Annotated in this window: 57 protein-coding genes (2 of these 57 only partly in view); 31 read left to right on the forward strand and 26 right to left on the reverse strand. The window is 70.0% G+C overall.

Going from position 1 to position 55,288, the window contains the following annotated elements; all coding sequences use genetic code 11:
• Nucleotides 1-714: the end of a 30S ribosomal protein S1 gene (gene rpsA, locus K8U61_RS01840; RefSeq protein ID WP_224121257.1), read on the forward strand. The gene continues 759 nt to the left of window position 1, outside the view; only the last 714 of its 1,473 coding nucleotides appear in the window; its start codon lies beyond the left edge, outside the window; it ends in the stop codon at nucleotides 712-714.
• 157 nt (nucleotides 715-871) lie between these two features.
• Nucleotides 872-1,480, forward strand: coding sequence for a VanZ family protein (locus K8U61_RS01845; RefSeq protein ID WP_224121258.1), 609 nt, complete (start codon nucleotides 872-874; stop codon nucleotides 1,478-1,480).
• Here K8U61_RS01845 and K8U61_RS01850 read toward each other — a convergent pair.
• Entirely contained in the window at nucleotides 1,420-1,566 is a 147-nt protein-coding gene (locus tag K8U61_RS01850) for a hypothetical protein (protein ID WP_224121259.1), read from the reverse strand. The genes K8U61_RS01845 and K8U61_RS01850 overlap by 61 nt on opposite strands.
• Nucleotides 1,567-1,661: 95 nt before the next feature.
• Here K8U61_RS01850 and K8U61_RS01855 point away from each other — a divergent pair, with 95 nt between their 5' ends.
• Entirely contained in the window at nucleotides 1,662-2,606 is a 945-nt protein-coding gene (locus K8U61_RS01855) for a GlxA family transcriptional regulator (protein ID WP_224121260.1), read from the forward strand.
• Nucleotides 2,603-3,607, forward strand: coding sequence for a GDSL-type esterase/lipase family protein (locus K8U61_RS01860; RefSeq protein WP_224121261.1), 1,005 nt, complete (start codon nucleotides 2,603-2,605; stop codon nucleotides 3,605-3,607). The genes K8U61_RS01855 and K8U61_RS01860 overlap by 4 nt, the downstream gene beginning before the upstream one ends.
• 16 nt (nucleotides 3,608-3,623) lie before the next feature.
• Here the strand turns inward: K8U61_RS01860 and galE are convergent, their stop codons facing one another.
• The 6 genes from galE to K8U61_RS01890 are packed head-to-tail and all read right to left on the reverse strand — an operon-like array spanning nucleotide 3,624 to nucleotide 9,511.
• Nucleotides 3,624-4,652 (reverse strand): UDP-glucose 4-epimerase GalE, encoded by a 1,029-nt coding sequence (gene galE / locus K8U61_RS01865; protein ID WP_224121262.1) that lies wholly within the window; start codon nucleotides 4,650-4,652, stop codon nucleotides 3,624-3,626.
• A 6-nt stretch (nucleotides 4,653-4,658) separates the two neighbouring features.
• Nucleotides 4,659-5,492, reverse strand: coding sequence for an SDR family NAD(P)-dependent oxidoreductase (locus K8U61_RS01870; protein ID WP_224121914.1), 834 nt, complete (start codon nucleotides 5,490-5,492; stop codon nucleotides 4,659-4,661).
• Nucleotides 5,492-6,658 carry a radical SAM protein gene (locus K8U61_RS01875; RefSeq protein WP_224121263.1) on the reverse strand — a complete coding sequence of 389 codons (1,167 nt, stop codon included), beginning with the start codon at nucleotides 6,656-6,658 and terminating at the stop codon, nucleotides 5,492-5,494. The genes K8U61_RS01870 and K8U61_RS01875 overlap by 1 nt, the downstream gene beginning before the upstream one ends.
• The gene (locus K8U61_RS01880) at nucleotides 6,655-7,848 is read right to left on the reverse strand and encodes a glycosyltransferase (RefSeq protein WP_224121264.1); all 1,194 of its coding nucleotides are present in this window, start codon (nucleotides 7,846-7,848) and stop codon (nucleotides 6,655-6,657) included. Before K8U61_RS01880 ends, K8U61_RS01875 begins: the two co-directional genes overlap by 4 nt.
• Nucleotides 7,845-8,939: a UDP-N-acetyl glucosamine 2-epimerase gene (locus K8U61_RS01885; RefSeq protein WP_224121265.1), complete on the reverse strand. Its 1,095-nt coding sequence runs from the start codon at nucleotides 8,937-8,939 to the stop codon at nucleotides 7,845-7,847. The genes K8U61_RS01880 and K8U61_RS01885 overlap by 4 nt, the downstream gene beginning before the upstream one ends.
• An 8-nt stretch (nucleotides 8,940-8,947) precedes the next feature.
• Nucleotides 8,948-9,511, reverse strand: coding sequence for an SGNH/GDSL hydrolase family protein (locus K8U61_RS01890; RefSeq protein WP_224121266.1), 564 nt, complete (start codon nucleotides 9,509-9,511; stop codon nucleotides 8,948-8,950).
• A gap of 179 nt (nucleotides 9,512-9,690) precedes the next feature.
• On the opposite strand from K8U61_RS01890, the gene K8U61_RS25315 reads away from it, so the two are divergent.
• Nucleotides 9,691-10,971 (forward strand): O-antigen ligase family protein, encoded by a 1,281-nt coding sequence (locus tag K8U61_RS25315; protein WP_224121267.1) that lies wholly within the window; start codon nucleotides 9,691-9,693, stop codon nucleotides 10,969-10,971.
• 158 nt (nucleotides 10,972-11,129) lie between these two features.
• Here K8U61_RS25315 and K8U61_RS01900 read toward each other — a convergent pair whose 3' ends face one another.
• Nucleotides 11,130-12,047, reverse strand: coding sequence for a glycosyltransferase family 2 protein (locus tag K8U61_RS01900; protein WP_224121268.1), 918 nt, complete (start codon nucleotides 12,045-12,047; stop codon nucleotides 11,130-11,132).
• A 120-nt stretch (nucleotides 12,048-12,167) separates the two neighbouring features.
• Here K8U61_RS01900 and K8U61_RS01905 point away from each other — a divergent pair, with 120 nt between their 5' ends.
• Together K8U61_RS01905 and K8U61_RS01910 are read left to right on the forward strand one after the other, a co-directional pair.
• Nucleotides 12,168-13,400 carry a glycosyltransferase gene (locus K8U61_RS01905; protein WP_224121269.1) on the forward strand — a complete coding sequence of 411 codons (1,233 nt, stop codon included), beginning with the start codon at nucleotides 12,168-12,170 and terminating at the stop codon, nucleotides 13,398-13,400.
• Nucleotides 13,401-13,465: 65 nt separating this feature from the next.
• Nucleotides 13,466-13,960, forward strand: coding sequence for a hypothetical protein (locus K8U61_RS01910; protein ID WP_224121270.1), 495 nt, complete (start codon nucleotides 13,466-13,468; stop codon nucleotides 13,958-13,960).
• Between the two features lie 18 nt (nucleotides 13,961-13,978).
• Here K8U61_RS01910 and K8U61_RS01915 read toward each other — a convergent pair whose 3' ends face one another.
• The 3 genes from K8U61_RS01915 to K8U61_RS01925 are packed head-to-tail and all read right to left on the reverse strand — an operon-like array spanning nucleotide 13,979 to nucleotide 15,905.
• On the reverse strand, nucleotides 13,979-14,374 hold the full coding sequence (locus K8U61_RS01915) for a (R)-mandelonitrile lyase (RefSeq protein ID WP_224121271.1): 396 nt from the start codon (nucleotides 14,372-14,374) through the stop codon (nucleotides 13,979-13,981).
• Nucleotides 14,371-15,426 (reverse strand): NAD(P)-dependent alcohol dehydrogenase, encoded by a 1,056-nt coding sequence (locus K8U61_RS01920; protein ID WP_372454164.1) that lies wholly within the window; start codon nucleotides 15,424-15,426, stop codon nucleotides 14,371-14,373. The genes K8U61_RS01915 and K8U61_RS01920 overlap by 4 nt, the downstream gene beginning before the upstream one ends.
• Nucleotides 15,423-15,905 (reverse strand): MerR family transcriptional regulator, encoded by a 483-nt coding sequence (locus K8U61_RS01925; RefSeq protein WP_224121272.1) that lies wholly within the window; start codon nucleotides 15,903-15,905, stop codon nucleotides 15,423-15,425. Before K8U61_RS01925 ends, K8U61_RS01920 begins: the two co-directional genes overlap by 4 nt.
• Before the next feature lie 545 nt (nucleotides 15,906-16,450).
• Between K8U61_RS01925 and K8U61_RS01930 the strand changes: the two genes are divergently transcribed.
• From K8U61_RS01930 to K8U61_RS01940, 3 genes are all read left to right on the forward strand, one after another.
• The gene (locus K8U61_RS01930; RefSeq protein ID WP_224121273.1) at nucleotides 16,451-18,070 is read left to right on the forward strand and encodes a glycoside hydrolase family protein; all 1,620 of its coding nucleotides are present in this window, start codon (nucleotides 16,451-16,453) and stop codon (nucleotides 18,068-18,070) included.
• A gap of 72 nt (nucleotides 18,071-18,142) precedes the next feature.
• Nucleotides 18,143-19,639, forward strand: coding sequence for an amidase (locus tag K8U61_RS01935; RefSeq protein ID WP_224121274.1), 1,497 nt, complete (start codon nucleotides 18,143-18,145; stop codon nucleotides 19,637-19,639).
• 97 nt (nucleotides 19,640-19,736) lie between these two features.
• Nucleotides 19,737-20,729, forward strand: a complete 993-nt coding sequence (locus K8U61_RS01940; RefSeq protein ID WP_224121275.1) for a fibronectin type III domain-containing protein — start codon at nucleotides 19,737-19,739, stop codon at nucleotides 20,727-20,729.
• Between the two features lie 127 nt (nucleotides 20,730-20,856).
• On the opposite strand, the gene K8U61_RS01945 is transcribed toward K8U61_RS01940, so the two are convergent.
• Nucleotides 20,857-21,702, reverse strand: coding sequence for an NYN domain-containing protein (locus K8U61_RS01945; protein WP_224121276.1), 846 nt, complete (start codon nucleotides 21,700-21,702; stop codon nucleotides 20,857-20,859).
• Between the two features lie 110 nt (nucleotides 21,703-21,812).
• Nucleotides 21,813-22,298: a MarR family winged helix-turn-helix transcriptional regulator gene (locus K8U61_RS01950; protein ID WP_224121277.1), complete on the reverse strand. Its 486-nt coding sequence runs from the start codon at nucleotides 22,296-22,298 to the stop codon at nucleotides 21,813-21,815.
• Nucleotides 22,299-22,424: 126 nt separating this feature from the next.
• Here K8U61_RS01950 and K8U61_RS01955 point away from each other — a divergent pair, with 126 nt between their 5' ends.
• The 6 genes from K8U61_RS01955 to K8U61_RS01980 all read left to right on the forward strand — a co-directional run bounded on the left by K8U61_RS01955 (nucleotide 22,425) and on the right by K8U61_RS01980 (nucleotide 29,709).
• On the forward strand, nucleotides 22,425-23,714 hold the full coding sequence (locus tag K8U61_RS01955; protein WP_224121278.1) for an HNH endonuclease: 1,290 nt from the start codon (nucleotides 22,425-22,427) through the stop codon (nucleotides 23,712-23,714).
• A gap of 330 nt (nucleotides 23,715-24,044) precedes the next feature.
• Nucleotides 24,045-25,610: a peptide chain release factor 3 gene (locus K8U61_RS01960; RefSeq protein WP_224121279.1), complete on the forward strand. Its 1,566-nt coding sequence runs from the start codon at nucleotides 24,045-24,047 to the stop codon at nucleotides 25,608-25,610.
• A gap of 62 nt (nucleotides 25,611-25,672) precedes the next feature.
• Nucleotides 25,673-26,230 carry a cyclodeaminase/cyclohydrolase family protein gene (locus K8U61_RS01965; RefSeq protein ID WP_224121280.1) on the forward strand — a complete coding sequence of 186 codons (558 nt, stop codon included), beginning with the start codon at nucleotides 25,673-25,675 and terminating at the stop codon, nucleotides 26,228-26,230.
• Nucleotides 26,231-27,910, forward strand: a complete 1,680-nt coding sequence (locus tag K8U61_RS01970) for a formate--tetrahydrofolate ligase (RefSeq protein ID WP_224121281.1) — start codon at nucleotides 26,231-26,233, stop codon at nucleotides 27,908-27,910.
• A gap of 2 nt (nucleotides 27,911-27,912) precedes the next feature.
• Nucleotides 27,913-28,719, forward strand: a complete 807-nt coding sequence (locus K8U61_RS01975) for a class I SAM-dependent methyltransferase (protein ID WP_224121282.1) — start codon at nucleotides 27,913-27,915, stop codon at nucleotides 28,717-28,719.
• A gap of 654 nt (nucleotides 28,720-29,373) precedes the next feature.
• Entirely contained in the window at nucleotides 29,374-29,709 is a 336-nt protein-coding gene (locus K8U61_RS01980; RefSeq protein WP_224121283.1) for a hypothetical protein, read from the forward strand.
• 106 nt (nucleotides 29,710-29,815) lie between these two features.
• Here the strand turns inward: K8U61_RS01980 and K8U61_RS01985 are convergent, their stop codons facing one another.
• Complete coding sequence (locus K8U61_RS01985) at nucleotides 29,816-30,019, reverse strand: hypothetical protein (RefSeq protein WP_224121284.1); 204 nt, start codon at nucleotides 30,017-30,019, stop codon at nucleotides 29,816-29,818.
• A 385-nt stretch (nucleotides 30,020-30,404) separates the two neighbouring features.
• On the opposite strand from K8U61_RS01985, the gene K8U61_RS01990 reads away from it, so the two are divergent.
• Nucleotides 30,405-31,490 (forward strand): hypothetical protein, encoded by a 1,086-nt coding sequence (locus tag K8U61_RS01990; protein WP_224121285.1) that lies wholly within the window; start codon nucleotides 30,405-30,407, stop codon nucleotides 31,488-31,490.
• Nucleotides 31,491-31,635: 145 nt separating this feature from the next.
• Here K8U61_RS01990 and K8U61_RS01995 read toward each other — a convergent pair whose 3' ends face one another.
• The 3 genes from K8U61_RS01995 to K8U61_RS02005 all read right to left on the reverse strand — a co-directional run bounded on the left by K8U61_RS01995 (nucleotide 31,636) and on the right by K8U61_RS02005 (nucleotide 34,101).
• Nucleotides 31,636-31,935: a hypothetical protein gene (locus K8U61_RS01995; protein ID WP_224121286.1), complete on the reverse strand. Its 300-nt coding sequence runs from the start codon at nucleotides 31,933-31,935 to the stop codon at nucleotides 31,636-31,638.
• Between the two features lie 81 nt (nucleotides 31,936-32,016).
• Nucleotides 32,017-32,523 (reverse strand): mismatch-specific DNA-glycosylase, encoded by a 507-nt coding sequence (locus K8U61_RS02000; RefSeq protein ID WP_224121287.1) that lies wholly within the window; start codon nucleotides 32,521-32,523, stop codon nucleotides 32,017-32,019.
• Between the two features lie 336 nt (nucleotides 32,524-32,859).
• Nucleotides 32,860-34,101, reverse strand: a complete 1,242-nt coding sequence (locus K8U61_RS02005; protein ID WP_224121288.1) for an AlbA family DNA-binding domain-containing protein — start codon at nucleotides 34,099-34,101, stop codon at nucleotides 32,860-32,862.
• Nucleotides 34,102-34,773: 672 nt separating this feature from the next.
• Between K8U61_RS02005 and K8U61_RS02010 the strand changes: the two genes are divergently transcribed.
• Both K8U61_RS02010 and K8U61_RS02015 read left to right on the forward strand, forming a co-directional pair.
• Nucleotides 34,774-37,086, forward strand: coding sequence for a hypothetical protein (locus K8U61_RS02010; protein WP_224121289.1), 2,313 nt, complete (start codon nucleotides 34,774-34,776; stop codon nucleotides 37,084-37,086).
• Nucleotides 37,087-37,366: 280 nt separating this feature from the next.
• Nucleotides 37,367-37,909: a hypothetical protein gene (locus tag K8U61_RS02015; RefSeq protein WP_224121290.1), complete on the forward strand. Its 543-nt coding sequence runs from the start codon at nucleotides 37,367-37,369 to the stop codon at nucleotides 37,907-37,909.
• Nucleotides 37,910-37,965: 56 nt separating this feature from the next.
• On the opposite strand, the gene K8U61_RS02020 is transcribed toward K8U61_RS02015, so the two are convergent.
• On the reverse strand, nucleotides 37,966-38,208 hold the full coding sequence (locus tag K8U61_RS02020; RefSeq protein WP_224121291.1) for a hypothetical protein: 243 nt from the start codon (nucleotides 38,206-38,208) through the stop codon (nucleotides 37,966-37,968).
• Between the two features lie 220 nt (nucleotides 38,209-38,428).
• The gene (locus tag K8U61_RS02025; protein ID WP_224121292.1) at nucleotides 38,429-38,767 is read right to left on the reverse strand and encodes a hypothetical protein; all 339 of its coding nucleotides are present in this window, start codon (nucleotides 38,765-38,767) and stop codon (nucleotides 38,429-38,431) included.
• 447 nt (nucleotides 38,768-39,214) lie between these two features.
• Here K8U61_RS02025 and K8U61_RS02030 point away from each other — a divergent pair, with 447 nt between their 5' ends.
• Together K8U61_RS02030 and K8U61_RS02035 are read left to right on the forward strand one after the other, a co-directional pair.
• On the forward strand, nucleotides 39,215-39,406 hold the full coding sequence (locus tag K8U61_RS02030) for a hypothetical protein (RefSeq protein ID WP_224121293.1): 192 nt from the start codon (nucleotides 39,215-39,217) through the stop codon (nucleotides 39,404-39,406).
• 2 nt (nucleotides 39,407-39,408) lie between these two features.
• Entirely contained in the window at nucleotides 39,409-40,056 is a 648-nt protein-coding gene (locus K8U61_RS02035) for a DUF6338 family protein (protein WP_224121294.1), read from the forward strand.
• Between the two features lie 40 nt (nucleotides 40,057-40,096).
• Here K8U61_RS02035 and K8U61_RS02040 read toward each other — a convergent pair whose 3' ends face one another.
• Entirely contained in the window at nucleotides 40,097-40,411 is a 315-nt protein-coding gene (locus K8U61_RS02040) for a hypothetical protein (RefSeq protein ID WP_224121295.1), read from the reverse strand.
• Between the two features lie 134 nt (nucleotides 40,412-40,545).
• Between K8U61_RS02040 and K8U61_RS02045 the strand changes: the two genes are divergently transcribed.
• Nucleotides 40,546-40,998, forward strand: a complete 453-nt coding sequence (locus K8U61_RS02045; RefSeq protein ID WP_224121296.1) for a hypothetical protein — start codon at nucleotides 40,546-40,548, stop codon at nucleotides 40,996-40,998.
• Between the two features lie 164 nt (nucleotides 40,999-41,162).
• On the opposite strand, the gene K8U61_RS02050 is transcribed toward K8U61_RS02045, so the two are convergent.
• Together K8U61_RS02050 and K8U61_RS02055 are read right to left on the reverse strand one after the other, a co-directional pair.
• On the reverse strand, nucleotides 41,163-41,630 hold the full coding sequence (locus K8U61_RS02050) for a toll/interleukin-1 receptor domain-containing protein (protein ID WP_224121297.1): 468 nt from the start codon (nucleotides 41,628-41,630) through the stop codon (nucleotides 41,163-41,165).
• Nucleotides 41,631-42,028: 398 nt separating this feature from the next.
• The gene (locus K8U61_RS02055) at nucleotides 42,029-42,724 is read right to left on the reverse strand and encodes a TetR/AcrR family transcriptional regulator (protein ID WP_224121298.1); all 696 of its coding nucleotides are present in this window, start codon (nucleotides 42,722-42,724) and stop codon (nucleotides 42,029-42,031) included.
• A gap of 108 nt (nucleotides 42,725-42,832) precedes the next feature.
• Between K8U61_RS02055 and K8U61_RS02060 the strand changes: the two genes are divergently transcribed.
• Nucleotides 42,833-43,831, forward strand: a complete 999-nt coding sequence (locus K8U61_RS02060) for an NAD-dependent epimerase/dehydratase family protein (RefSeq protein ID WP_224121299.1) — start codon at nucleotides 42,833-42,835, stop codon at nucleotides 43,829-43,831.
• Here K8U61_RS02060 and K8U61_RS02065 read toward each other — a convergent pair.
• The gene (locus tag K8U61_RS02065) at nucleotides 43,786-45,585 is read right to left on the reverse strand and encodes an ABC transporter ATP-binding protein (RefSeq protein ID WP_224121300.1); all 1,800 of its coding nucleotides are present in this window, start codon (nucleotides 45,583-45,585) and stop codon (nucleotides 43,786-43,788) included. The genes K8U61_RS02060 and K8U61_RS02065 overlap by 46 nt on opposite strands.
• A gap of 87 nt (nucleotides 45,586-45,672) precedes the next feature.
• On the opposite strand from K8U61_RS02065, the gene K8U61_RS02070 reads away from it, so the two are divergent.
• Together K8U61_RS02070 and K8U61_RS02075 are read left to right on the forward strand one after the other, a co-directional pair.
• Nucleotides 45,673-46,134, forward strand: coding sequence for a MarR family winged helix-turn-helix transcriptional regulator (locus K8U61_RS02070; RefSeq protein WP_224121301.1), 462 nt, complete (start codon nucleotides 45,673-45,675; stop codon nucleotides 46,132-46,134).
• Nucleotides 46,135-46,198: 64 nt separating this feature from the next.
• Nucleotides 46,199-47,134: an RNA polymerase subunit sigma-70 gene (locus K8U61_RS02075; RefSeq protein WP_224121302.1), complete on the forward strand. Its 936-nt coding sequence runs from the start codon at nucleotides 46,199-46,201 to the stop codon at nucleotides 47,132-47,134.
• On the opposite strand, the gene K8U61_RS02080 is transcribed toward K8U61_RS02075, so the two are convergent.
• Nucleotides 47,124-47,717 carry a dihydrofolate reductase family protein gene (locus tag K8U61_RS02080; protein ID WP_224121303.1) on the reverse strand — a complete coding sequence of 198 codons (594 nt, stop codon included), beginning with the start codon at nucleotides 47,715-47,717 and terminating at the stop codon, nucleotides 47,124-47,126. The two genes, K8U61_RS02075 and K8U61_RS02080, sit on opposite strands and share 11 nt — an antisense overlap.
• Before the next feature lie 68 nt (nucleotides 47,718-47,785).
• Here K8U61_RS02080 and K8U61_RS02085 point away from each other — a divergent pair, with 68 nt between their 5' ends.
• Nucleotides 47,786-48,244, forward strand: a complete 459-nt coding sequence (locus K8U61_RS02085; RefSeq protein ID WP_224121304.1) for an SRPBCC family protein — start codon at nucleotides 47,786-47,788, stop codon at nucleotides 48,242-48,244.
• Between the two features lie 12 nt (nucleotides 48,245-48,256).
• Nucleotides 48,257-48,841, forward strand: coding sequence for a dephospho-CoA kinase (gene coaE, locus K8U61_RS02090; RefSeq protein WP_224121305.1), 585 nt, complete (start codon nucleotides 48,257-48,259; stop codon nucleotides 48,839-48,841).
• A gap of 203 nt (nucleotides 48,842-49,044) precedes the next feature.
• On the opposite strand, the gene K8U61_RS02095 is transcribed toward coaE, so the two are convergent.
• Nucleotides 49,045-50,013, reverse strand: a complete 969-nt coding sequence (locus K8U61_RS02095; protein ID WP_224121306.1) for a sigma-70 family RNA polymerase sigma factor — start codon at nucleotides 50,011-50,013, stop codon at nucleotides 49,045-49,047.
• Nucleotides 50,014-50,188: 175 nt separating this feature from the next.
• Entirely contained in the window at nucleotides 50,189-52,312 is a 2,124-nt protein-coding gene (locus tag K8U61_RS02100) for a S9 family peptidase (protein WP_224121307.1), read from the reverse strand.
• A 23-nt stretch (nucleotides 52,313-52,335) separates the two neighbouring features.
• On the opposite strand from K8U61_RS02100, the gene K8U61_RS02105 reads away from it, so the two are divergent.
• From K8U61_RS02105 to K8U61_RS02120, 4 genes are all read left to right on the forward strand, one after another.
• Nucleotides 52,336-53,028, forward strand: coding sequence for a 5-oxoprolinase subunit PxpA (locus tag K8U61_RS02105; protein WP_224121308.1), 693 nt, complete (start codon nucleotides 52,336-52,338; stop codon nucleotides 53,026-53,028).
• Nucleotides 53,029-53,076: 48 nt separating this feature from the next.
• Nucleotides 53,077-53,613 (forward strand): hypothetical protein, encoded by a 537-nt coding sequence (locus K8U61_RS02110; protein ID WP_224121309.1) that lies wholly within the window; start codon nucleotides 53,077-53,079, stop codon nucleotides 53,611-53,613.
• A gap of 392 nt (nucleotides 53,614-54,005) precedes the next feature.
• Nucleotides 54,006-54,629: a 5-oxoprolinase subunit B family protein gene (locus tag K8U61_RS02115; protein ID WP_224121310.1), complete on the forward strand. Its 624-nt coding sequence runs from the start codon at nucleotides 54,006-54,008 to the stop codon at nucleotides 54,627-54,629.
• Nucleotides 54,626-55,288 carry the 5' portion of a 5-oxoprolinase subunit C family protein gene (locus tag K8U61_RS02120; protein ID WP_224121311.1) on the forward strand. It continues 183 nt past the right edge of the window, so the window shows 663 of its 846 coding nt (coding positions 1-663); it begins with the start codon at nucleotides 54,626-54,628; its stop codon lies beyond the right edge, outside the window. Before K8U61_RS02115 ends, K8U61_RS02120 begins: the two co-directional genes overlap by 4 nt.

Genomic DNA, 55,288 nt, shown 5'->3' on the forward strand with positions numbered 1-55,288 from the left:
TCCGAGGTCGTCGCCGTCGGCGACGAGGTCACCGTCGAGGTGCTCGACGTGGACATGGACCGCGAGCGTGTCTCCCTGTCGCTGAAGGCGACCCAGGAGGACCCGTGGCAGCACTTCGCCCGCACCCACCAGATCGGTCAGATCGTCCCGGGCAAGGTCACCAAGCTGGTGCCGTTCGGTGCGTTCGTCCGCGTCGAGGAGGGCATCGAGGGCCTGGTGCACATCTCGGAGCTCGCCGAGCGTCACGTCGAGATCCCCGAGCAGGTCGTCCAGGTCAACGACGACACCATGGTCAAGATCATCGACATCGACCTCGAGCGTCGCCGGATCTCGCTGTCGCTCAAGCAGGCCAACGAGACCGCGGCCGCCGCGGACGTCGAGGACTTCGACCCCACGCTCTACGGCATGGCGGCGACGTACGACGAGCAGGGCAACTACGTCTACCCCGAGGGCTTCGACCCGGAGACCGGCGAGTGGCTCGAGGGCTACGACGAGCAGCGCGCGACCTGGGAGGACCAGTACGCCAAGGCGCACGCCCGCTGGGAGGCCCACGTCAAGCAGCAGGCCGAGGCCAAGCAGGCCGAGGTCGAGGCCGGCGAGGCCACCTCGTACTCCTCCGGCGGTGCCGGCGAGGACGAGGGCGACCAGGGCGGCTCGCTCGCTTCCGACGAGGCGCTGCAGGCGCTCCGCGAGAAGCTCACCGGCGGTCAGTGACCGCACGGTGATCGGCTGATCACCTGAACAACGCAGAAGGCCCGCCCCGGTTCGCCGGGGCGGGCCTTCTGCGTGTGCGGCCTTGCGGTACCTGCGGCCGAGCCCCCGGCACCTGCGACGGAGGTGGTGGGGCAGCGGCGGCGCCTACGGTCGGACCGTGTCGTCCGGCGAGATCCCCACCCTGCCCGTGCTCGTCCCCGCGACGGCGGTGGCCATCGCGGCCGGGTGGTGGTGGCTGCATCGGCAGGGACGCCTGACGCCGCTGCGGGCCGCGGTCGGCGTCGCGGCGAGCGGGTACGTCGCGGGTGTGCTGGGCCACGTGCTGCTGCCCTTTCCGATCGACACCGACGATCCGTTGCCGTGGCGGGTGTGGCTGCACCTCACGCCGTTCGTCGACGCGGTCGCGGACCCGATCGGGATCGTCCTGAACGTCGCGCTGTTCGTGCCGTTCGGGCTGCTGCTGCCGCTGGTCGCCGGGGTCCGGTCCGCGCGGGCGGTCGCCGTCTGCGGCCTCGTGGTCAGCCTCGGCATCGAGCTCGTCCAGCTCGCCGGCGACCTGACGATCAGTCCGGGGCGGGTGGCCGATGTCGATGACCTGATCGGCAACACCCTGGGCGCGGTGCTGGGCTACGCGGTCTTCTCACTGCTGGTGATGGTGCCGTGGGTGGCCGGCCTCGCGCTGAGAGCGACGTGGCCGGCCACCGCTCAGCGAGCGAGCGGGGAGAGGAAGCGGGTGTCCTCGAAGTGGGAGGCGGGGCGGCGCTGAGGGCCGAGACCGTCGTGACGGATCAGGTGGACGGTCGCGGCGGCGAGAGCGGCGGCGACCACGAGGAGCAGGATCAGGAAGGTCATGGCAGTAATCATGCGCTTCTGAAGATCCCGCCACGAGTGGCAGAAAAGTCAGGGTTCGTTGATTTACTGCCACTTCTGCGGCAGGATCAGATGCCGTGAAGAAGGTGGCCGTGATCGTGCAGGACGGGGCCGAGCCGTTCGGGCTGGGTTCCCTCGTCGAGGTGTGGGGCGAGCCCTACCACCCCGAGGACGACAACCCCGTCTTCGACTTCCGCGTGTGCACGCCGAGGCCGGGCGTCGTGCAGGGCCGCTCCGACTACAACCTGGTCGTCGAGCGAGGCCTGGAGGCGACCGAGGACGCCGACCTGGTCTGCCTGAGCCCGAAGTGGGACTTCCTCGAGCACGACCCGGAGGTGCTCGAGGCGTTGCGCGCGGCGGACGCCCGCGGGGCGACGATCTATGCGCACTGCTCGGGCGTCTTCGAGATCGGCGCCGCCGGGCTGCTCGACGGCCGCGAGTGCACGACGCACTGGCGCTACACCGACCGTCTCGCCGACCTCTACCCGGAGGCGCGGGTCTGCCCCGACGTCCTCTACTGCCACGACGGGAACATCCTCACCGGCGCCGGCGCGGCCGCCGGTATCGACGCCTCGCTCCACCTCGTGCGCGACCACTTCGGCGCCAAGGTCGCCGCGACGACCGCCCGCCGGATCGTCGTACCGCCGCACCGCGACGGGGGACAGGCGCAGTTCATCGCCCGCTCGGTGCCCGACTGCGACGCCGAGACCCTCGGGCCGCTGCTCGAGTGGATCGTGGCCAACCTCGCCGACGACCTGTCGGTCGAGACGCTGGCCCGGCGCAACCACATGTCGGCGCGCACCTTCGCCCGCCGCTTCCGCGCCGAGACCGGCACCACGCCGCACTCCTGGGTCACCCGGCAGCGCGTCCAGGCGGCCGAGGAGCTGCTGGAGCGCACCGACCACTCCGTCGACTGGATCGCCGACGAGGTCGGCTTCGGCAACGCCGCGACCCTGCGCCACCACTTCGCCAAGGTCCGGGGGCTGAGCCCGCAGCAGTACCGCCGCCGGTTCGCGGGGTGATCGCCCGCCTCGCCGGGCTGCTCCTCGTCGTCGCACTGCTGACCGCGTGCGGGGACGACGACCGGCCCGTGCGGGTGCTGATCGTCGGTGACTCGGTCACCCAGGGCTCGGCGGGCGACTGGACGTGGCGCTACCGCCTCTGGCAGCACCTCGAGGACGACGAGGTGGACGTCGACTTCGTCGGGCCCACGGACAAGCTGGCCGGGCCGCCGCCGGGGGAGACCAACGAGGACTACACCGACCCCGACTTCGACCGCGACCACGCGGCCCGCTGGGGCAAGCGCTTCGCCGACCCCGACTGGCCGATCGGCGACCTCGTCGAGGCCTACCACCCCGACGTGGTCGTCGAGCTGCTCGGCGTCAACGACCTCATCACCGGGATCGCCCCCGACCAGGTCCTCGACGAGGCCGGGGACTTCGTGTCCGACGCCCAGGCGGCCGACCCCGGCGTCGACGTCGTGCTCGGCCAGCTCTCGCAGTCGTGGATCGCCGGCGTCCCGGCGTACGACGACGGGCTGGCCGCCCTCGCCGAGCGGGGCAGCACCGACGACTCCCGGGTCGTCGTCGCGCAGGCGCCCGCGGACTACGTCGAGGACGTCGACACCTGGGACCCGGCCCACCCCTCGGCCCAGGGGGAGGTGAAGATCGCCGCCTCGGTCGCCGATGCCCTGGCGGGGCTCGGCATCGGCGACGACTACCCGCGGCCGCTGCCGGCCGTGGAGCCGGTGCCGCTGGAGTCGGGCGAGCTGACCGGCGCACCCGCGCCGGGGGCAGCCGTCCTGACCTGGACGCTGCCGCCCGGCGCGACCACCACGATCGTGTGGGTCCGCGACGTCACGACCGGCGAGGACTGGCAGCGCCGGCCGTACGGCGTGGCCGGCACGACCTTCACCGACCAGGGGCTGCCGCCCGGCCACACCTTCGACTACCGCATCCAGTCCGGCAAGGGCAGCCAGGTGTCCGCGGACTACTCGAACGTGGTGCAGGTGACGCCGAGCTAGCCGGCGGTGGCAGGGGCTACGGCGGTCCGACCTCTGCCGTCCGCCGATCCGACAGGTCGCGGAGCACCTGGGGTCGCCGGGCGAGCCAGGCGAGCGTGTCGACGATCCCCTGCTCGAGGCTGTGTCGCGGGACCCAGCCGAGCAGGTGCTGCGCCCGGTCGCTGCGGCTGAACGCGCCCGCCACATCGCCGGGACGACGAGGAGCGATCGCGACCTCGACGGGTTGCCCGACAACCGTCTCGACGGCCGCGACCAGCTCCCTGACGGTCGTGCCCCGCCCGGTGCCCAGGTTGATGGCTGCGCAGCGTTCGCCCGCGAGGGCGGCGTCGAAGCGGGTGATGGCGTCGAGGTGCGCTCTCGCCAGGTCCCACACGTGCACGTAGTCCCGGATCCCCGTGCCGTCCCGGGTCGGGTAGTCGGTGCCGGTGATCGAGAAGGGCCTGCCCTGCCGGGAGAGCTGGATGAGACGCCCCAGGGCGTGCGTCGGCTCCGGCACCTGCACTCCGGTGCGGAGCCGCGGATCGGCGCCGATGGGGTTGAAGTAGCGCAGGGAGATCACTTGGAGCGGCGTCGCAGCCGCGACGTCGCGCAGCATCCCCTCGACCACCGCCTTGGTCCGCGCGTAGGGACTCTGGGGGGAGATCGCCGAGTCCTCGTCGACGCTGAAGTCGCCGCCGGGCTCGTAGATGGCGGCCGAGCTGCTGAAGAGGAGCCGGCGGCACCCGACTTCGACGAGGGTGTCGAGGAGGCGCAGGGTCTCCACGACGTTCGCCTCGTAGTAGCGCATCGGCTCGCACACCGAGTCGGGAACAACGACGAGCGCCGCGCAGTGGACGACGGCGTGGATGTCAGGGTGGTGGGCGAAGATCCGTCGTACCAGGTCGGCGTCGGAGACGGAGCCCTCATATGCGGTGCGACCTCGGACGAACTCGCGTCGGCCGGTGACGAAGCTGTCCAGCACGATCGGCTGGTGGCCGCGGTCCTCAGCAGCGGACGCGATGGTGCTCCCGATGAAGCCGGCGCCGCCGGTGATCAGGACCTTCATCGGTCGTCAGCTCCGGAGCCGTACGACGGCCCGCTCGGGCAGCACCCGTCCGAGCAGGACGAGGGTCCGCGCGCGTCCGCCGACCACGTAGCGCGGGCGGGGCCGGGACGAGGTGACCGCGTCGGCGACCACCGCGGCCACCTCCTCGGGGCCGAGACCGCCCACGCCGACGTCCGCGAGCTTCGTGCCCCGCGAGGCCGCGCGTCGGCCGTAGTGGTCGCGCCCATCGGCGGGAAGTGCCGCGGCCCAGTGTGCGTGCGCGTCCCGCTCGTGCTCCCACAACCCGGTGGCGACCGCCCCGGGTTCGATGACCGACACCGAGACGCCCGCATCGGCGAGCTCGAGACGCAGGCTCGAGCTCAGTGCCTCCAGGGCCGCCTTCGAGGCGGCGTAGGGCCCGACGAACCGGCCGGGCATCCGAGCGCTCGTGGAGCCGATGTTGACGACCGTCCCCCGGGACTCGCGCAGGAGCGGGAGGAACGCCTGGACCACCCGGAGGGGCCCGACCACGTTGACGTCGACGAGCCGCTGGAGGTCGGCGGCAGGGACGTACTCCCACGGGCCGGACAGCATCTGACCGGCGTTGTTGACCACGCCGTGGAGGGGTCTCCCACCCAGTTCCTCGCGCACCAGCTCGGCGGCGAGGTGGACCTGGTCGGCGTCGGTGACGTCGAGCGGCAGCGGGGTCACTGCGCCGTCGATCGTCGAGAGAGCCGCTGCGTCCGCCTCGTCGCGGACGCCGGCGAAGGTGTGGAGGCCACGCCCGGCCAGCTGCACCACAGAGGCGCGACCGATGCCGCGCGCGGCGCCGGTGACCACGACCCCGCCCGGGGCAGTCATCACGGGGTGACCACCGGCAGCAGGCGTCGGTGTGGTGGCGGCTCGCCGTCCGGGAGCGGGGTACCGGTCGTCCTGCTCCGTGGGATCACGTACGACCAGGCTGGGTCGACGACCCTCGCGCCGGAGACCGGCACGATGTCCTCGGTCCCGTAGGTGGCGACGTAGCCCTTCCACAGGTGGTCGCAGACGGCGTCGTAGCGGCACTCGCGGCAGGCGGCCGGGCGCTCCTTGCGGAGCATCTCGACGCCGCGGGTGAAGCCGAGGGTCTTGAGCCCGGCTACTCCGTAACCGGCAGCGAACCTCCGGTTCCGCAGGAAGGCGGCTCCGCCGAGCGCCGCAACGTCGAACAGGAACCGCTTGACCGGGCGGTCCGCGTGCCGGAGCTTGTTGCTCCAGTAGTAGTTCCAGTCGTCCGAGTCGAAGCTCTGCTGGTAGAGGTTCATCACGTACTGCTCGTAGCCCACCATGAAGCAGAACGGGATGTACTTCACGCTGACGGGCGGCAGGTGGTGGAGGTGGGCGTCGATCGCCTGCTTGATCGCGGTCGCCGCGTCCGGGTAGGAGATCGCCATGCCCTGATCGACGGCGAGGGCTTGGGCGACCGGGCTGAACACCGCCAGGTGCATGCCGTCGGCCCCGTGCTCGATCAGGTGACCGCAGATCGCCGTGAGGTCCTGGTGGTTCTGGGCGGTCACGGTCGTGCTGGTCCGGCAGCGGACCCCACACTCCTTGACGTTCGCCATCGCCTGCATGATCCGGTCGAAGCTCCCCCTGATCTTGGTGTGCGAGTCGTGCAGCTGGGCGGTGTGGCCGTGGACGGACAGGAGGAAGTCGTTGGCACCCGCCTCGACGAGCGACGCGGTGTAGGGCAGCCGCGACATCTGGATCCCGTTGGAGATCACCGAGACATTGACGAACCCCATGGAGCGGGCGAGTGCGATGAGGTCGGGCAGGTCCTTGCGGATCGTCGGCTCGCCACCCGTGAACTCGACCTCGGTGGCGCCGTGCCGTCGCAGCAACCGCAACCGCTCCACGAGCTCGTCGGTGGTGGGCTCCTCGTTGACCGGGGTGTCCAGCTTCTCCTGGTAGTAGCAGAAGCCGCACCGGGCGTTGCACCGGTAGCCCATCCGGATGTCGCCGCGCTGGGTGATCGGGTGTCCCGTCATGTCCGGGTTCCCTTCAGGTCGGTGGCCCGCAGGCCGGGCCGGTGACGCCGGGCGACCCTGCGGGTGGTGGTGGTCGGGGTCGTGAGCACGGCGGCTGTCGCGCGAGCGATGTGGTCCCAGTCGAAGCGCGGGTCGTCCACCCGCATCGCCTGCACCGACGTCGCGTCCTTCACCGGGAGCCGCAGCAGCCGCGCCAGTCGGTCGGTCAGGTCGTCGAGGTCGCCCACCGCGAAGTACTGGAACGGGGCGAGGTCGAGCTCGACGTGCGCCGGGATGTCCGAGACGAGGACGGGGCACCCGGCGCGGATCGCCTCCAGGACGACGAGGGGGAGTCCCTCGTAGCTCGACGCCATCACCAGGCAGGCCGCACCTCGGTAGACCCGGGCGAGCTGATCGTGTTCGACGTGGCCGGTCACCACGATGCGCGGATCGGCCGCCGCCGCCCGCTCGACGGCCACCGCGTCGGGATCCTCGTCCGAGGCCTCACCACAGAGCACCAGGCGGACGTCGGCGTCGGGGAGGCGCCGGAACGCCTCGACGACGTCCAGCACCCGCTTGTGCTTGGTGATCCGTCCGACCATCAGGACGTACGGCGACGCCGCCGGGACCTCAGCAGGCTCGTCGGGCGCCGGCGGCGCAGCCGACCATGCCGGCATGCCGTTGCCGATCACCACTGCCCCGGCATCGAAGCGCAGGCGCAGGGAGTCCGCGATGTTCCTGGAGACCGCGATGATCGCGGAGGCGCCACGGACGCTCATGCGCTCGCTGACACGGAGCGCCAGGCGGGCCAGCGGACCCCACTTGGTCGCGTCGTAGTCCTGACCGTGGTGGGTGACGACCACTCGCGTGCCGACGATGCGCAGGAGGCCCGCGAAGGCGCCGGGACCGATCCCGTGGATGTGCACCACGTCGGGACGCCGCACCAGGCAGTACGCCGTGCAGATCGCCGCGTGGACGGCCGTCTCGATGCCCTTGCCGGTCGGCGCCCACAGCGGCACGACCGCGACGTCATCGCCCCGACGGGCGGTGGTCGACCCAGGACCGGCGTACCGCGAGCGGACGAGGACCTGCACGTCGAGGCCCAGTGCGGCCAAGCGCGGGTAGAGCTCACGCGCGTGGGTCTCGATGCCTCCCTCGACGTCGTCCAGCCCGCGGAACCCGAAGGCGGCCATCCGGATCGGCGTGGTCATGGGACCGCGACGCTCTGCTCGCTGCGGACGGCCTGGGCGGGGCGCGTTCCGTCGGCCGCCGACATCACGTCGACGATCCGCGCACCCGTTCCGGGAGTGCCGTAGATCGGCGGCCACGACCCGCGACCGGTCTGCGCCGCGGCCTGAGCCGCGCCCACGATGAGGTCGGGGGAGAAGCCGGTGAGCACGTTGGCGCCGTTCGACACCGTCAGGTGACGCTCGGTGTTCTCGCGGATCGTCACACACGGAGTGGCGAGCAGGTAGGCCTCCTCCTGGACGCAGCCACTGTCCGTCAGGACGACGTCGGCGTACCGCTGCAGGGAGAGCGACTCGAACACCCCGACCGGCGGGCGGACCTCCACGTCGCCGAGGACGTCTCTCGCGATGCCGTGCTGCGACATGGCGTCCGCGGTGCGCGGGTGCATGGCGAACACGACGCGCCGCGGACCCTCCGCCAAGGAGGCCAGCGCGCCGAAGACCTGCGTCATCCGGTCCGGGACGTCGGTGAACTCCTTGCGGTGCAGCGTGACGAACACGTAGGGGCTCGTGTCGTCCGGCGGACCGATGCGGTGAGCGAAGTCGTGGAGCAGGTCGACGGTCGTGTTCCCGGCGAGGTGCACGGTCCCGCGGATGTTCTCGTTGCGGGCGAGGACGTCCACCTCGTAGGAGGTGTAGGCGAAGAGGTGGTGGGCGATCTCGTCGACCATCATCCGGTTGCGCTCCTCGAGCATGAGCGGATCGCCGGACCGGAGCCCGGCCTCCACGTGGGCGACGGGGAGGTCGATGTACAACGCTGCGATCGCGCCGACCAGGGCTGCGGCGGTGTCGCCGTTCACGATGACGGCGGTGATGCCGTCGCGGCGGAAGCAGTCCTGGAGCCAGTCGATCACGCGCCCCAGCCGGTAGCTGCCGGGGAAGACCCGGCTGGGCTCGTAGCCCATGTCGCGATAGACCTCGTCGCACATGTCCTGCCGCGAGTGCTGACCGGTGTGGAAGACCTCGTACGGCGTGCCCGTGCCCTCGAGGGCCTGGACGATCGAGTAGTTCTTCGCGATCTCCGGTCGCGTGCCTTGGACCACGGCGAGACGCACAGCTGTCCCTAGTGCTCGCGGATCGCGTCGGCGAACGCGCGGGCGACCGCCAGGTTGCCCGACTCGTTGAAGTGCACGGGGTCCGTGTAGCAGTCGGCGGACAGGTCACCGAGCTCGACCAGGACCGTTGAGGGGCGATCGCGCACGATCTTGCGCAGGCTCTCGTTGTAGATCGCGCGCCGCTCGACGGTCTCTGCAGGGAAGAACGCGTGACCGTCGGGCCAGACCGGGGGGATCTCTCCGCAGAAGGTCACCCGGAAGCCGTGGATGCGCAACGCGTCGAGCACCTGCTGGAGGTATTCCTCGAAGATGTCGAGTGGCGTCTCCTCGCCGACGTCGTTCGCGCCGATGAGCACGCACGCGATGTGGACGTCGTGCATCCCCATCAGCTCGGGACCGAGCCGGAACCACAGGTCGCGAGCGGTGTGCCCGTTCGTGCTGAGGTTGAGCGCCTGCCAGACGTAGTGGGTGTCTCGATTCAGCAGCTGGGTGAGATACAGCGGGTAGCAGCCGTAGGTGCGAGCGCCGTAGGTCTGGCTGTCTCCCCAGCACGCGATCTTCTGATAGTCCACGAGACACTCCGCACGGAAGCCGGCGATGGAGGCAAAGCGGTCTTCATGGTGGTTCGCGTCGGTCGTGAGTGGCGCGGTCGTCGGTGATTTCGTCGATATCGGGTAGTCGTCCCCGGAGGCCGCGGATCACGGTGGGACGGGGCTAGCCTGACACCGCAGATCTCGGCCAGGAGTGCGGTGTGGCGATCGTTTCGGGCACGGAACGCCGCGAGCTGCCGGTCCGCGTCACGGACGCGCACGTGGCGGCGCTTCCAGCGTGGCCGGTGTACGTCCTGCTCGGTCCGTTCATGCTCTGGTGGGCGGTGGGCCTCGCGGACCTGGTCTGGGTCGCGATGGCGATCGTGATGGTCGCCTACCTCGCCCTGGTCGACCACCTCGAGGTGCCGCGGGGCTTCGGCGTGTGGATGCTCTTCCTGCTCTGGATGCTGGCCTCGGGCGTCATGCTCGACGCCCGCAACGATGCGATCGAGTTCGTCTACCGGGCCGCGGAGTACGCCGCCGCGACGGTCATCTTCCTCTACGTCTACAACGCCAGGGTCCTGACCGACCGACGGGTCTGCGGGGCGCTGACGGCGTACTGGATCTGGACGCTGGTCGGCGGCGTCCTGGGGCTGCTGCTCCCGACCGGAAGGCTCAAGACCCCGCTGTTCTACCTGCTGCAGCTCATGCCGGGGAACATCGTCGGGATCGACTTCATCAACCAGATGGTGGTGCGTCGGTTCGCCCAGTACAACCCGGACTCCTACCTCGGCATCGCCGCCCGGCCGAGCGCGCCGTTCCTCTACGCCAACAACTGGGGGAGCGTCTACTCGCTGTTGCTGCCCTTCGTCGTGGCGTACCTCCTCCAGGTCCGCGGGACGCTGCGGTTCTGGGCGTTGGCGGTCCTGCTGCCCGCTTCGGCTGTCGTCGCGTTCCTCACCCTCAACCGCGGCATGCTGCTGGGACTGTCGATCGCCGGGGTGTACGTCGCACTCCGGTTGGCCTGGCGCGGACGCCTGGCCGCACTCGTGGTCCTCGTCCTGTGTGCCGTCGCCGCTGCCGTCGTCTTCAACGCGGTCGCCGCAGCGCGGCTCGAGCACCGGGTCGCCGGTGACGACAACAGCACCTCGACCCGGGCCTACCTCTACCACCAGTCGTTGAGCCTGGTCTCGGACTCTCCGGTCTTCGGCTACGGCGTCCCTGTCCAGACCGAGAACCCGGACCAGCCTCCCGTCGGCACCCAGGGGCAGTTCTGGATGCTCCTGGTCTCCAACGGCCCGGTCGCCACCGCGGCGTTCATCGGCTGGTTCCTGATCGCGTTCTGGCAGGCCCGGAAACGGAGCGACGTGGTGTCGGTCGCAGCTGCGACGGTGCTGCTGGTCAGCGTCGTGGAGCTGGCCTACTACGGCGTGGTGCCCTACGGCCTGCCCATCATGATGGTGGCGGCGGCACTCGGGACGAGGCCGCGCGCTGCGAACTAGCGCCGCGGGTGGAAAGTATCTGGATGGTTGCTGCCGTCAGGTGCGTGCCTGGCAGGGCGGCGTCGCGCCGGGCTACCGGGCGTCACTCCAGCGATGTCAACGCAGCCAGGTGCCTGCCATGGCGGCTCGAACCGTTCAACGACTTTTCGCCCGTGGGGCTAGATGCCCTTGCCCCGGCTCTGGGCGATCGCCACGACACGGTCGGCCGACACGAGCCGCAGGGCGACCGCGATGGCCAGCCAGGACCTGCGTTGCGACGGGTCCCTGCGCAGTGACTCGCTCGCCCATCGGATCGCTGCGCGTCGATCACCGGCCGCCGCGCGGGAGAAGGCGATCTTGCCGGCGATCGCCCCGTGCCCACGGGCGTCGCGACGTAGGTCGGGGTGCTTGGCCACGAGGTACTCGAGCCCGGCGGCGTAGGCCTCCCACCGTCCGAGGAAGTAGGACTCTCCGGTCCAGGTCGCCCGGACCAGGGGACGGTTCACCACCGGGATCGGTGCGACCGCCGAGGCGCGGAGGAGGAGGTCCCAGTCCTCGCAGTAGCTGCCCGGGATGTCCTCGTCGACCATGCCGATCGCCCCGGTCAGGGCCTCCTTGCGGAAGAGGAGGCTGCTCGAGTGGAGCCCTGCCAGCCGGTCGCGGAGCAGGTCGGCGTGGGTCACCGGGTCGACGGGGACCAGGCGCTCGTGGCTGCGGCGACCGTCGTCGGCCAGGATCGCGCTGCCGACCAGCGCCGCGTCGGGCGACCGGTCCAGCAGATCCATCTGTGCCGTGAGCTTGCCCGGGAGCCAGTAGTCGTCGTCGTCGAGGAACGCGACGTGGTCGTGCGAGGCGACCTCGATCCCGCTGTTGCGGGCCCCGGCGAGTCCCGGCCGCCGATGGTTCGTGATCACCCGGAGGGAGCGCGTCGGCGGTACGTCGAGCGGCAGGGCCGGTGGGTCGCCGTCGTCGGCCACCACGACGACCTCGACCTGGCCGGCGTACTGCTGCGCGACGACACTGCGCACCGCCCGCAGCGCGAGCCGCGGACGTCGAAAGGTGGGGATCACGGCGGTCACCGCCGGTCGGGCGGTCATCGGGTCCTCTCTGCGGGAGGGATGACGAGCCGAGACGTCGTCCCGTCAGAGGCTAGGAGCGTTCGCGGCGAAGGACTAGCATCCGAACGACCGAGCGTCGACCGGTAGCTGGTTCAGCCCATGGGCACACGGATCCTGCACATCAACAAGTACCTGGACCGCCGCGGCGGCGCCGAGGGCTACATGTACGCCGTCGCAGAGCTCCAGACCGCTCATGGCGCCACGGTCGCCTTCTGGGGGATGGCGTCGCCCGGCCGGCCGCCAGGGGACGGACGATCCGGGCTCGCGCCCTTCATCGAGCTCGAACCGCCGCCGCCCGGCGTCATCCCGCGAGCTCGCGCGGCCGCGCGCACCCTGTGGTCGGAGACTTGCCGGCGGAGCCTCGCGAGGTTCCTCGACGACTTCCAGCCGGATGTCGCCCATGTCCACAACATCTACCACCACCTGTCGCCCTCGATCCTGGCCGCGCTGCGAAGCCACGGCACGCCGGTCGTGATGACGTTGCACGACTACAAGCTCGCCTGCCCGTCGTACCACTTCCTCGCCGGGGACGAGATCTGCACCAAGTGCCTGGACGGACACTTCCGGCACGCTGTCGAGACGCGCTGCAAGGGCTCGCTCAGCAGCAGTGCACTGGTGGCCCTCGAGGCACGACTCCACCGAACGCTCCACCTCTACGACCCCGTCGACGTGTTCATCAGCCCGAGCCGATTCCTGGGGGAGATGATCCGCTCTGCCGGGGTCTACCCCGATCGGCTCGAGCAGCTCGGCTTCCCCGTCGACTCCTCAGCCATCCCCGTCAAGAAGCAGGCCGGGGGACCGGTCGTCTTCGTCGGTCGGCTCTCGCGTGAGAAGGGGGTGGACGTCTTGCTGGACGCGATGGCTCGGCTGCCCGACGCCCGACTCGTCGTGGTGGGTGAGGGACCCCAGCGTCAGGAGCTGGAGCGGCATGCGGCCGAGGTGGCCGGGGGCCGGGTCACCTTCACGGGTCAGGTGGCGCGCACTGAGGCGCTGGCGCTGCTGCGCTCGGCGACCGTCTCCGCCGTACCGTCCCGGTGGCTGGAGAACCTGCCGATGTCGGTGCTCGAGGCGCACTCGAGCGGGGTCCCCGTCGTCGTCAGTGACCTCGGCGGTCTGCCCGAGCTCGTCTCGCCGGAGGTGGACGGGCTCGTGGTCCGCAGCGGTGACGCGGACGCTCTGGCACTCGCGCTGCGCGCGCTGCTCGACGACCCGGACCGCGCGCTGGAGCTGGGCCGCGCGGGCCGACGGCGTGTGGAGTCGTCGGCACGTCCGAGCGACCACGTCGACCGCCTGTCGGCGATCTACCGACGGGCGGCCGCCAGGCCCCGCTGACCGCCGCGACGGCGTACCGTGGTCGGGTGCCACCGGTGCCCCTGCCGCAACGGGCGATCCGTGCAGTGGGCCAGAGCCCCCTCTCGGAGCGACTGGCCGACGCCCAGGCGCTGGTGTACGGCCCGTTGCTCTCCTGGGCCCGGCAGAGCCCGCTGCACACCGATGTCCTCGGCCACTCGGCCCATCCGGCACTCACGGACGTGACGCTCGGCTGCTGGCTCGGCGCGTCCATCCTCGACGCGGCCGGAGGATCCGGGTCGCGGCGCGGCGCCACCACCCTGGTCGGGGTGGGGCTCCTCGCCTCCGTGCCGACCGCCCTCGCCGGAGCTGGCGACTGGGCGGGCATGGTGGGCACGGAGCGGCGGATCGGTGCCGTGCATGCGCTCGGCACCGATGCCGCGACCCTCCTGCTCCTCGGCTCGCTGGTGGCACGTGCTCGTGGCCGGCACGGCTCCGGCGCGAGGCTGGCCGCCGCGGGCAACGCCGTGATGGCCGGCGCGGGGTTGCTCGGCGGTCACCTGGCGCTCAGTCGCGGCACCGCCGATCGGACCTCCGGCTGACGGATTCGCGGCATCCCGCTAGCCGCCGTACTCCTCGTCGGTGACGTGCTCGAGCCAGGTGACGACCTGGCCGTCGGCGTCGGCCTCCTGGATCGCGACATGCGCCATGAAACGGTCGGCCGTGGCGCCGTGCCAGTGCTCCTCGCCCGGCTCGATGTAGACGACGTCACCCGGACGGATCTCGGTGACCTCGCCACCGCGGCGCGCGACGTACCCGATGCCGTCGGTGACGTAGAGCGTCTGGCCCTTCGGGTGGTGGTGCCAGGCGGTGCGGGCGCCGGGGGTGAAGCGCACGTGGGCGCAGGCCACCGCCGACTGGTCGTCCTGGCTGCGGATGCCGTCGATGTAGACGTCGCCGGTGAACCAGTCCGCCGGCCCGCGGCCGGTCTGGCCGGCGCTGCGCGTCACCTTCATGCCGACGCCCCGAGGGTGCTGGTGTCGATGACGAAGCGGTAGCGGACGTCGGAGGCGAGCACCCGCTCGTAGGCCTCGTTGACCTGGTCGGCGGAGATCACCTCGATCTCGGCGCCGAGGCCGTGCTCGGCGCAGAAGTCGAGCATCTCCTGGGTGAGGGCGATGCCGCCGATCGCCGAGCCCGCGAACGAGCGACGGCCGCTGATCAGCGTCATCGCGTTGACCGGGAGCGGCTCCGGCGGGGCGCCGACGTTGACGAGGGTGCCGTCGACGGCGAGCAGCTTGAGGTAGGCGTTGATGTCGATGCTGGCGCTGACCGTGTTGATGATCAGGTCGAAGCGGCTGCGCAGTGCCTTCATCGCCTCCGGGTCGGACGTCGCGACGTAGTCGTCGGCGCCGAGTCGCAGCCCGTCCTCCTGCTTCTTCAGCGACTGCGACAGCACGGTCACCTCGGCGCCGAGGGCGTGGGCGATCTTCACGGCCATGTGGCCGAGGCCGCCGAGGCCGACGACCGCGACCTTCTTGCCAGGCCCGGCGTTCCAGTGGCGGAGCGGGGCGTACGTCGTGATGCCGGCGCACAGCAGCGGCGCGGCGGCCGCGGGGTCGAGCCCGTCGGGCACCGAGACGACGAAGTCGGCGTCGACCACGACGTGGGTGGAGTAGCCGCCCTGCGTGGTGGTGCCGTCGCGGTCGGTGGCGGCGTAGGTGCCGATGGCGCCGTTGAGGCAGTACTGCTCCTCGCCCTTGAGGCAGTTGACGCACTCGCGGCAGGAGTTGACCAGGCAGCCGACGCCGACCCGGTCGCCGACGGCGTGCCTGGTGACACCGTCGCCGACCTCGGTCACGACGCCGACGATCTCGTGGCCCGGGACGACCGGGAAGGGCTGCGGGCCCCAGTCGCCGTTGACGGTGTGGATGTCGGAGTGGCAGATGCCGGCGTACTGGATCTGGATCAGCACGTCGTTGGCGCCGACGTCGCGGCGCTCGATGGTGGTGGGGGCGAGGGGCTGGCCGGCCGCGGGAGCGGCGTAGGCGTGGACCTGCATCGTCACTTGTTCCTCTTCTGGGTCTGCTTGGGGGTCTTGGTGGTCGCGAGCTCGTCGGCGAGCGAGCGGGCCTCGGAGCCGATCAGCTCGGCGCGGGCGTCGTCGCCCGCCTGGACCGCGTGCCAGTAGTCGATCTTCAGCCGCACGTAGCGCTGCCTCAGCGCGATGGCCTCGGCCTCCTGCTCGAGGCGCCGCTGCTGCTCCTGGAGCAGCTCGATCTGGTCACCGGCCGCCTCCGGGCCGAGCGGCCCGTTGGCGACGTACTGACGCATGTCGCCGACCGACATCCCGGTCGCGGCGAGGCAGGCGATCCAGACGAGCTGGTCGAGGTCCTCCTCGTCGTACACCCGGTGCCGGCTGCTCGCCCCGCGGCTGATCGGCGTGATGACCCCGATCTGCTCGTAGTAGCGGAGCGTGCTGGCCGGCAGCCCGGAGAGGGCGGCGGCCTCGGCGATCGTGTAGGTGTTCCGGATCGATGAGCTCACGTCCACGACGCTAGGAACTTCGAGTACTCGAAGTCAAAGGACGCCTGCGTCACGGCGCCGGCAGAACGACGTACAGAAGTCGGTCGGACGCGGCTACGCCCCGCTCGGCTCGTCGCGCGATGTCGACTTCTGTACGTCGTTCTGCGCGTCCACCCGCTCATTCCAGCGGTTCTGCAGGTGATCCATCTGGTCGCCGCCCGCCACGGTCTGCGAGCTGCGCGCAGGACCGATCCACCCACATTGGCACCGCGATCGGACCAGCTGCTCGGAGACATCGCCACTGGCCTTCCGCTCCCGAGGCAGGTACTCCAAGTGACCTCGGTGCTTCAGGGCGAACTGAGGCGATGGCATCCCGAACATGCCGCCATGCTCGCTCCCGTAGCCAGCGGGGGTGCGGCGGGATGACGGGCCGCAAGCCCAAGTTCGGGGAAGTCGGTGGGACGTCTGCGGGTGGGTCTATGCGTGGGCGCTCGCCGGATGGCCCCGGTGACCCATGCCCTCGGGCGTCTGGCGGTAGGACGATCGAGGGTGGAGAGGGGATCCCGATGGACAAGAGCCCGACACACGAGACTCCCTGGAGCGTCGACGACGCGATCACCTTCCTCAACGGTGAGAAGGACAGGGACACCACGACCTGGAAGCAGTTCTGCCTGCGGCTGGCCGCCCGCGCGTACGGCTACGCCTTCAGCAACGTCGTGGACGCCAACGGCGACGGTGACAACGACGTCTCGGACTTCTGGAACACCGCCAAGAAGGAGTTCAAGCACCCCGGCGATCGCAAGCCGCCGGTCGGGGGTCTCGCGATCTTCGGGAACCCTGGCAGGTTCGGGCACATCGCCACCGTGGTCCGGTCCGGTCCGGACGCGGTGATCGTCCTCGCCAACAACGACCTCGACGGCGGCCGGGTGCGGCCGCTCTCGCTGGCCCAGATCGAGGACTCCCTGAACCTGGAGTACCTCGGCTGGTTCGAGCCGAACTTCCCGCTCGGCACGCCCGGCAACCCGCAGGGCCTGCCGGCGAACGGTGCCAGCCAGCGGGTGTTCCACCGCGCCCTCTTCGTCGGCAACACCGACTCCGAGAGCGTCCGGGCCCTCCAGCGCCGGCTCAACGAGGTGCTCGACGCCGGCCTGGAGGTCTCGGGCGCCTACGACGCCGCGACGAAGCGGGCCGTTGCCCGCTTCCAGTCACGGGTGGCGCACTTCTCGGGCGCCGGCGCCGACGGGGCGATGTTCGATCCCGCGTCCGGGTCGGGCGGCGAGCTGACCGCCAAGCTGCTCTTCCCGACGAGGCGGTACGAGGTCCGTGCCGGTGCCGTGCCGAGCTCCGACCACCGGATCGACGACGGCGCCGACGGCCATGCCCAGCCCGACAACGGCGGACTGGTCTCCCGGGTGATGTCGCCCGACCCCGACCAGCCCGCGACGAAGCGGCCGCGCGTCGACCTCGCGCAGCTGGTGCCTGGCCGCAAGAACCAGTCGGTCCGTCAGCTGCAGCACCGGCTCAACCACGTCATCGACGCCGGTCTCGATCTCACCGGCGCGTACGACGACGCCACGGTCGCCGCCGTCCGGGCGTGGCAGCTCTCGATCGGCGACGTCGACGACGCCGACGGGGTGCTCGGACCGAAGCAGTTCGCCGTCCTCTTCCCGCAGCGGCAGTTCACCCGGGCCGGAGCCCCGCCCTCGACCCTGACCCTCAGTCCTCGCGGTGAGGACTTCATCATCGAGTTCGAGGGCTTCAGCTCGACGCTCTACAACGACCAGGCCGGACACTGCACGATCGGAGTCGGGCACCTCGTGCACCTGGGCAACTGTCGCCCGACCGAGGGCGGCCTCGAGAACGGGATCACCCGCGCTCGGGCGACCACGATGCTGCGCAACGACGCGAAGTCGATGATCGACTCGGTGGCCAGCAACGTGAAGGTGCCGCTGACCCAGGCCCAGTTCGACGCGCTCGTCTCCTTCACCTTCAACGTCGGCGTCGGCAACTTCGAGACCTCGACGCTGCTCAAGAAGCTCAACGACGGCCATCCCGAGGCGGTGCCCACCCAGCTCAAGCGGTGGAACAAGGTCACCATCGACGGCCAGAAGGTGGCCTCCGACGGCCTGACCCGTCGCCGGGGTCGCGAGGCGAAGCTCTTCGCGACGGGCGTCTACACGGCCTGACGCCCGCGAGCCGAGCAGCGACCGGTCTGCTCGGCCCTCCCGGTGAGCGTCGTCCGCTCCTACACTCGCGGCGTGAACCTCGACGAGTACCTCGCCGCCGACGCCACCGACCTCGCCGCCCTCGTCGCGGACAAGCAGGTCACCGCGGCCGAGCTGCTGGCCCTGGCGCGACAGCGCGCCGACCAGGTCAACCCGAAGATCAACGCGGTCGTCCGGACGCTGGACGACGAGGCCGACTCACGCGCCGCCGAGCCGCTCACGGGGCCCTTCGCGGGCGTTCCGTTCCTGGTCAAGGACCTCCTCCAGGAGTACGCCGGCTTCCCGACCACCAGCGGCTCCCACGCGCTGGCGAACGACGTCGCCGAGGAGCACGCGGTCGTCACCCAGCGCTTCCTCGACGCCGGCCTGGTCGTCTTCGGCAAGACCAACACCCCCGAGTTCGGGGCGAAGGGCATCACCGAGGACGACCTCCTGGGTCGGGCCCGCAACCCCTGGAACGTCGCGCACACCCCCGGCGGCTCGTCCGGCGGCTCCGGTGCCGCCGTCGCCGCCGGCATCGTCCCGGCAGCGGGTGCGAACGACGGCGGCGGGTCGGTCCGCATCCCCGCCGCCTGCAACGGCCTGGTCGGCCTGAAGCTCAGCCGCGGCTACACGCCGTACGGCCCGCAGACCAGCGAGCCCATGTTCGGCATGGCGACCCAGGGTGTCGTCTCCCGCACCGTCCGCGACAGCGCCGCGCTGGTCGACGCGATCGTCGGCGCGCCGACCCGCTACGCGGCGTACGTCGCCGGCACGCCCGCCCCCTTCCTGCCTGGGCTCGGCGAGGCGCCCGCGCGCCTGCGGATCGGCTTCACCACGTCCTCGGCCATCAACCCCAGCCCGGACCCGGAGGCGATCGCCGCGGTCGAGAGCGCCGCCGCCCTGCTCACCGAGCTCGGCCACGAGGTCGAGGCCGTCGAGGCGCCGCACGACGACGAGGCGCTCGCGCGCGACTTCCTGACCATCTGGTTCGCCCAGCTCTACGGCCAGATCAGCGCGATCAAGACGCGCCTCGGCGCACCCGACAGCGCCTTCGCCGCCGACAGCCTCGCGGTGGCCGAGATCGGCCGCGCCGCCGGCGTCGGCGCGCTCTTCGGCGCGCTGGACAACGCCAACCTGCACATCCGTGCTCTCGAGGACTTCCACCAGCGCTACGACCTGCTGCTCACCCCGACCCTGGCCAAGCCCCCGCTCGAGGTGGGCTCCATCGACACCCCGCCGATGCTGCAGCGCGCCTCGCGGGTCATCGCCAAGGTCCGCGCCGGCAAGCTCCTCAACGCCACCGGCATCCTCGACCAGCTCATCACCGACAACCTCGGCTGGGTGCCCTACACCCAGCTCGCCAACATCACCGGCCGCCCCGCGATCTCCGTGCCTCTGCACTGGACCGCCACCGGCCTGCCCCTGGGCGTCCAGCTCGTCGGCCCCCTCGCCTCCGACGGCCTCCTGCTCCGCCTGGCCGCCCAGCTCGAGCAGGCGCGGCCTTGGTTCCACCGGTACGCCGAGCTCGATCCGGCGTTGACGGCGTAGCCCGAGCACTCTGAGCGGCTCACCCGGACGTCCCCCATCGACATGAAATTCGCTGGTGGCCAGGTCCGCTACCCCGAGCCGGCGTCACGGTGGGTGCATGAGGTCGCAGATCCTGCTCCGGGCAGGTGCTGTCGTGGCGAGCGTCGCGGTCGTGGTGGGTGTCAGCGGCGACGGCTCGGCCAGCGTGAGGTCAGCCGATCCGCCGTCGGTTCCGTTCAACGTCCAGGCTCGCGCCAAGGGCGACCTGGGTGCAGACGTGTTGTGGGCCCACCCGACGACCAACCATGGCTCGGAGGTCACGTCGTTCACGATCACTGCCTCGCCCGGGGGTGTGTCGACGACGGTCCCTGCCGACGCGGAGCGAGCACATGTGGACGGGCTGACGGCGGGTGTGGCGACGTCCTTCACAGTGGTCGCCACGAGCGCGGCAGGTGACTCGAAGGCGTCGGCGGCATCGAACGACGTGGTCCCGGCACACCTGCCGATGGTGCCGGCGCAGGTGACCGCCGAGGCGCGCCACGACGCCACGGTCGCGGTGTCCTGGCGACCGGGCGTCCCCGACTGGGATCCGGCGGCCGAACAGGCGCTGGTCACCGGCTACGAGATCACGGCAACCCCGGTGAACGGGGTCGGTGTCGGGGACGGGCCACGGGTGGGTGCCGCAGCGCCCCCGGGCGCCACGAGCGCCCTTGTCGAGGGAGTGCGGCGAGGTGTGGAGTACGCGTTGACGATCAGGGCTGTCAACCGGGTCGGTGAGTCGGGAGACTCGGCTCCCGTGCAGGTGACCGTACCGAGCACGATCCCCGGTCGAGTCCCGGGGGCGGTCGGGGCCATGGTGGTGGGGTCCAGACCGCACCACCGGTCGATCGTCTCCGTGTGGTGGTACGTCCCCGAGGACGGCGGCGCGAGCATCATGAGGTACGTCGTCACCATCAAGACGAACCGGACGAGCGTCGTGAAGAGGGTGTCGGGTGCGAAGCACCAGGCGAGGCTCGTGCTCGGTCCCGGGAAGTACCTCTTCCGGGTCGCCGCCGTCAACGTCAACGGGAAGGGCCGGGCGAGCACGAGGAAGGTCCTCCGGGTGCCCTAGCAGTCGCGGGTGGGGGCGACGGACCGACAGCCTCTGGGCCGCAGTCCGCCCTTCGCCGACGGCCGGAGGCGTCTCGCCGTACGTCCGTGTCAGAGCTGCATCGAAGTGCGCGCGGGAGCCCGACGGCTCATTCGGCCTTCTTGGCCGTGCCCGCGGCCTTCGACGCGGTCTTCTTCGTGGGTGACTTCTTGGCCGCCGGCTTGGCGGTCTTGCGTGCCGCGGGTGCGTCGGCGGGGCGCCGGCCCTTCAAGCGAACCCACAGACTTCCCTGGCCCGAGGGGCCGGTCACGATCTTGGTCTCGACGAATGGCTGGCCCTTGACCAGGTCGCTGAGCTTGCTGAATCCGTAGGTGCGGGCATCGAACGACGGGTCGGTGCGATTCATGTGGTTGCCAAGAGCACTGAGCGACGTCCAGTGGTCGTCGTCGGTGGCGACCTTGTTGAGGGCTTTCGTCAGGACACTCTGGATCGGCCGAGGGGAGTTCTCCTCCGGCTGCTCGCTCGGGCTCTCCTCGGGCGGCTCGACCGCACTGGAGCTGTCGAGCACCTCCAGGAAGACGAAACGCTCGCATGCTTCGACGAACGCCTTGGGCGTCTTGCGCTGCCCTACGCCGATGACGCGTTTGCCCGACTCGCGCAGGCGCATGGCCAGCGGGGTGAAGTCGCTGTCGCTCGAGACGATGGCGAAGCCTTCGACGTTCCTCGAGTACAGGAGGTCCATCGCGTCGATGATCAACGCAGAATCAGTGGCGTTCTTGCCGGTGGTGTAGGCGAACTGCTGTTGCGGCGAGATCGCGTTGCCGAGGAGCACGTTGCGCCAGCCCTTGAGGCCATCGCTGCTCCAGTCGCCGTACGCCCGCTTGACGGTGATCGTGCCGTACCCGGCCAGCTCCTCGAACATCTCCTTCACCAACCTGGCTGAGGTGTTGTCAGCGTCGATCAGTACGGCAAGGCGGGGGCTGTCATCCGACATGTGTGGCTCCTCGGTCGCGGGCGACCATCCTCGCGCACGTCGTGGTCCGAACCGGCGACCCTGCTCACGCTCCGAGGAACTTCGTCCCCACGCGCGAGGTGTGAGCCGGATCAGTGCTGCTCCCACCCGTGGGGGGAGTGGGAGACCAGGGCCTCGACGGCCTCGTAGGCCCTGGTGGCGTCGCGCAGGTATCGCTCTATGACCTGCCGTTCGGCTGGTGTGACCGACTGGTCCAGGGCGCCGAGGACCGCGAACACCGGGCCGAGGGTGGACGACGTCTGGTCGCGGCCGCGCTCGGTGAGCTCCAAGAAGACACGACGGCGGTCGCCGACGCCGAGTCGCCGGCGCGCGAGGCCGCTGCGGATGAGCCGGTTGGCGATGTTCGAGATCGCTGATCGGGTGACCCCCGTCCGTCGGGCGAGGTCGCTGTAGCCCACCGGGCCCGGCAGCAGCTGCTCCATCACGTGCAGGTCGGTCGGGGACAGGTGGCCACGCCGCGCCAGTGCGTGGCGCAGACGCTCGCCGGCCATGGAGAGGTCGCGCATCGCGGCGATCGCGTCGCTCGAGTGCTCGGCTCGGGGGTGCGCTTCGACCATGGGCCATCTCCTGCTGATCAGACGTCCGCTGGGTATTCGCAGCGGGGAGCGCGACGGATGGGCCGGCGACGGCCGATCGAGCCCATCCTCTTGCGGCTATATCGGACACCGCGTACAATCGAACACATGTTCGATCCTGATTCGTCGTGCGACTCTCCGATGCTGCGCCGGGTGGCGTCGGCGATCGCCGAGTCGCCGCTCGTCGGCGACCGGGTCGGTCAGGTGGAGGAGATCCGGGCGTTGGAGGAGCTGGTGTGCGCCGCCCAGGCCCGCCAGCTGCGGCTGTCTGCCGAGCTGGACGCCGACAGTGTCGAGGGTCGCGGGGTGGCCGAGGAGGTCGCCCTCGCGCGGCGCGAGTCGCCCCATCGCGGCCGGCAGCACGTGTCGCTCGCCCGGATCGCGTCCGAGCTGCCGCACACCATGGAGGCCTTCCGACGTGGACTGGTGACCGAGTGGCGGGCGACGGTGATCGCGCGGGAGACCGGCTGTCTCTCGCGCGAGGACCGGCTGGCGGTCGATCGAGCCATCGCGGAGGACGCCCACGCCTTCAGTGAGCTGTCCGACCGGGCCGTGGTCGGGGAGGTGCGCAAGCTGGCCGCCCGGCTCGACCCCCAGGGAGTCGCCGAGCGTCGCCGGCGGGCCGAGGGCGACCGTTGCGTGACCATCCGGCCGGCCCCCGACACGATGGTCTACCTGACCGCCTTGCTTCCCGTGGCTGAAGGGGTCGCGGCGTACGCCGCCCTTCGAGCTGATGCCGACCGGGCCCGCCGCGAGGGTGGCTCGCGCAGTCGTGGGCAGGTCATGGCTGACATGTTGGTGGCCCGTCTGACCGGGTGTCCGACCGCGGACGACGGACGGCCGGCGGTCCGGACCGCGATCGGCCTGGTGATGACCGATCGCGCCTTGCTCTCCGGCGCTCGTGACCCGGCCAGCATCGTGGACTACGGCCCGATCCCCGCGAACCTCGCCCGCGAGCTCGTGCTCCGCAGCATCGACTCCGGCACCACGGCTTGGCTCCGCCGCCTCTACGTGCACCCCCGGACGGGCGAGCTCGTCGCGATGGACTCGCGGCAGCGTCGGTTCCCACGTGCCCTGGCTGCGTTCCTTCGCCACCGCGACCAGTGGTGCCGTACGCCGTGGTGCAATGCGCCGATCCGTCACTCCGACCACGTGGTCGCCGTCGCCGACGGGGGAGCCACCACCGGAGAGGCGGGCCAGGGTCTGTGCGAAGCCTGCAACTACGCCAAGCAGGCCCCCGGGTGGAGCCACGAGCCCCGACCGGGACCTGACGCTCACGAGGTCGACGTCACCACCCCGACCGGACATCGCTACCGATCGGTCGCGCCACCACTTCTGGCGCCACGGCATCCCGCCTACCAACAGGTCGACGATGGTCGCTGGGTCCTGGTCGCCTGAGCACGGTCGACGGCCCTCCTGCTGTCGCCCGACAGCGCGGGTGGCTCGTGCCCTGTTCGCGAGCGGCCTGCGGTGGCACCATCGGAGGATGGCGCGGTGGCGCTGGTGGCCAGCGATCCCGGAACCGAGGACCTGCAGGTGTGGCGAACCCCTGGAGGTCCGGGTCGTGGGTGCTGCGCAGCGCTGGGGAGGCGAGCCGGTCAGCAGCGCGTGGTGTTGGCACTGCGACCGGTGCGGCGACGTCCGGTACCCACCCCGTGAGAGCGATCCCGCCTCGTGAGAGCCGGTCACGAGTCGAGGGAGAGACCGGTCGACCGTTAGGTTCCTCCGGTGCCCGATTCTCGCCCCCGCCGTACGTTCGCCGTCATCAGCCACCCCGACGCGGGCAAGTCGACCCTGACGGAGGCGCTGGCGCTGCACGCCCGGGCCATCAACGAGGCCGGAGCGGTCCACGGCAAGGGCGACCGCCGCAGCACGGTCTCCGACTGGATGGCGATGGAGAAGGCCCGCGGGATCTCGATCACCTCGGCCGCGCTCCAGTTCGTCTATCGCGACCACGTGGTCAACCTGGTCGACACCCCCGGCCACAGCGACTTCTCCGAGGACACCTACCGCGTGCTCTCCGCCGTCGACTCGGCGGTGATGCTGGTCGACGCAGGCAAAGGCCTCGAACCCCAGACGCTCAAGCTCTTCCGGGTCTGCGCGCTGCGGGGCATCCCGGTGATCACCGTGATCAACAAGTGGGACCGTCCGGGGCTCGCGGCGCTGGAGCTCATGGACCTGATCCAGGAGAAGATCGGGCTCCGTCCGACGCCGCTGACCTGGCCGGTCGGCGAGGCGGGCGACTTCCGCGGGGTGCTGGACCGTCGTACGGGCGAGTTCGTGAAGTACACGCGCACCGCCGGCGGCGCCACGCGTGCCCCGGAGCGGCGGATGGGGCCGGACGAGGTCGAGGAGGTCGACGCCCAGACCTGGGCCGTGGCAGTCGAGGAGCACGAGCTGCTCACGCTCGACGAGGCCGACCACGACCAGGAGCGCTTCCTGGCCGGAGCGACCACGCCCGTCATGTTCGCCTCGGCGCTGCAGAACTTCGGCGTCGCCCAGCTCCTCGACCTGCTGCTCGACCTCGCCCCGGCTCCCGGCGCGACCACGGGCGTCGACGGCACGGTCCGCCAGGTCACCGACGACTTCAGCGCCTTCGTCTTCAAGGTGCAGTCCGGGATGAACGCCGCCCACCGCGACCGCCTCGCGTACGCGCGGGTGGTGTCCGGGTCCTTCGAGCGCGGCATGGTCGTCACCCACGCCGCCACCGGCCGGCCCTTCGCCACCAAGTTCGCCCAGGCGGTCTTCGGGCGTGAGACGACGTCCGTCGAGACCGCCGAGGCGGGCGACATCATCGGCCTGGTGAACGCGAACGCGCTGCGCGTGGGCGACACCGTGTACGTCGGTCCGTCGATCGAGTACCCACCCGTCCCGACCTTCGCCCCGGAGCACTTCATGACCGCGAGCGCCGGTGACATCGGCCGCTACAAGCAGTTCCGCCGCGGCATCGAGCAGCTCGACCAGGAGGGAGTCGTCCAGGTGCTGCGGTCGGACCTGCGCGGCGACCAGAACCCCGTCCTCGCGGCCGTCGGTCCGATGCAGTTCGAGGTGGTCGAGGACCGGATGACCAACGAGTTCAACGCCCCCATCCGCTTCTCGCGGCTCGACTACCAGGTGGCCCGACGTACCGACGCCGACGGCGCTGCCGCGCTGGCCGGGATCCGTGGCGTCGAGGTCCTGCAGCGCAGCGACGGCACCCACCTGGCCCTCTTCGTCGACCAGTGGCGCGCCAAGACGACCGCGCGCGACCACCCCGACGTGATGCTCGAGGCACTGCCGGCCGGCGGGAGCTGACCGGCCGGGGCCCTGGCCAGGATGGGGGTTGCGCGGGGCGGCGAGGTCACTAGCGTGGGCTCGTGGTGCACGACGCTGGCGTGGACACCGGGACGGTCGCCGACTTCCTGGAACGTCTCGCCGCCCGGACGCCGACGCCCGCGGGAGGTGCGGTCGCCGCCCAGTGCGCCGCGCAGGCCGCGGCGCTGGTGGCCATGGTGGCGCGCTACTGCGAGGCGCCGGAGCTGGTCGAGCGGGCCGAGCTGCTCGTCGCCCGCTCACGGCAGCTGGCGATCGACGACGAGCGGTCCTTCGGCGCCGTGGCCGACGCGTGGGCGCTCCCGCGCGGCCCGTCGTACGACGACGAGCGGACCGCCGCCATCGGTACGGCGCTCCTGGCGGCGTCGGAGCCGCAGGCCCAGGTCGTCGAGACCGCGGTCGAGGTGCTGGTGCTGATCGACCTGCTGCGGCCCGCCGCCCGGGCCGGGTTGCGGTCGGACCTGGTCGCCGCCGGCGAGGTGGCGAGGACCGGCTCGGCGATCGCGCGGATGAACGTGGAGTCCAACGTGCGAGCGCTGCCGGACTCGGAGGCCCGCTCACGACTGCTGCGCCGGATGGGCGTCGCGAAGGGGAGGGCCTGAGTGCTGTCGGACATCGAGATCGCGAACGCAGCGGAGCTGCACCCCATCACCCAGGTCGCCCAGGAGGAGCTGGGCATCGACGCCGTCCACCTAGTGCCCTACGGCCACCACAAGGCGAAGGTCGACCTGGGCTACCTCCAGTCCCTCGAGGACCGCCCGCTCGGCAAGCTGATCCTGATGACGGCGATGTCGCCGACGCCGGCGGGGGAGGGCAAGACGACGACCACGGTCGGACTGACCGACGCCCTGCGCGGGCTCGGGCTGAAGGCGATGGCCTGCCTGCGCGAGCCGTCGATGGGCCCGGTGTTCGGGATGAAGGGCGGCGCGGCCGGCGGCGGCTGGGCCCAGGTGGTGCCGATGACCGACATCAACCTGCACTTCACCGGCGACTTCGCGGCGATCGCGGCGGCGAACAACCTGCTGGCCGCGCTCATCGACAACCACATCCAGCACGGCAACGCCCTGGGCATCGACGTACGGTCCGTGGACTGGAAGCGCGTGCTCGACCTCAACGACCGGGCGCTCCGGGACGTCGTGGTCGGTCTCGGCGGACTGGCCAACGGCTCCCCGCGCCAGGACGGCTTCGACATCGTGGTCGCCTCGGAGCTGATGGCGATCTTCTGCCTCACCGAGTCGTGGGCCGACCTCAAGCGCCGGATCGGCGACATCGTGGTCGGCCACACCCGGGAGAAGCGGCCGGTCACCGCCCGCGAGCTCGAGGCGGACGGCGCCATGGCGGTGCTGCTCCGCGACGCGCTCGCCCCCAACCTCGTGCAGACGCTGGAGCACGCCCCGGCGTTCGTGCACGGTGGACCGTTCGCGAACATCGCCCACGGCTGCAGCTCGGTCATCGCCACCCGGGCGGCCCTGCGGCTGGCCGACTACGTCGTCACCGAGGCCGGCTTCGGCGCCGACCTCGGTGCGGAGAAGTTCGTCGACATCAAGTGCCGCAAGTCCGGGCTCCGTCCGGACGCCGCGGTGGTCGTCGCCACGGTCCGAGCACTCAAGTTCCACGGCGGGGTCGACGTACCGGACCTCGGCCGGGAGGACCTGGGCGCCGTCGAGCGGGGCATGGAGAACCTCGAGCGACACCTGCGCAACGTCCGCGAGGTCTACGGGATCCCGTGCGTGGTCGCGCTCAACCGCTTCCCGACCGACACGGACGCGGAGGTCGCCCGGGTCGTCGAGCTGGTCGGCGCGCTCGACGTCCGTACGCACCCCGCCACGCACTTCGCCGACGGCGGCCTCGGCGCCACCGACCTCGCGAAGGGCGTGCTCGACCTCCTCGAGAGCTCCGGCCCGTCGACGTTCTCCTTCACCTACCCCGACGACCTCCCGCTCCAGGAGAAGGCGGAGACGCTCGCGCACCGCCTGTACGGCGCCTCCAGCGTGACCTGGGACGGCAAGGCCAAGCGGCGGCTCGACCGGCTCGAGGCCGACGGGTACGGCGGGCTGCCCGTCTGCGTCGCGAAGACGCAGTACTCGTTCTCGACCGACGCCACGCTGCGTGGAGCCCCGACCGGCCACGACCTCCACGTGCGCGAGGTGCGTCTCTCCGCCGGCGCCGGCTTCGTGGTGCTGGTGTGCGGTGACGTGATGACCATGCCAGGCCTGCCGACCACCCCGGCCGCTTCCCGGATCGACCTCCTCGACGACGGCACTATCGTCGGCCTGTCCTGATCATGGCGGACTACGCGATCCGCGGCGGCCGCGACGGCTACGACCGTCTCCTCGTCCTCGCGGCGGTCCACCGCGCGGGCACGCTCGACGTCTTCGACCGCGCCGGCGTCGGCGCGGGCATGCGCTGCCTGGACGTGGGGTGCGGGGGAGGGGAGGTGACCTTCGACCTCGCTCGGATCGTCGGTCCGACGGGCTCCGTGGTCGGGCTCGACATGGACGAGGTCATGCTCGCGCTCGCCCGGTCGGTCGCCACGGAGCGTGGTCTGTCGAAGGTGGACTTCCACCAGGCCGACGTCTCCACCTGGACCGACCCGGCGGCGTACGACGTCGTCTACGCACGCGCGCTGCTGCAGCACCTGCCCGATCCACTCGACATGCTCCGGCGGATGTGGGCCGCGGTGCGGCCCGGCGGTGTCCTGATCGCCGAGGACACCGACTCCGAGCGAGCGTTCTGCGAGCCGCCGAACCCGGGCTTCGACTTCGTCATCCGCCACTACACCGCCCTCCTCGCCCACCGCGGCACGGACGCGAACGTCGGGCGTCGGCTGTTCGGCTACGTCCGCAGCCTCGGCGCTCCCGACGTGCACCTCTCGGCGACCCTGCTCCCCTTCAGCGCCGGCGAGGAGAAGGGACTCCTCGCCTCGACCCTCGACTTCACCTCAGCCGCGATGGTCAGCGCGGGGCTAGCCTCGCAGACCGAGATCACAGTGGCCCACGAGAGCCTGTCGCGACACGTCGCTGCCCCGCTCACCATCGTCGCCGGCCCGGCGATGATCCAGGTCTGGGCTCGCAATCCAGTCGAGCCCTAGTCACAGGACCGGGCGCGATCCGGTCAGCGGACATGCGCGCCGGTAGACAGAAGCCGCTTTGCCGCGTGACGCACAGGGCGTCGGTCGATGACCAGCCTGGGCGCTGAGCCGATGTCGATGTCCCGGTCGTGGTTCGGTCGTCGGGGTTGGCGGCGGCGATGTCAGAGGTGAAGAGAGTCGCCAGGCTCAAGGGAGCCCGGGCGAGCGCCGATACCCTCGAAGAACGCCAACCGGGCATCGAATCCTCCAAACAATGGGTTCACCGACTGCCCGGACGCTAGCGACGGCCTACGCAAGGAGCAGGTCGCATGGACCATATTTCGCAGCGCACCAGGGTGTGTGGATCACAGCGCTGTCGTTGCGAAGGCAGACAGATTCAACGTGTCCAAGCTGACGGTGGGGGCTTGCGGCAGGTGCGAGCCTGATGCGGCGCCCGATTCGACTGGCGATCGCGGACTTCGAGCGTGCGATCGCAGCTGCTGCCCCCGACATTCTTGCGTGCCTCGGGCCGGGCCTCGGTACGTCCGACATCAGGCTCGGTCTCGAGCCGGTGCGGACGAAGTGGTGGCTTTGTACGAGTGGCGGAACGGTTACGGGTCGGGCCCTTGGCCTCCTCTCTTTCTGGGGTGGGCACCGGTTTCGTTGGCTCGCGGGGTGGAGTGGACGTTGCGGCGAAGTGAGCTATTGAAGGACTTCAAGCAGGGCCGTGAAAAGTTCCCTGGCCCGGACCGCTCCCGCTGGCTGCAGGTCTTCGTGCAAGAGAGCGACTACGAGCTGTGCGCCGACCTGGGCGCGGTCGGCCCGGGTGGCACGGTGCAGGTGTACCGGGCGCCGGTGAAAGACGTCGGGGAGAAGGTCGTAGCGGAGTCTCTGAGCGAGCTGCTGGATGCCTGGACGGCTCTACTGGCGGCTGGGGCGTCCTGGGACGGCGCGATGTGGCGTGTTCCCCAGGGGACGGATCCTGAACTGGTTCGCGCAGCTGGGTATTGAGTTGCGGGCTGGCCGTATGCCATCGGCGCACTCGGTGGCTTAGTCGATTGCTGGCCGCGGCGGTATGACGGTGAGCGCCGGGCCGTCCGGCGGCGCGTGAGATGGGTCAGTGCCGCTTCTGGATCAGGACGACGTAGCCCAGAGCGACACCTAGGCCTGCGATGATCGGACCGAAAGAATGAGTGGTCCCTTGGGTCGCGAATGTCCAGATCGCACCGAGGACGATCAGGGCCAACGCGACGAGTGACCACAGGATCTTGATCGCCACGTTCGGACTGCCGTAGCGGTTCCCGAGGTCCGGCTTGCTCACCGCGGAAGGCTAGCCCAGGAGGTTCGAACGGCCGCCGGCAGGGCGAACCCCGTGACGCGGCCCTGTCCGGTTCGCTCGAGTTGGTCATGACTGATGGGGTGCGCGGTGGGCAGGATGGAACGAGGCTCCGGCGCGCCGTGGAGCCGAACGCCCGGTTTCTCGAGTGGAGGCGGAAGTGAGTCGTCGGCGTCGGTCGGCCAGCCATGGGCGGCTGCGAGTGCGCGGCAGTCGCCCGAAGGCGCTTCGACGCGGTGTCAGCGCCGCGGTGACGAGGCGAGGAGCCACGACGGCCGCTACGACGGTTGCGGTTCGAGCGGCACGTGTGGCCGTGGCCGGTTCTGTGGATTCTGACCTTAAGGAGCGGGTCCTCTAGAGGGAGTTTCGTGTGGCGATTGAGCAGACCTGCCCGCAGTGCGGGAGCCGGACTTCGAATGCTGTCGGCCAGAACATCTACCTGTGTGACCATGAGATTGTTTGGTACGACACGGTGATGGTGCCCGACGTGCAGCGACTGATTGATGGGACACCGGGCGACAGACCCGAGCAGGTGCGAAAGTCGCGCACCTGCGGATTCCGGTTCGGGGTATCGGGCATCGATCCGGGCGCGGTATGCCGCGGCCGACTTGACGACCAGCCGTGCGGGGTCTTCGCGGCAGGTATCTGTCAGGGTGAAGATTGCGGTACGCCCGTATGCGCCGAGCACGGGATCATGATGGGCGGTGGCCTTCTCTGCGAGCGGTGCACGAAGCTCGCGATCGAAGCCCGCGCGGCAGCCCGGGCCGAAGACGATCGGCGACTCAGTGAGGCGCAGGGGGCACTCGAGCCGCAGCTTCGTGAGCAGATGCATGCCCGGTTCAGCGAAACCACGACTCCGGACGGTCTTCTTTCGTTGCTTCGAGACTATGCCCGGGAGGTTCGCCGCGAGCACGGGCTCAACCCATTCCGCGACCGCCACAACGAGTACAGGGACGAGGTTGTTGACGCCTGGGCGCGCTTCGTTGTAGCCGGCGTACCGGGACACGAGCATGAGTTGTTGACCTTGCGGGCGTACAAAGTCCCGAAGGACGGGCACGGCCGACCGGGCGCGATCAGCCGGCGTGAGCGATGCTGGCTTCAACTACGAGAGACGAGTCGGACCGTGAAAGGCGACACGCTTCGGGGGCACGAACCGATCGCGTACACGGCATCACACGCCTACATCGGACGCGACGCGCTCGGCCACCAGGAATGGAGCCACTGGGGAGGTCCACCCACCCTGAACGGCAACTACATCGTGAGCGCGGGCGTCTCTCCGCAATGGGTCAAAGCGAACGGTCTCGCACACCTCTACCAATGCTGGCCGGTCGACCACATGCGACCTATCAACGCCGAAGATGTGCTCTCCCTCGTCACGATGGGCCACCAGGCACTCGCGAACCGGCGGGGACCGGACCCCTACGGGTTCATGCAGATCATGCCCACGAGGCACTGATCGGCTTGAGCTTCGGACCAGCCAAGCTCTTGGGTCAGGGCGGAGCGGGTTCGCGCAGTACACGGAAGTCATGGCCTTACCATTGGCGTGAGCGGACGACCTCTGAGTAGCGCCTTAGGCGGAATGACGCACCTCCGATCCGAGTTCAACCCGGCCATGAGCGGGCGTTTCGGCCGGCCTCCTCGACCATGGTCCAGCCCTTGTAGTCGAAGGCGCGACGAAGTCGGAGCAGGATTTCCTCCTGAGAACGCTCCGGCCGGTCTGGGATCGTGGCCGTGTAGACAACAACCTCAGTCGACGGCCGCCTCATCGCCTCAGCGGAGATGCGTAGGTCGCCGTACTCGTCCGTGTACTGGAGGTTGGTCCGGCCTAAGAGACGGACTCCGAACCCCTCGGACGAACGCGCCCATCCCCGCCAGTTCCACTTGAACGTCTCCGACGCCATGAGGCGGAGGGTAGTCAACTGCGATGCCTGCTCGTCGGCATGCGCGGATGATTCGACCGCGCCGCCAGGCGGCGGAATGGGCTAGAGAGTCACCTGACGAAACTGCGTCCACCACCGATGCTTTTCGTAATACGGCATCGTGGCGTGGGCGCCGCTGCTGTTCGGCACCACGAATACGCGACTAGGCCCGATAGTCCAGGGCTGCTCGCCCAATGTCACTTCCTTCGGGAGCGCGATGCCGAGCTGCTTGGCTGCGGCTCTGCCAGCGGTCAGTCCGTTGAAAGCGACCCATTGCGGAGCAGCAGAGATGAGATGCCCTGCCACCTCGTTTGCGCCGCCGTAGTCCAGGCCGCGGTCGTGACTCTGGGCGACGTCCTTCACGAGGTCAGTCATGCCGATCCCGTAGGCGGGTAGCGATGCATCGGCCTCGGGGGTGAGGCGCGTCGGAGTGAAGCCGGATTCGTGCAGAAGCTGCCAGAACTTGTTGCCCCTGCCCGAGTAGTAGTGGCCGCGCTCGGCAGACGCGGTCGCGACCGCTGTCCCGCAGAACACCACGTTCAACCCAGGGCGAAGGAGATCAGGCAGCATGCGGGCATTGTTGCCGAGCCGGGGCGAGCGCGGTGCGCTCGCGGCGGTATGACGCAGGTTCGCGACCGCTCTAATCGCCGAACGCGCCGACGTCTGTCTCGCTTACCTGCCCGAGGTGTGCATCCTTCGGTCGCTGGCAATGCCCGGGTGTCTCGAGCAGGGGGACGTGCTCGATCGCCTCCCAGGTTGTGGGAGTCGGAGGTGTTTGATTCGAAGAGCCGGGTTCTGCGGGTAGATGACCGCTAAGAGTCCGGCGTCGGCGGTGAGTTCGAGTACCTCGAAGGCGACCGCGGAGAGGCTCAGCGTCGGCTGTAACTGACCGACGCGATAGGACTTTTAGTCCGCTCTCAACAGTCCGTCGTAGCGAACTGACGTGGCGAGACCGCGGACAAGTCTGCCGACAAGCCGGCCGGCAACTGCCTGGGGCCGCGTGTGGATCTCCATGCCGCTCGCTGTCGTGACCTCGCGGTACTCGTCGGCGTCATAGGTGGGTCCGGATGAGAACCTCTCTTGATAGGCCGAGCTGGAAAGGCCTCGGAGTCCCGTCGCCAGCACACCGAAACCCCATGAGCCGTGATAGCCGGTCCTCTCGGCTATCGCGTCCGCCCAGCGGACTACGCGGAGGGCGTAGGCGACGGCGAGTCCGTCGGCGACTACCGTCTTTGCGTCGCCGCCGTACCTGCCCCACGTCGCTGTCATACGTCCCATGAGCACGCGGATACCGCCGTCCTCGCGGAACTCGATGTCGAGAAGGTCTTCCTCATCGTTGTGAGCGGAGGTGCTCTCGAAAGTCCGTCCGGGACCGAGCGCCGCCTGCGTGCACCACGCTCGCCCCTGAGCTCGTGTTGCCGTCGCAGTCGCGTAGCCGGGCGTCGGGGCGAACTCCCGGACGTCCCGGGGGATCGTGCCCTCGAGGGCCACGATGAGCTGGAGGAGCTCAGAGCCGTCGTCGCGAACCAGCTGTAGGGCTACGTCGCGGCGTGCCGAGAGGGGATGTGCGACGAGGTAGAGGTGGCCGGTCTGCTGCGTATGGGCAGGCACGTGGTCGCGGTCCCGCTCCGCGTCGAGCAGCCTCTCGAGGTGACCCTCGATGGGCTCGCGCTTCGCGTGATATCGCGTCACCTCAGCATCAGAGAGCCGAGTCTTCGTCTTGTCGCCCCGGCCGATGTAGACGCCGTCAACCATGTGCGGGGCGGACGGGGACTGTGGGATCTGGACGAAGACGTAACCGGTGGTGGGGTCAGCTGCGGACGGAATCTCGTGCGTCGCGACGAAGAGCGCTGGGTCGACGGCGGAGGCGGCGACCTGCTCGATGCGCTCAGCCAGGCCATTGAGCGGTTGTGGGGCGAGTTCCCACGTCCGATTCTCCTTGTTCTCGGCGACGCCGATCAGGAGCGCGCCACCGTCGAGCGCGAAGCTCGCGAGGTCGGCCGCGGTCTCCTTACGCTTCCGCGGGTTATCTCCGACCTCTCTCTTCATGTCGAGGTAATGGGACTCCTGCAGGTCAGCATCATCGATGCACGCGCGAATGTCGGCCTCGGTCTCTGGTTGCCACTGACCCTCTCCGTTGATCCTCACGCCCGCGACCGTATGCCGTCGTCGACGGCGCGCGCAGCCGAACGGCGTGCGCCTAGCGTTACGAAGTAGCCTGACGCGTCTCACCGGCCTGCGCGCCCGCCGCGCGCCGAGGTCCTGGTATCTCCTCTAGGACTGTGGCCGCTGTCGCGGCGGAGTCATGCTCGCCGCTGTCGCGGCGGTGACGCATACCCGGCCACCAGTGCCGGGCTCAAGCCGCCGGGGGAGGGCTGCTAAGAGCGTCTGCCGCACCAGCAATTGCGCGGAAACATCCCGGGAGGGCTTGCATTGGTGAAGGATCGCCCCGTGCCAGCGACGAATCGGGCATCCGAAACCGGCAACGCCGCGACCTGAAGGATCTCTATGGTCTACGACCCAGATGCACCTGCGCCGGGTGGCGGCGCTGTCTTTGTAGACCGAGTTCCAGAGTCACAGGCACTGGCCGATTCGCTTCGAGCGCACGCGGAACGAATACGCGGTGCGGAGCTCGACGGCAATGAACGGCGCAACGTTCTAACGTTCTATGGGGAAAGCGGCCTTGGCAAGACGGAACTATCCAGCCGCCTGAATCGATGGCTAGATGGAGAGCTCGCAGACAGCCGCGACTGGGGACCACCGCCCAGCCTCACGGTCGACGCCACTGCGCGTTGGGACGCATCTACCTCCCATGGGTACTTGGATCCCCTCGATCTCCTTCTCGAGTTGCGACGGCAGTTGGGTCGCGTTGAAAGCGTCTGGCCGCCGTTCGACTTGGCCCTGCACTCGATGCACCGAGCGCTGCGTCCGGGAGCCGAACTCCGCCTCACCACGCCCTCTGGAGTCACCACGACGCTGACCGACATCGTCGGTGCCATGATTAGCGAAGGAGCTGGCACACTCATTCCGGGTGCTGGCATCGCGGTCGACGCCGGTCGCAGTATCCTCGCGCAAGCACGGGACGCCTCACGCGCACGACGGGCGCTGCGTGACTACCCCAGTCTGCGCGACCTCATCGAGGATTGCGAGCGTCTGCCCGATACGTCGGTGAAACTTGCTCAGGTCGCCGGCCGCGTGGCATTCATGCTCACGTCGGAGCTATCGCACGTGACGGCAAGCCAGAGGCCCCTCGTGGTCGTGTTCGTAGATCATCTGGAGCGGCTACAGCAGTCTGGCGATAGCCCTCTGGGAGAGCATCTTCTGAATCGCCTAGCCTTCCGTTTGCCGTATTTCTTGTTCGTGATGACTGGCAGAAGTCGACTGCAGTGGGCCGAGCATGACGCCACGCATCTAGAACGAAGAGGGCCAAATTGTTGGCCGCTTCTTGCGCTGGAGAACACGACAGAAGAGCCTCGCCAGCACGCAATCGAATACCTCTCGGAGCAAGACGCCGAAGCGTTCCTCGAAGAGTCCTTCCGCAGGAACGGCATCGAAGTCGAATTCGATCTGGCGGACCGACTCGTTGCCGATTCGGGTGGGTGGCCAATCCATCTCGACCTGATGGTGGCTGCGGCGCAAGGGAGAGCGGAACAGGAGCGCCCGGTTCGCCTAGAGGATCTCGCAGGACCGCTTCCGCAGTTGGTTGATCGGGTGTTGAAGGACCTCCCGCACGACCAGGCAGAGGCGTTCCGCGCCGCCTGTCTCCTGCCTTACTTCGACACAGCCCTAGTCGCGAAAGCTGGCGCCGTCCGAGTCGGGGCGGTTGAGCGACTTGTTGAACGAAGTCTTGTTCGCCCGAACGCTGCTAGTCAGGCCGCTCCGACGTACCCGTACCGCATCCACGACACGCTGCGCCGCATCGTGCGGGAGGCCGGGTCTGGCCCAACTCATGGTTGGGCAGCTACGGACTGGGAGCACCACTCGCAGCTTGCAGTTGAGGAGGCACAGCGCAGGTTCGAAGAGGCAATGTTGAATGAGGACGACCGCGGCGCAATTGCGTCACTGGCGCTCGCTCTGAACCTTGCTGCCGAGAATGATGTCTTTGGCAGTTGGTTCCCCAAGGCCGTCCAGGATTCCCCGGGAGTCCGGGCGTTGGGACCCCTCATTCCGTCTCGCACACGGCCCAGCACGAACGTCGAGATCGTCGACCTGTTGGACTACATCCGCCTCCGCGAGCGAGGCCAGAGCGAAGACGTGGCGTCGGAGCTACGGGCGGTCATGGACCGAGGTCACGCGATCGCCTCCACAGCTGGCTTGTGGGCCGCCTATGACCACCGCCGACTGGGCCGCACCCGCGAGAGCGTGGATGTTCTGGCGGAACTGGCCGACCGCTTTCCTGAACGTGCGAACTTCTACCAGTTCCAGCAGGCCATAACGCTAACCGTCAACCGGCAGTTTGCCGACGCTTTGCCGTTTCGGATGCGACTTAGCGACGACCTGCATCGGGAATCGGTTGAGTTCTCGACACGGCGCTCGCACGGCCATCCGGGCGGCTCTGCACGCCATGCCCTGGACCGCGCGGACAGGAACCGGAGTAGACGCTACAAGATCGAGCTTTGGGGGGATGCCCTGACGTACGCGCTGCGTGAAGGCGAGCTCGCCGTCGAGCGGGCTCGCGAAGTCCACAAGATAGCGATCGATGCATTCCATGACGTTGCTCAGGCACAAGCCGCATCCGTGCTCGGTCAACTCCTGTTGTTCGACGACGAGGCCTTCGCGGCGGCTTGCGCGGAGTCCGCCGAACTGAGCCGACGCCGCCATCAGCCGTACGCGAGCCACGCTACCCTCCTCCTGCTTGGCGGTTGGGCGCGAAACGACGACGTTCTGGTGAGCGAAGCTCAATCGCTGGCGTCATCGACCATCTATCGAGGCAGTGCGTGGATTCCGGTCGAAATCGGGCTTGCCCACCTCGGTAAGGCCGTCAACGAATCGCCTACTCAATGGATCGAGCCAGTCGACGAGGTCGAGGACCGATGGATTGGACTCCTCGAGCGCATCATCGCGGACGCGCGCCGACGGGGTCGGGATCGAAGTAGTTCCACGGGGAAGGCCGGTCCAACTGCTGCCGGCTAGTTGTCACTGGCCATGGAGCAGTAGATGTCGACCGAGCGATCGTCCAGCGAGCAGTCGGGGCTATGACGCGACCGGACGGTACGCGGCGATATGACCGTCGTGAGTAGACGTCTGCGCACGGACCAGTGACACCAGCTAGGCCCGCAAGCGACCATCAGGTATGGCGCTCATGGCCGGAACCGTGGAACTAGACGACCTCCTTCAACGATTGGCCGCCCACCGCCCTGTCTTTCATTCCGAGGCGGATCTGCAGCATGCCTTCGCTTGGGAGGCTCACCAAATGGACGCCAACCTTCAGGTCCGCCTCGAGACCCACCCCGAGCCGAATGTGCGGCTAGACCTCATGCTCAGCCGACCGGACCTCGGCCGACACACCGCTGTCGAACTCAAGTACCTCACGGCCGGCTGGAACGGTCACGTTGACGGCGAGTCGTTTGCGTTGAAGAACCATGGTGCACAAGACATCAGGGGATACGACGTGGTCAAAGACATCGGACGGTTGGAGAGGTTCGCCGCCGCTGGATCCGGCTGGAATGGAGTCTTCTTAGCCATTAGCAATGATCCCTCGTTCTGGCGACCGGTCAGTCACGGCCGTGCCACCAACGCCGACGCCTTTCGGATCTACGACGGAGTCACCCTGGCAGGGGTCCGCGCGTGGGGACCCCATACAGGAGTTGGAACTATGAAGGGTCGCGAGGCGCCGATCGAACTTGTCGGCACGCACGGGCTTCGTTGGCGCGATTACGCACGGGTTGGCGACAGCCCGCGGAGCACTTTTCGAGCTCTCGTAATCGAGATCGCAGGGCCCGGCCGTGAGGACTGAAGGCGGCGGATAGACATTTCCGAAGCGCACTCGCGGCGGCATGAGCGGCCGATTCGTCAGGACCGAGGAAGGTGCGGCAATGGCGCGCCGTCGAGGGTCTCGCGGACGCACTGCACCCAATCCGCCCACGAGGCTGGGTCGTCTGTCTTGTAGCGGTCCTCTGTCGGCTCCATCGCCACGAGCATCATTTGCAACGAAGTAGCGTCAGGCGACTTGTCGCGCTGGTTGTACTGCCACACGAAGCGGTAGGCCGCCTCGTAGGCCTGGGCTTGAGTCAGTTGCAGGTCGTCGTCGGCCACGGGCGCAGAGTAGTTGGCGGTGTGCTGTTCCTACCGCTCATCGATATGAGCGGGTGTCTCGACCACGCCGTCAGGCGGCGGAATGACGCGGCGCTAAGAGGTAGTAGTTCGGCACCGAAATGGTGGCGTCGCGGCCGTATGGGCGGGACGATTGACCCTATGCTGACGAGCAGGGGCGCCAGTATCTGACGCCCCTGCTCTTATCCCAACAACGCGAGCATCAGGTGCCCGCGTCCTGTCTGGTTGCGGGCACCTTGGTGCCAACTTCACTCTGAGAGACGTGCGGGACCTGTGCTGTTAGCCCCTCCGCGCCAATCGCTGACGCGTTCATTCCCTCCCTTGCGAGACATTCTCCGTGTGCCCGGCTATCGCCGTGATCAACACGAACGGTCAGCGAGAAAAAGTGCCCCAACCGGACATGCGCCTGTACATCGCCATCGCTCGACGGGCCGACCTTGCGGACCAACACGAGAACCATCGAGACGATGATGAGCAGGAAGACGCACACCACAATGGTTGGGAGGAGACCCGCGGCCGCGAGAGCGGTCGAGGTCCCCATTGCACTCACCTACGCAGACCGTGACCAGTGTTGCTAGGTCTCATAGAACTTCTCCTTCGGTGTGTTCAGTTAGGCCCACTTCGCAGAGTGGGTAGCAACAGTGTCCGTGGTGGGGCGTTCACTGACAACGTTCACTGTCGAACGGACGGCGGTCGCGGCTCCGATGAAGGTCCGTAGTCCGGGACCCCAGAGGTAAGGCTGGTCGTAGTCGCATTGGTGGTCGGGATCTGCACGTGGCACCGAGAACTCCGATCACTATCCGCCCGTCGTTGCTTGACCGCGCTTTGCAGCAGAACCGGTCAGCACATGACGCGGCGGAATGGGGCGGGTTCAAACTGACGCCGAGCGCCGCAGCAGTCCCAGAAGTCGACTCCGCCTGTCCGACGACCATCGGAGTCGGGCGGAGTCGCCGTTGTTAGGGGTCTATCGGGTCGATGGTGTGGAACCATGCCGACCATGAGCGAACAAGAACCGGAGTTCAACAAGCTCCGCGAACCGTCAGAGCGGCCGTCGTCCGAAATCTTCCACGAAGAGAAGTCCATCACGGGCTCGGGGCAAACCATTGGCTTGGAGCCCGGAGAGAACTTCATCGCTCCCACGATGGCATTGGACTCTCTTCAGCCGGAGTCTGACGACTAGGCATGCTGCCGAGCGGTCTCGTCGCAGCGGCCTTTCTGCTGTCGCTTATTCCCGGCTGGTGGTTCCTGCGTCGGACCGAGTCGCATCGTCGTCCCCGCCAACTCTCGACGCTCCAGGAAATTTTGGAATTGATCGGGGTCGGTGTGCTCACGACAGGATTGGCCGCTTGCCTCGGCCTGTTGCTGTGGCCGAGCCTCGTTCTAGATCACGAGTTCCCGGCCGACACTGCCCGCGAAATCCGCATGGACGTTGCCTTGGTACTTGGGACGCTAGCCGTGGCGACGCTCCTGGCGGAGGTCGGCGCCCAGGTGATCAGGCGCCGACATCCAGCCGACAACTCCGAGATCAACATCGGTCCTTGGTGGTCCGTGATGAGGCGGGACAAGATTCCGGAAGGCCAACTGTCCTATGTCGCGCTCGCGCTTGCGGACGGGACCACCGTGGAGGGTGTGCTTCACAATTACACGTGGTCGCCCGACTCGACCCACCGCGACGTCGCGCTAACCAAGCCGATCAAGATCACCCAGCCGGGTGCGCGTTCGTGGCTGAAGCGCGCGGAGCCTGTGGTCACCAAGACTCCGTATGACTACCTGCTGATTCCGGCAACGGAGGTCAAGCACGTTGCGCTGAAATACACCCCCCAAGGCTGAGACAGGGCGGACGAAGCGCAGCGTCAGAGGTGGGCGGCGCTCAGACGGTGAAGTCAGTGATCGTCCGCACTTCCTCAGGGCCGATCAGTATCGGTTCTCCTCGAACGACGCCCCGGTTTCTCGTACATACGAGGAACGCGTTCGACTCCAGAATTGCGAGAACGGTCTCTCCCGTTCGGGGGTCCGGTTCGCCAACTTCGGCAACGTAGGGCTTGCCTTCGTGGTGGTAGTTGATTTGGAAGATGCGTCTGTCGGTCACCTCCCAACCAAGCTGATCTCGGGCGAAGACCCGAGTGGCGGCCCATACGTGTTCGGCTTCGTCATCATCAGAGGCAGTTGGCACGAAGAACTTCACATGGCCATCCTGCCTGTTCGGCCTCTGACCGTCGCGGCGGTACGTCGCATCGCACTGACTCTGTACAGTCGTGGGACGAGCGAGAACTCGGCGTTCAGGTCCGGGTGTCGGCCGGGAGTGGTAGACCATCGGGCATGTCAGCACAGGCATGGGCGCTGGTTGGTGTCGCCCTTGGCGCCGTCCTCGGGGGCGGTGCGCAGATCGTCGCGAATCTGGTCCAGGACAAGGCGGCGCGCAAGAAACGTCAGAAGGAAGTCTGGCACGCGGCCTATAGCGCACTCATGTCGAGCGTCATGGACGTGATCACCGCGACGGAGCACCTGCGGTCGGACTTCCACAGCGGCTTGAAGGTGACCACCGAGCATCAGCAGCGAATGCTCGGGGCACAGCAGCGATTGATGGTCGCAGACGCGGATGTCCGGCTGGTCGCCCCTAGGGACACTGCTGAGGCTGCGAGGGCTGTCGTGTTACACCTCGGTGCTTCCATGAACAACCTTAGCGACAGAGCGAAGGACGAAGCGACGCACGTCGACCAGATCGAGGCCTTCGTCGCACTCGCCAAGCGGGATCTCGACGTCGACAAATAGCATCGCTCCAAGGTCCCGATCCCGGCCAAGCGTGCCAATGTGCTCCGACTGTCGGCGGCGAGTGGGCGGGTCGCGGCCAGTCAACCAGAGGAGCTCGGTTGGAGGGCGAGATCTGGCCGGAGCCCGAGCCCGGACGAGACCTGGGTCGTCGGGCACGGGCTCCGTCAGACGATCGCGCTCTCGGCCGCGGTCGCGGCCGCCACCTTCTTTGCGACGTCCTCAAGCGACAGGTCAGTGCCGGTGGTCAGCCCGGACCGCGCTCCGAGCAGGGGGCTGACGTCCCGGACGGCGTCGAAGTCCGTGCCGTGGGCGATCGGGATCACCCGGTCCGTCGCGAGTAGCGCTGCGAGCTCCTTGCTGGCGATGCCAGTCGCCGCCCGGAGGGTCTCCAGCATCGCGGGGGTCACGAGGACGATGCCGCCTCGCGAGTCCCTCAAGCCCTTGTCGATCTCGGTGAGCAGCGACTTGCCGAGGCCGACGTCGTACTCGCTGAACCAGACCGTTGCGCCGTGGGTGACGAGCAGGTCGCACAACTCCTTCGCGGCGCCCGCGCGGTCATCCCACGCATGGCAGAGGAATACGTCTCGGCGGTCGGGATAGACCCGCGCGATCCGCTCGGCGTTCCGCGCCATCGGCTCGAAGGTTCGCCACTCAGTGGGGCTGTAAGACACGGAGCCGCCGCCGCGCAGCCGGCGCGACCCCCCGCTGCCAGAGGACCCGCCCCCGCGCAACCCGCCACCGCTGGACGAGCCGCCCCCACCGCTCCAGTACGGGTTGGACGTCGGCGGGGAGTAGGCGGGTCGGTAGGACGAGTAGTACGACCGGCCCCCACATGCAGGACAGTTGGCGGCCCCGCTCGCGGTGCGGTGGCCTCGATACGGTGCTGTGCATTGCGCCATGACCCGATGCTAAAGCCGCCCGCCGACACCGGCAGGCGCAATGCCGTGGGAGTGTCCGGCCCTGACCAAGTCGCTAAGGCGATGTGCGCTCGCGATCGCGGTTTGTGCGTCATTCTGGGCGGAAGGACGCCTCAGCCGGTCAGCCCCAGGTCGGCGGCGAGCTGGCCGGTGACCTGGGCGAAGTGGGCGTCGTAGTCGAGGACGCCGCGGTGCATGTGGCCGAAGAGCTCGAGGCTGAGGTGGCCGAAGACGCATGCCCAGGCCATCAGCCAGCGGAGCATGCGCTCGTCCTCGACGGGGCTCGGGATGGCGTCGCGGACGGGGCCGAGGGCGGTGCGTTCCTTGGTGCTGAGCCGGTTGGTGGGCGCGCCGAGGACGTGCTGGGCGAGCTCGGACTCGGCGACCAGTGAGAGGAGGGCCCCGGTGATGCGGCTGGCGGCGGGGACGGTGTCGTCGGGGGCGACGTAGCCGGGGACGGGGGAGCCGTAGAGGAGGGCGTACTCGTGGGGGTTCGCGAGCGCCCAGGTGCGGATCGCGTTGGCCCAGGCGAGGAACCGTTTGTCGAGGTCGGTACGACGCTTGACGTGCGCGTCGGCGGCCTCGACGGCGGCGCCGAGCTCGTCGTACGCCTCGACGATGAGGGCGGTGAGGAGCTCGTCGCGGCTGGGGAAGTAGCGGTAGACCGCGGAGGAGACCATGCCGACGTCGCGGGCGATCTGGCGCACGGAGAGGGCGGCGGGGCCGACCTCGGCGAGCTGGGCGCGGGCGCGGTCGAGGATCGCGCGGGTCTGCTCGGCGCGGTTCTCGGCTCGGGTCTTCGGGGCCATGGGGACATGCTCGCACATTTCGAGAGCAGTGCTCTTGTTTTCGTGGTCGGCGTGTGTCAGTCTGGAGAAACAGAGAGCGGTGCTCTCGTTTCTACCTCAGGAGGAACCATGTCCCAGCTCCACCGCCAGCTCCACGTCGTCGTCGGCGCCGGCCCCGTCGGCCGCGCCACCGCCCTCGAGCTCGTCGGGGCGGGCCACGAGGTGCTCCTCGTCAGCCGTTCGGGTGCGGGTCCCGAGATCGCCGGCGTACGCCGGGAGGCCGCCGACGCCGCCGACGCCGACCGGCTCACCGAGCTCACGACCGGCGCGACGGCGCTCTACAACTGCGTGAACCCGACCGACTACACGGTGTGGCCGACCTTCTGGCCGCCGGTGGCGGAGGCGTTCCTGGTCGCGGCCGAGCGCACGGGTGCGGTGCTGGTGACGGCGTCCTGCCTCTACGGCTACGGCCCGGTCGACGGGCCGATGACCGAGGGCCTGCCGGACGCCGCGACCGGCAAGAAGGCCCGGATCCGCGCCGGGATGTGGGCTGAGGCCAAGGCCCGGCACGAGGCCGGGCGGATCCGCGCGGTCGAGGTGCGCGGCTCGGACTACATGGGCCCGTGGGTCTCGCCGTCGGCCGGCCACGTCGCCCGGGTCACCGAGGCCGCGCTGGCCGGCAAGACGGTGCGGGTGATGGGCCGCCCCGACGTACCGCACTCCTTCACCGACGTGCGCGACATGGGCCGGGCGCTCGCCGCCGTGGCCGCCGCGCCGCAGACCTGGGGCCGGGTCTGGCACGCCCCGACCAACGCGCCGGTCACCCAGGCGCAGGCCATCGCCGACGTCTGCCGCGCGGCGGGCAAGGAGCCGGTCAAGGTGAAGGGCTTCCCGAAGGAGACGCTGGCGATCAGCGGGCTCTTCGTGCCGGTCATGCGGGAGCTGCGGGAGACGGAGTACCAGTTCGCCGCGCCGTACGTGCTCGACTCGAGCGCCATCGAGCGCGAGCTCGGGCTCACGCCGACGCCGTGGGCCGAGGTGTGCCGGGCGAGCGCGTACGGCGACGCTGCGGCCGGACCCGGTCAGGCCGCGACGGTCGTCAGCCCGCTGCGCACCAGGTCGGCGTAGCGCCCGTTGCGGAGCAGCAGCTCCTCGTGGGTGCCGAGCTCGACGACGCGACCCTCGGCGAGCACCGCGATCTGGTCGGCGTTGCGGACCGTCGAGAGGCGGTGGGCGATGGTGATCGTCGTCCGGCCGGCGGCCAGCTCGTCGAGGGCGGCCTGCACGTCGCGCTCGGTCTCGTTGTCGAGCGCGCTGGTGGCCTCGTCGAGCACCAGGATCCGCGGGTTGCGCAGCAGCGTGCGGGCGATCGCCAGCCGCTGCTTCTCGCCGCCGGAGAAGCGGTGGCCGCGCGAGCCGACCATGGTGTCGTAGCCCTCGGGCAGCGCCGCGATCACGTCGTGGATCCGGGCGGCCCGGGCGGCGGTCTCGATCTCGGCGTCGGTGGCGTCGGGCTTCGCGTGCCGCAGGTTGTCGCGCACCGAGGCGTGCAGCAGGTAGGTCTCCTGGGTGACCACGCCGACGGCGGCGGCCAGGTCGCCGAGCGCCAGGTCGCGTACGTCGACGCCGTCGATCCGGACCGCGCCCGCGGTCGGGTCGTGGAGCCGGGCGACCAGCGAGGCGAGCGTGGTCTTGCCGCTGCCGGTCTCGCCGACCAGGGCCAGCGACCCGCCGGCCGGGACGGTCAGGTCGATGTCGTGCAGCACGAGGGTGTCGCCGTACCCGAAGTCGACGTGGTCGAGGCGCACCTCGCCGCGGACGTGGTCGAGGCGGACCGGGTCGGCGGGGTCGTCGATCTCGACGGGGAGGTCCTGGAACTCGAAGATCCGGCTGAAGAGCGCCAGCGACGCGGTGACGTCGGCCTGGACGCCGAGCAGGCCCATGAGCGGGCGGAAGAGGGTGCTCTGCAGGGCGACGAAGGCGACCAGGGTGCCGATCGTCATCCCGTTGGACGTGGCGGGGAGGCCGGCGGCGAGGTAGAGGGCGGCGGGTACGGCGGCGAAGACGATGTTCATGGTCGCCATCAGCCAGCGGCCGGCGAGCTGGGAGCGGACCTCCAGGTCGACCAGGTCGGCCGAGGTCTGCTCGAAGCGGCGGGCCAGCGTGGGGGCGGCGCCGAGGGTCTTGGTGAGCTGGATGCCGCTGATCGAGAGGCCCTCCTCGACCTGCACGTGCAGGTCGGCGAGCTTGGCCTGGCGGGCCGCGGTCACGGCGTACCGGAGCCGCGCGACCTTGCGGGTCAGCAGCACGGCCGGGGGGAGGACGACGAGCGTGATGAGCGCGAGCTGCCAGCTCAGCGCCACCATCGCGATGACGGTGCCGACGACGGTGGTCAGGTTGGAGGCGATCGAGGTCGCCGTCGAGGTGACCACCGACTGCATGCTGCCGATGTCGTTGACCACGCGGGACTGGATCTCGCCGCCGCGGGTGCGGGTGAAGAAGCCGACCGACTGGCGCTGCAGGTGGCCGAAGAGGTCGGAGCGCAGGCGGTGCATGACGCGCTGGCCGATGGTCGTGGACTGCCACGACTGGAAGACGCCGAGCGCGGACGTCGCCACGGCGATGCCGACCATGAGCAGCACGCAGGTGACGAGCAGGCCGACGTCCTGCTGGGGGATCGCGACGTCGATGACGTGCTTGACCAGGAACGGCTGGGCCAGCGCGATCACCGAGCTGGCGGTGATCAGGGCGACGACGAGGAGGAGACGGGCGCGGTGCGGCGCGAAGAGGCGGCCGATCCGGCGCAGGGAGACGGGGGCGTCGGCGAGCTGGGCCCTGTCGGCCGCTCGCTTCTCGGGGTTGGGGTTCGTGGGCCTCGGCATCGGACCACCCTCTTTCTGCGCTCGGGGCCGGACAATAGTGAGGTTACCTCACGATGAGGGAACAACACGAATTGCTAGGATGTTCCCGTGCACCACCACCTCCCCTCCGCGTCGGGCAGCGAGCCGGGCAGCGAGTCGACCAGCGAGCTGCTGATGATGGCCGCCCGTTCGATGCGCAGGTCCTTCGGCGAGACGATGGCGGCGTACGACGTGACGCCGAGCCAGGCCCGCGCCCTGCGGGTCGTGGCGCAGCGCGAGTCGGTGCGGCTCTCCGCGCTCGCCGAGGCGCTGCGGATCGCGCCGCGGTCGGCCACCGAGGTCGTCGACGCGCTGGAGGAGCGGTCGCTGGTCGCCCGCGAGCCCGACCCCGCGGATCGGCGGGCCACGTGCGTCGTCCCCACCGATGCCGGCGCGCGGCTGGGGGAGGCGCTCGACGAGGCCCGCCGGCAGGCGACCGAGGAGCGACTGTCGGTGCTCAGTGACGCCGACCGGGCGGAGCTGACCCGGCTGCTGCGGCTGATCGTGGAGCAGGACCGACCCGGGTCGTGATGAGTTATCGCCGCCCACCCCGTCGTACCTGCGACAGGACGTGATCGAAGGGGAGGATGGCGCGATGACCGTGGGCGAGCTGACGGAGGTCGACGAGACGGGCTTCTCGGCCCTGGCGGAGCCGCACCGCCGCGAGCTGCACGTGCACTGCTACCGGATGCTCGGGTCCTTCGAGGACGCCGAGGACGCGGTGCAGGACACCTTCCTCAGGGCCTGGCGGCGGCGGGAGACCTTCGAGGGGCGCTCGACCTTCCGGGCCTGGCTCTACCGGATCGCGACCAACGCCTGCCTCGACCTGCTGGCCACGCGGCGGCCGGCGCCGGCGGTCGGCGGCGAGGTGCCGTGGCTGCAGCCCTACCCGGACCGGCTGCTCGACGAGCCGGAGGCGCTCGCCGTCGCGCGGGAGACGATCGAGCTGGCCTACCTCGTCGCCGTGCAGCACCTCGCGCCGCGGCCGCGGGCCGTGCTGATCCTGCGTGACGTCGTGGGCTGGCCGGCCAAGGACGTCGCCGAGCTGCTCGGCGACTCGGTCAACTCCGTCAACAGCGCGCTCCAGCGGGCCCGCGCCGGGTTGCGCGCGCACCTGCCCGCGGAGCGGCAGGACTGGACGGGCGGCGAGGAGGACGCGGAGACGCGGGAGCTGGTACGCCGCTTCACCGACGCGACCGTGGCCACGGACCTCGACCGGATCGCGACGATGCTGCGCGACGACGTCCGCTTCGCGATGCCGCCGACGCCGGGCCTGCACGTCGGCCGCGACGCCGTCATCGCGGACTGGCGGGCCGACGGCTTCGAGAGCATCACCGGGCTGCGCGGCGTACCGACGTCGGTGAACCGGCAGCCCGCGATCGGCTTCTACCTGTGGCAGGAGCGGGAGGGCGCCTGGCTGCCGCTCACCATCGACGTGCTGCGGATCAGCGGGGGAGCGGTCACCGAGGTGACGATCTTCCACGCCGACCGCTTCGCCTCGCTGGGGCTGCCGGAGCGGCTCAGCGCCTGACCGGGTAGCGCAGGTGCAGCACCCGGTCGCCCTGGATGACGGTGGTCGGGTCGCCGAGCAGGTGCTGGCCGTCGAGGCCGCCGAAGTAGCGCTTGCCGGAGCCGAAGACGACCGGCACGACGTCCATCGCGACCTCGTCGACCAGGCCGAGGGCGAGCGCCTGGGCGCCGGCCTCGCCGGCGCAGATCGCGACGACTCGGTCCCCCGCGCGGCGCTTGGCCTCCTGGACGGCGGCGGTGACGTCGTCGAAGAACGGTACGTCGGCCTCGGGGTGCCACCCGTCCGGCTTCGGCCGGTGGGAGACGACGATCAGGTGGTCGCCGGCGGGCGGGTCGGCCTCCCAGCCGTTGGTGAGGTCGAAGAGGTGGCGACCCTGGATGGTCGCGCCGATGCTCGCCCACATCTCGCGGACGTAGCCGACCGACTCGCGGCCGACCCGGAACGGCGCGTGCCGGCCCTCGGGCCCCTCGACGATCGGGGTGTCGCCGTTGAAGTACCAGTCGAAGAGCGGGCCGACCTCGTCGTGCTCGTCGGCGATGAAGCCGTCGACCGAGACCACCGCGTGCATCATCACCGTTGCCATGACGGTGTCGACCGGGTGCGCTTCGGCGATTCATCGGCGTACGACGGCCGCGGTGCTTCGATGGGCCCATGACCGATGACGAGCAGACCCCACGCGTCGCGACCGCGACGCGTGCGATCGCGGCGCCCGCGGAGGCCCTCTTCGAGCTGATCGCCGACCCGAGCGAGCAACCCCGGTGGGACGGCAACGACAACCTGGCCGAGGCGGCCCCCGGCCAGCGGGTCCGGGCGGTCGGGGACGTCTTCGTGATGACCACGTCCAAGGGCAACGTGCGCGAGAACCACGTCGTGGAGTTCGAGGAGGGACGCCGGATCGCATGGCGGCCGGCCGAGCCCGGCGCGGAGCCCCCCGGCCACCTGTGGCGCTGGGAGCTCTCGCCGCTGGGGCCGGACGCGACGGAGGTGACGCACACCTACGACTGGACCGAGCTCCGCGACGAGCAGCGCCTGCCCCGGGCGCGGGCGACGACCGCCGACCGGCTGATGGCCTCGATGGACCGGCTCGCCGAGCTCGCCGAGCAGGGCTGACAGGATGGCCGCATGCGAGTGGGACTGACCGGCGGCATCGCGTCCGGCAAGAGCACGGTATCGGCGATCCTGTCCGAGCTGGGGGCCGTCATCATCGACGGCGACAAGCTCGCCCGGGAGGTCGTCGAGCGTGGCACGCCGGGCCTGGAGCAGGTCGTCGAGGCCTTCGGACCCGAGATCCTCACCGCCGACGGGGACATGGACCGCGCGAAGGTCGGCCAGATCGTCTTCAACGACGAGGCCAAGCGGAAGCTGCTCGAGTCGATCGTGCACCCGCTGGTCTTCGAGCGGTACGCCGAGCTGGAGGCGTCCGCCCCGGCCGACGGGCTGGTCGTGCACGACATCCCGCTGCTGGCGGAGTCGGGCCGCGCCGACGGCTTCGACGCGGTGATCGTCGTCGAGACGCCCGCCGAGGTGCAGGTCGAGCGGATGCTCCGCGACCGCGGCTGGACGCGCGCCGACGCCGAGTCCCGGATCAACGCCCAGGCCAGCCCCGAGCAGCGGCGCGCGATCGCGACCCACCTGATCGTGAACACCGGCACCCGCGAGGAGCTCCGGGCGCGGGTGGAGGAGGTCTACGCCGAGCTGGTTGGCTGATGTGGGCCGACCGGCGGGAGCGTCGCGAGTGCCCGCCGAATGTAACGCGGAGTTATGGGGTCTTCCGCCCCGGCATAACGCATCGGAAGACGCCATAACTCCGCGTTACATGCATGCCCACCCCGAAATGGTCTCGACCCGCTCGCTGAGGGGGCGAGCGGGTCGAGCGGTCCGGAAGGGGACGCGGGTCGATCAGGGGTGGATCAGGCGGCGAGGTCCGGGTCGCCGAGACGGCGGAGCTTCTGCAGGGCCTCGCGCTCGAGCTGGCGGACCCGCTCGGCGGAGATGCCGTGCTTGAGGCCGATGTCGGCGAGCTTGTGCTGCCGGCCGTCGACCAGTCCGTAGCGGGAGCGGATGATGTCCGCGGCCCGGTCGTCGAGCTGGCCGACGAGGGCGTTGAGCCGCTCGCGGGACTCGACGTCGAGGACCGTGAGGTCCGGGCCCGGCGAGGTCTCCTGGGCCATCAGGTCACCCAGCGAGGTGTCGCCGTCCTCGTCGATCGGCGAGTCCAGGCTGACGTGCTCGCGGCCCCAGGCCATCAGGTCGAGGACCCGGTCGAGGTCCATGCCGAGCTCGGCCGCGATCTCCTGCGGCTCCGGGTCACGACCCAGCTGCCGCTCGAGGGTACGGCGGGCGCCGCCGACCTGGTTGAGCTCCTCCACGACGTGCACGGGCAGCCGGACGACGCGCGCCTGCTGGGCGATGCCGCGGGTGATCGCCTGCCGCACCCACCACGTGGCGTACGTCGAGAACTTGTAGCCCTTGGTGTAGTCGAACTTCTCGACCGCACGGATCAGGCCGGTGTTGCCCTCCTGGATCAGGTCCAGCATCGGCATCTGCGCCCGGCCGTACTTGCGCGCGATCGAGACGACCAGGCGCAGGTTGGCGGTGATGAACGTGTCGACGGCCTTGCGGCCCTCCTCGGCGAGCCACTCGAGCTCCTCCTCCGAGGCGTAGAGCGGCGCGCCGCCCTTCTTGCGGCCGACGCGGCCCTCGGCGAGCAGGGCCTCGGCCATCAGGCCGGCCTCGATCGTCTTCGAGAGCTCCACCTCGGCGGCGGCGTCGAGCAGCGGGTTGCGGGCGATCTCGTCCAGGTACAGGCCGACGCTGTCGCGGCCCTCGATCTCCCGGGTCCCGGTCGGAACCGGACGAGCTGCGGTACGTGTAGCCATGACGCCCTCCTTCCATCGGTGGACGGCGCCAACCGCGCCCCCACACGTCTTCTCCAACGCCCACGGTGCCCGGTGGATTCCCCGGTCAATCACGGGTGTTGTCGTGGTGCCTTCACCTGACTCGACGTGCGAGGGGGCGGCGGAGTTGCGTCGGGGACGTACTCTCAGAAACTTTTCAGGACTTCGCCCGGGCCAGACCCATCCGGTCGAGGATCCAGGCGAGCGTGAACGACCGGTCGTGCCAGGACTTGTAGCGCCCCGAGACGCCGCCGTGGCCGGCCGCCATCTCGGTCCGCAGCAGGAAGTCGCGGCGCCCGGTGGCGGTCGCCCGGAGCCGCGCGACCCACTTCGCGGGCTCGACGTACATCACCCGGGTGTCGTTGAGCGACGTCTCGGCCAGGATCGGCGGGTAGTCCTGCCCGGTGACGTTGTCGTACGGCGCGTAGGCCGCGATCGTCTCGTACGCCGCGGGGTCGCCCTCGGGGTTGCCCCACTCCTCGTACTCCATGACCGTCAGCGGCAGCGACGCGTCGAGCATCGTGGTGAGCGTGTCCACGAAGGGCACCCCGGCCACGAAGCCGGCGAAGAGCTCCGGCGCCTGGTTGGCCACGGCTCCGATCAGCAGCCCGCCGGCGCTGGCGCCCTCGGCGACCATCGTGTCCGCGGTCGTCCAGCCCTCGTCGATCAGGTGCCGGGCGCAGGCCGCGAAGTCGGAGAACGTGTGCGGCTTCTTGTCGAGCTTGCCGTCGTCGTACCACCGGCGGCCCATCTCGCCGCCGCCGCGGACGTGCGCGATCGCGAAGGCGGCGCCGCGGTCGAGCAGCGAGAGCCGGGCGATCGAGAAGTAGGGGTCGATCGAGGTCTCGTAGGCGCCGTACCCGTAGAGCAGCAGCGGCACCGGCCCGGTCCGGCCGCGCCGCGCGACGATCGAGATCGGGATCCGCTCGCCGTCCTCGGCGGTCGCCCAGAGGCGGTGCTCCTCGTAGTCGGCGGCGTCGTACCCGCCCAGGACCGGCGTACGGCGGAGCAGGGTCAGCTCGCGGCTGCGGACGTCGTAGTCGTAGACCGACGAGGGCACGGCAAGCGTCGTGTAGCCGAGTCGCAGGGTCGGCTGGGCGAAGCCGGGGTTGCCGGAGGCGCCGACGGTGTAGATCTCGTGCTCGAACTCGATGAGGTAGTCGTCGCCGACCCCGTCCGCGCCGAGCTCCAGCACCCGCAGCTGGGTGAGGCCGTCGCTGCGCTGGTGGACCACGAGGTGGCCGGCGAAGGCGTCGACGTCCTCGAGGCGTACGGCGGGGTCGTGGGCGATCAGCGGCGTCCACGCCTCGGCCGGGGTCGGGGTCAGGGGAGCGGTGGCCAGCTCGAAGTCGGGCCCGGTGTGGTTGTGCAGCACCAGGAAGACGTCCTCGCCGCCGATGACGGCGTGGTCGAGGGAGTACTCGGTCCCGGCCCGGCGCTCGGCGAAGACCTGCCAGCCGGCGGCGACGTCGTCGAAGTCGAGGTAGCGGTACTCGCTGGTGGTCTTCGAGCCGGCCGCGATCACCAGGAAGCGGTCGCTGCGGGTCCGGCCGACCCCGAGCCAGAAGCGCTCGTCGGGCTCGTGGTGGACCAGCTCGTCGTCGGCCTGCTTGGTGCCCAGCACGTGCCGCCAGATCTTGTCGGGGCGCCAGGACTCGTCGACGGTCGAGTAGTAGAAGGCGTCGCCGGCGCGGTCCCAGGTCGCGCCGCCGAGCACCCCGGTGATCTCGTCGTCGTGCAGCTCTCCGGTCGCGATGTCCTTGACCTGGATCGTGTAGCGCTCGTCGCCGACCGTGTCGGTGGCGTAGGCGAGCAGCGTGCCGTCCAGGCTCACCGCCGAGCCGCCGAGGGAGAAGAAGTCGTGGCCGTCGGCCAGTGCGTCGAGGTCGAGCAGGACCTGCTCACCGGGCAGCGCCGGCTGGTCCGGCCCGACGTCCTCGGCGGGCCGCGGGGGCACCCAGCTCTCCGCATCCACGACCGGCACGCGGCAGCTGGCGCCGTACTCGCGGCCCTCGAACGAGCGCCCGTAGTACCAGTGGTCGCCACGCCGGGTCGGCACCGACAGGTCGGTCTCGAGCGTGCGGGCCTTGATCTCGTCGAAGATCGCTTGGCGCAGGTCGGCGAGGTGCGCGGTCTGCGCCTGGGTCCACTCGTTCTCGGCTTCGAGGTAGGCGGTCACGTCCGCGCTGCCCTTGTCGCGCAGCCACTCGTAGTCGTCGGTGCGGGTGTGGCCGTGGTGCTCGGTGGTCTGCGGACGCTTCTCGGCGACGGGGGGCTGCATGGCCGCGACGATAGCGTCGGGGTGTGCACGGCCCGACGATCGACCTGAACGCCGACCTCGGCGAGGAGGTCACCGACGATGCCGCCCTGCTCGCGGTCGTGACCAGCGCCAACGTGGCCTGCGGCTACCACGCCGGGACGCCGGCGATCATGCGCGCGGTCTGCGCCGAGGCGGCCGCGCGCGGGGTCGCCGTCGGGGCCCAGGTCTCCTACGACGACCGGGCGAACTTCGGCCGGGTCGCCCTCGACGTGGCCTACGGCGTCCTGCGCGAGCAGGTCGCCGACCAGGTCGGCACCCTGGGTGGCTTCGCCGCCGAGGCGGGTACGACGGTGCGCTACGTCAAGCCGCACGGCGCGCTCTACCACCGGGTGCTCGACGACGAGGAGCAGGCGCGGGCGGTGCTCGACGGGTCGGGCGAGCTGCCGGTGCTCGGCATGCCCGGGCGGCTCCTCGACCTCGCGGGCGCGGCCGGGCGGGGCGTCTTCCACGAGGGCTTCCCCGACCGCGGCTACACCGCGGAGGGCCGGCTCGTGCCGCGCGACGAGCCCGGCGCCCTGGTCGTCGACGAGGAGGGGATCGTCGCCCAGGCGCTCGGGCTCGCGGACCGGGTCGACTCGCTGTGCCTGCACGGGGACAGCCCGGGGGCGGTCGACCACGCCCTTGCCGTACGCGCGGCGCTCGAGCGGTCTGGACGGGTGCTCCGCCCCTTCGCCTGACGGGCGCGTTGTCCTCACCTTCCGCGCGCCCGGGCCGAAGATCCGGGTGTGACTCCCGTGCTCCGCCGCGCGCTTGCGGCCGCCGTCGTCGTGCCCGCACTTCTCGCCCTCGGCGCCTGCAAGGCCGAGGTGTCGGCCGGCGGCGGCTACGACCCCGACGACCTGGCCGCCCAGGTCCAGGCCGAGCAGGAGAAGGTCACGCCCGACCTGGACGTCACCGACCCGACCTGCGAGGACGTGGACGGCAACCCGAGCGAGGGCGACACGATCGACTGCTCGGTGAGCATCGACGGCGTCGAGGCGCCGTACGTCGTCACGCTGACCGCGGCCGACGACGACGGCCTGAAGTTCCACCTGGAGCCGGCGCAGGCGATCGTCTCGACCGACAAGGTGGAGAGCGGCCTCGAGGACCAGTTCACCCAGCAGGGCTTCGACGTCGACGTCGACTGCGGGGGCGCCTCCGTGATCGTCGACGACCCGGGGTCGGTCTTCCTCTGCACCGTGGCGCAGGACGGCGTGGAGCAGACGAAGAAGGTCACGGTCACCATCAAGGACATCGACGGCAACGTCGGCATCGACTACTGAGGCTTCTCCACAGGTTCGCCCACAGGTCTGGACCGTCCCCTGTGCACTGTCGTCCCGTGTGGTGGAGGGTGACCGCTCGGCTGTGGAGGAAGCTGTGGGTTCCGCCCCAGTCCTTGCGGAGTGTGACCGGCGCCACGTAGAACTCTCCTCACCGAGTCCACCGCTTGCGGGGGACGAGGGGATCGGAGAGGGACGAACGTCCATCCCGCGAGGCGACTCGCGGCGCCGGCCCGGTGACGGGGACGGCGGGGCGGGAGGACCACTGCGATCGGTCGGACGTCACCGGAGCCGATCGAGCCGAGGGGCCCCTGGCGCTCATACCGCCGGGGGCCCCTCACCCATTTCCCCACCATGGTGCCGGTCATGCCTCGCTCTGCACCAGACTGGCGCACATGGCTGGTCACACGGCTCCGCCGTCCCTGAGGGTGCGCCCCGCCGGCCGGCACGCGCTCCTGGTCGAGGTCGGCGACCCGGCGGCGGCCCTGGCCCTCGCGACCTGGGCGCGGAGCGCCGGCGTCGAGGCGGTGGAGGTCGTCCCGGCCGCGGAGACGGTGCTCTTCGACGGCGTGAGCGACCCCGGGGCCCTCGCCGCGCGCCTGGGGGATTGGTCACCAACCCCCTCCCAGGAGCGTGCGGGAGCGCTGGTCGAGGTGCCGGTCGCGTACGACGGCGCCGACCTCGACTTCGTCGCCGACGCCTGGGGCACCGACGTGGCGGGCGTCGTCGAGCGGCACACCGCCACGGAGTTCGTCTCGGCCTTCTGCGGCTTCGCGCCCGGCTTCGCCTACCTGGCCGGCCTGCCCGCGGACCTCGCCGTACCCCGGCTGGAGTCGCCGCGCCCGCGGGTGCCCGCCGGGTCGATCGGGCTAGCCGGCACCTGGTGCGGCACCTACCCGACGGCCTCGCCCGGCGGCTGGCGCCTCCTCGGCCGCACCGACGCGCCGCTGTGGGACCCCGACCGCGACGAGCCGGCGCTGCTCGCGCCCGGCACCCGCGTCCGGTTCGTGGCCCGATGAGCCTCCACGTCGTCGAGGTCGGCCCGCTGGTCACCGTCCAGGACCGCGGCCGGCGCGGCCACGCCCATCTCGGCGTGCCGCGGGCCGGGGCGCTCGACACCCGGGCCGCCGACCTGGCGAACCGGGTCGTCGGCAACGACCCCGACGCCGCCGTGCTCGAGGTGCTGATGGGCGGCCTGGTGCTGCGCAGCGACGTCGGTCGCTGGGTCGCCGTCACCGGAGCGTCCGGGCCGGGTCGCGCCGCGTGGCTGGCGGCGGGCGCCGAGCTGCGGGTCGAGCCACCCGCGACCGGGCTGCGCTCCTACGTCGCCGTCGCGGGCGGGATCGCGGTGCCGCCGGTGCTCGGGTCGCGCTCGACCGACACGCTCTCGTGGGTGGGACCGCCGCGCGTGGAGGCCGGCGCCCGGCTGCCGGTGGGGCGGCCGCTGCGCGAGCCGCCGGCGTTCGACGTACCCCGGCCGCCCGCGCCCGGACCGCTGCGGATCGTGCCGGGCCCGCGCGACGACTGGTTCGCCCCGGGCGCGCTCGACCGGCTCTGCGCGGCGGCGTACGTCGTCACCGCGGACTCCGACCGGATCGGCCTGCGCCTCGACGGGCCGCCGCTGGAGCGGGTGCGTCCGGGTGAGCTCGCCTCGGAGGGGATGGTCCTGGGCGCGGTG

This window comes from Nocardioides mangrovi (assembly GCF_020073815.1).
GTDB classification, from domain to species: domain Bacteria; phylum Actinomycetota; class Actinomycetes; order Propionibacteriales; family Nocardioidaceae; genus Nocardioides; species Nocardioides mangrovi.

Bases quoted from the DNA above. Each gene is read 5' to 3' on its own strand.
- K8U61_RS01850 (WP_224121259.1), bottom strand. From the start codon at position 1,566: ATGACCTTCCTGATCCTGCTCCTCGTGGTCGCCGCCGCTCTCGCCGCC.
- galE (WP_224121262.1), bottom strand. From the start codon at position 4,652: ATGAAGGTCCTGATCACCGGCGGCGCCGGCTTCATCGGGAGCACCATC.
- K8U61_RS01870 (WP_224121914.1), bottom strand. From the start codon at position 5,492: ATGACTGCCCCGGGCGGGGTCGTGGTCACCGGCGCCGCGCGCGGCATC.
- K8U61_RS01875 (WP_224121263.1), bottom strand. From the start codon at position 6,658: ATGACGGGACACCCGATCACCCAGCGCGGCGACATCCGGATGGGCTAC.
- K8U61_RS01880 (WP_224121264.1), bottom strand. From the start codon at position 7,848: ATGACCACGCCGATCCGGATGGCCGCCTTCGGGTTCCGCGGGCTGGAC.
- K8U61_RS01900 (WP_224121268.1), bottom strand. From the start codon at position 12,047: ATGACCGCCCGACCGGCGGTGACCGCCGTGATCCCCACCTTTCGACGT.
- K8U61_RS01905 (WP_224121269.1), top strand. From the start codon at position 12,168: ATGGGCACACGGATCCTGCACATCAACAAGTACCTGGACCGCCGCGGC.
- K8U61_RS01915 (WP_224121271.1), bottom strand. From the start codon at position 14,374: ATGAAGGTGACGCGCAGCGCCGGCCAGACCGGCCGCGGGCCGGCGGAC.
- K8U61_RS01930 (WP_224121273.1), top strand. From the start codon at position 16,451: ATGGACAAGAGCCCGACACACGAGACTCCCTGGAGCGTCGACGACGCG.
- K8U61_RS01940 (WP_224121275.1), top strand. From the start codon at position 19,737: ATGAGGTCGCAGATCCTGCTCCGGGCAGGTGCTGTCGTGGCGAGCGTC.
- K8U61_RS01945 (WP_224121276.1), bottom strand. From the start codon at position 21,702: ATGTCGGATGACAGCCCCCGCCTTGCCGTACTGATCGACGCTGACAAC.
- K8U61_RS01950 (WP_224121277.1), bottom strand. From the start codon at position 22,298: ATGGTCGAAGCGCACCCCCGAGCCGAGCACTCGAGCGACGCGATCGCC.
- K8U61_RS01955 (WP_224121278.1), top strand. From the start codon at position 22,425: ATGTTCGATCCTGATTCGTCGTGCGACTCTCCGATGCTGCGCCGGGTG.
- K8U61_RS01975 (WP_224121282.1), top strand. From the start codon at position 27,913: ATGGCGGACTACGCGATCCGCGGCGGCCGCGACGGCTACGACCGTCTC.
- K8U61_RS01995 (WP_224121286.1), bottom strand. From the start codon at position 31,935: ATGGCGTCGGAGACGTTCAAGTGGAACTGGCGGGGATGGGCGCGTTCG.
- K8U61_RS02000 (WP_224121287.1), bottom strand. From the start codon at position 32,523: ATGCTGCCTGATCTCCTTCGCCCTGGGTTGAACGTGGTGTTCTGCGGG.
- K8U61_RS02015 (WP_224121290.1), top strand. From the start codon at position 37,367: ATGGACGCCAACCTTCAGGTCCGCCTCGAGACCCACCCCGAGCCGAAT.
- K8U61_RS02025 (WP_224121292.1), bottom strand. From the start codon at position 38,767: ATGGGGACCTCGACCGCTCTCGCGGCCGCGGGTCTCCTCCCAACCATT.
- K8U61_RS02030 (WP_224121293.1), top strand. From the start codon at position 39,215: ATGCCGACCATGAGCGAACAAGAACCGGAGTTCAACAAGCTCCGCGAA.
- K8U61_RS02035 (WP_224121294.1), top strand. From the start codon at position 39,409: ATGCTGCCGAGCGGTCTCGTCGCAGCGGCCTTTCTGCTGTCGCTTATT.
- K8U61_RS02045 (WP_224121296.1), top strand. From the start codon at position 40,546: ATGTCAGCACAGGCATGGGCGCTGGTTGGTGTCGCCCTTGGCGCCGTC.
- K8U61_RS02050 (WP_224121297.1), bottom strand. From the start codon at position 41,630: ATGGCGCGGAACGCCGAGCGGATCGCGCGGGTCTATCCCGACCGCCGA.
- K8U61_RS02055 (WP_224121298.1), bottom strand. From the start codon at position 42,724: ATGGCCCCGAAGACCCGAGCCGAGAACCGCGCCGAGCAGACCCGCGCG.
- K8U61_RS02060 (WP_224121299.1), top strand. From the start codon at position 42,833: ATGTCCCAGCTCCACCGCCAGCTCCACGTCGTCGTCGGCGCCGGCCCC.
- K8U61_RS02065 (WP_224121300.1), bottom strand. From the start codon at position 45,585: ATGCCGAGGCCCACGAACCCCAACCCCGAGAAGCGAGCGGCCGACAGG.
- K8U61_RS02075 (WP_224121302.1), top strand. From the start codon at position 46,199: ATGACCGTGGGCGAGCTGACGGAGGTCGACGAGACGGGCTTCTCGGCC.
- K8U61_RS02080 (WP_224121303.1), bottom strand. From the start codon at position 47,717: ATGGCAACGGTGATGATGCACGCGGTGGTCTCGGTCGACGGCTTCATC.
- K8U61_RS02085 (WP_224121304.1), top strand. From the start codon at position 47,786: ATGACCGATGACGAGCAGACCCCACGCGTCGCGACCGCGACGCGTGCG.
- coaE (WP_224121305.1), top strand. From the start codon at position 48,257: ATGCGAGTGGGACTGACCGGCGGCATCGCGTCCGGCAAGAGCACGGTA.
- K8U61_RS02095 (WP_224121306.1), bottom strand. From the start codon at position 50,013: ATGGCTACACGTACCGCAGCTCGTCCGGTTCCGACCGGGACCCGGGAG.
- K8U61_RS02100 (WP_224121307.1), bottom strand. From the start codon at position 52,312: ATGCAGCCCCCCGTCGCCGAGAAGCGTCCGCAGACCACCGAGCACCAC.
- K8U61_RS02115 (WP_224121310.1), top strand. From the start codon at position 54,006: ATGGCTGGTCACACGGCTCCGCCGTCCCTGAGGGTGCGCCCCGCCGGC.